The sequence below is a fragment of the Flavobacterium ovatum genome, assembly GCF_040703125.1.
GTDB classification, from domain to species: Bacteria; Bacteroidota; Bacteroidia; order Flavobacteriales; family Flavobacteriaceae; genus Flavobacterium; species Flavobacterium ovatum.
On sequence record NZ_CP160035.1, the window covers coordinates 2,769,386 to 2,827,056 of the forward strand.

Annotated in this window: 48 protein-coding genes, 3 tRNA genes and 1 pseudogene (2 of these 52 running past the window's edge); 34 read left to right on the plus strand and 18 right to left on the minus strand. The window is 34.5% G+C overall.

What is annotated here, in order from left to right; all coding sequences use genetic code 11:
• Positions 1–205, minus strand: partial view of a hypothetical protein gene (locus tag ABZP37_RS11655; RefSeq protein WP_366183193.1) — the 5' portion only. The gene continues 632 nt to the left of window position 1, outside the view; 205 of the gene's 837 nt are visible here — the first part of the coding sequence; its start codon is at positions 203–205; its stop codon lies beyond the left edge, outside the window.
• 201 nt (positions 206–406) lie between these two features.
• Here ABZP37_RS11655 and ABZP37_RS11660 point away from each other — a divergent pair, with 201 nt between their 5' ends.
• From ABZP37_RS11660 to ABZP37_RS11700, 9 genes are all read left to right on the plus strand, one after another.
• Complete coding sequence (locus ABZP37_RS11660) at positions 407–1,237, plus strand: 1,4-dihydroxy-2-naphthoyl-CoA synthase (protein ID WP_366183195.1); 831 nt, start codon at positions 407–409, stop codon at positions 1,235–1,237.
• Positions 1,238–1,320: 83 nt separating this feature from the next.
• Positions 1,321–2,283, plus strand: a complete 963-nt coding sequence (menA, locus tag ABZP37_RS11665) for a 1,4-dihydroxy-2-naphthoate octaprenyltransferase (protein WP_366183197.1) — start codon at positions 1,321–1,323, stop codon at positions 2,281–2,283.
• A 138-nt stretch (positions 2,284–2,421) separates the two neighbouring features.
• Entirely contained in the window at positions 2,422–3,099 is a 678-nt protein-coding gene (locus tag ABZP37_RS11670) for a metal-dependent hydrolase (RefSeq protein WP_366183199.1), read from the plus strand.
• Positions 3,100–3,211: 112 nt separating this feature from the next.
• On the plus strand, positions 3,212–4,411 hold the full coding sequence (locus ABZP37_RS11675) for a hypothetical protein (RefSeq protein ID WP_366183201.1): 1,200 nt from the start codon (positions 3,212–3,214) through the stop codon (positions 4,409–4,411).
• A 164-nt stretch (positions 4,412–4,575) separates the two neighbouring features.
• On the plus strand, positions 4,576–5,622 hold the full coding sequence (locus ABZP37_RS11680) for an o-succinylbenzoate synthase (protein WP_366183203.1): 1,047 nt from the start codon (positions 4,576–4,578) through the stop codon (positions 5,620–5,622).
• A gap of 12 nt (positions 5,623–5,634) precedes the next feature.
• Positions 5,635–6,552, plus strand: coding sequence for a hypothetical protein (locus ABZP37_RS11685; protein WP_366183205.1), 918 nt, complete (start codon positions 5,635–5,637; stop codon positions 6,550–6,552).
• Between the two features lie 191 nt (positions 6,553–6,743).
• The gene (locus ABZP37_RS11690) at positions 6,744–9,077 is read left to right on the plus strand and encodes a UvrD-helicase domain-containing protein (RefSeq protein WP_366183207.1); all 2,334 of its coding nucleotides are present in this window, start codon (positions 6,744–6,746) and stop codon (positions 9,075–9,077) included.
• Between the two features lie 68 nt (positions 9,078–9,145).
• Positions 9,146–9,496 (plus strand): TfoX/Sxy family protein, encoded by a 351-nt coding sequence (locus tag ABZP37_RS11695; RefSeq protein ID WP_366183209.1) that lies wholly within the window; start codon positions 9,146–9,148, stop codon positions 9,494–9,496.
• Between the two features lie 47 nt (positions 9,497–9,543).
• Positions 9,544–10,164: an L-threonylcarbamoyladenylate synthase gene (locus tag ABZP37_RS11700; protein ID WP_366183211.1), complete on the plus strand. Its 621-nt coding sequence runs from the start codon at positions 9,544–9,546 to the stop codon at positions 10,162–10,164.
• A gap of 167 nt (positions 10,165–10,331) precedes the next feature.
• Here ABZP37_RS11700 and ABZP37_RS11705 read toward each other — a convergent pair whose 3' ends face one another.
• The 3 genes from ABZP37_RS11705 to ABZP37_RS11715 all read right to left on the minus strand — a co-directional run bounded on the left by ABZP37_RS11705 (position 10,332) and on the right by ABZP37_RS11715 (position 12,678).
• Positions 10,332–11,168 (minus strand): OmpA family protein, encoded by an 837-nt coding sequence (locus ABZP37_RS11705; RefSeq protein WP_366183212.1) that lies wholly within the window; start codon positions 11,166–11,168, stop codon positions 10,332–10,334.
• 74 nt (positions 11,169–11,242) lie between these two features.
• Positions 11,243–12,229 carry a glycosyltransferase family 2 protein gene (locus tag ABZP37_RS11710; RefSeq protein WP_366183213.1) on the minus strand — a complete coding sequence of 329 codons (987 nt, stop codon included), beginning with the start codon at positions 12,227–12,229 and terminating at the stop codon, positions 11,243–11,245.
• A complete protein-coding gene (locus ABZP37_RS11715) occupies positions 12,226–12,678 on the minus strand; it encodes a type I restriction enzyme HsdR N-terminal domain-containing protein (RefSeq protein ID WP_366183215.1) in 453 nt (150 codons plus the stop codon). Before ABZP37_RS11715 ends, ABZP37_RS11710 begins: the two co-directional genes overlap by 4 nt.
• 101 nt (positions 12,679–12,779) lie before the next feature.
• On the opposite strand from ABZP37_RS11715, the gene holA reads away from it, so the two are divergent.
• The 3 genes from holA to ettA all read left to right on the plus strand — a co-directional run bounded on the left by holA (position 12,780) and on the right by ettA (position 15,837).
• Complete coding sequence (gene holA / locus ABZP37_RS11720) at positions 12,780–13,784, plus strand: DNA polymerase III subunit delta (protein ID WP_366183217.1); 1,005 nt, start codon at positions 12,780–12,782, stop codon at positions 13,782–13,784.
• Between the two features lie 45 nt (positions 13,785–13,829).
• The gene (locus ABZP37_RS11725; protein ID WP_366183218.1) at positions 13,830–14,012 is read left to right on the plus strand and encodes a CAL67264 family membrane protein; all 183 of its coding nucleotides are present in this window, start codon (positions 13,830–13,832) and stop codon (positions 14,010–14,012) included.
• Between the two features lie 130 nt (positions 14,013–14,142).
• Positions 14,143–15,837 (plus strand): energy-dependent translational throttle protein EttA, encoded by a 1,695-nt coding sequence (gene ettA / locus ABZP37_RS11730; protein WP_366183220.1) that lies wholly within the window; start codon positions 14,143–14,145, stop codon positions 15,835–15,837.
• A 296-nt stretch (positions 15,838–16,133) separates the two neighbouring features.
• Here ettA and ABZP37_RS11735 read toward each other — a convergent pair whose 3' ends face one another.
• The 5 genes from ABZP37_RS11735 to ABZP37_RS11755 form a co-directional block, all read right to left on the minus strand.
• A complete protein-coding gene (locus ABZP37_RS11735; protein WP_366183222.1) occupies positions 16,134–16,262 on the minus strand; it encodes a hypothetical protein in 129 nt (42 codons plus the stop codon).
• A gap of 150 nt (positions 16,263–16,412) precedes the next feature.
• Complete coding sequence (locus tag ABZP37_RS11740) at positions 16,413–17,270, minus strand: hypothetical protein (RefSeq protein ID WP_366183223.1); 858 nt, start codon at positions 17,268–17,270, stop codon at positions 16,413–16,415.
• 2 nt (positions 17,271–17,272) lie between these two features.
• Complete coding sequence (locus ABZP37_RS11745) at positions 17,273–17,977, minus strand: hypothetical protein (RefSeq protein WP_366183225.1); 705 nt, start codon at positions 17,975–17,977, stop codon at positions 17,273–17,275.
• A 177-nt stretch (positions 17,978–18,154) separates the two neighbouring features.
• Entirely contained in the window at positions 18,155–18,571 is a 417-nt protein-coding gene (locus tag ABZP37_RS11750; RefSeq protein ID WP_366183227.1) for a DUF393 domain-containing protein, read from the minus strand.
• A 104-nt stretch (positions 18,572–18,675) separates the two neighbouring features.
• Positions 18,676–20,844, minus strand: coding sequence for a DNA mismatch repair protein MutS (locus ABZP37_RS11755; RefSeq protein WP_366183229.1), 2,169 nt, complete (start codon positions 20,842–20,844; stop codon positions 18,676–18,678).
• 155 nt (positions 20,845–20,999) lie between these two features.
• Here ABZP37_RS11755 and ung point away from each other — a divergent pair, with 155 nt between their 5' ends.
• Complete coding sequence (gene ung, locus ABZP37_RS11760; RefSeq protein WP_366183231.1) at positions 21,000–21,671, plus strand: uracil-DNA glycosylase; 672 nt, start codon at positions 21,000–21,002, stop codon at positions 21,669–21,671.
• A gap of 25 nt (positions 21,672–21,696) precedes the next feature.
• Here ung and ABZP37_RS11765 read toward each other — a convergent pair whose 3' ends face one another.
• The 3 genes from ABZP37_RS11765 to ABZP37_RS11775 all read right to left on the minus strand — a co-directional run bounded on the left by ABZP37_RS11765 (position 21,697) and on the right by ABZP37_RS11775 (position 24,361).
• Positions 21,697–22,686 carry a D-glycerate dehydrogenase gene (locus ABZP37_RS11765; RefSeq protein WP_366183232.1) on the minus strand — a complete coding sequence of 330 codons (990 nt, stop codon included), beginning with the start codon at positions 22,684–22,686 and terminating at the stop codon, positions 21,697–21,699.
• Between the two features lie 131 nt (positions 22,687–22,817).
• Positions 22,818–23,249, minus strand: a complete 432-nt coding sequence (locus ABZP37_RS11770; RefSeq protein ID WP_366183234.1) for an META domain-containing protein — start codon at positions 23,247–23,249, stop codon at positions 22,818–22,820.
• A 212-nt stretch (positions 23,250–23,461) separates the two neighbouring features.
• Entirely contained in the window at positions 23,462–24,361 is a 900-nt protein-coding gene (locus ABZP37_RS11775) for a mechanosensitive ion channel (protein ID WP_366183236.1), read from the minus strand.
• A gap of 1,094 nt (positions 24,362–25,455) precedes the next feature.
• On the opposite strand from ABZP37_RS11775, the gene dnaK reads away from it, so the two are divergent.
• The 4 genes from dnaK (at position 25,456) to ABZP37_RS11795 (ending at position 32,237) form a co-directional block, all read left to right on the plus strand.
• Entirely contained in the window at positions 25,456–27,339 is a 1,884-nt protein-coding gene (gene dnaK / locus ABZP37_RS11780) for a molecular chaperone DnaK (protein WP_366183237.1), read from the plus strand.
• A 407-nt stretch (positions 27,340–27,746) separates the two neighbouring features.
• Positions 27,747–28,814, plus strand: a complete 1,068-nt coding sequence (gene corA, locus ABZP37_RS11785; RefSeq protein ID WP_366183239.1) for a magnesium/cobalt transporter CorA — start codon at positions 27,747–27,749, stop codon at positions 28,812–28,814.
• 25 nt (positions 28,815–28,839) lie between these two features.
• A complete protein-coding gene (gene pta / locus ABZP37_RS11790) occupies positions 28,840–30,933 on the plus strand; it encodes a phosphate acetyltransferase (protein ID WP_366183241.1) in 2,094 nt (697 codons plus the stop codon).
• 125 nt (positions 30,934–31,058) lie between these two features.
• Positions 31,059–32,237, plus strand: a complete 1,179-nt coding sequence (locus ABZP37_RS11795; protein WP_366183243.1) for an acetate kinase — start codon at positions 31,059–31,061, stop codon at positions 32,235–32,237.
• 724 nt (positions 32,238–32,961) lie between these two features.
• Here ABZP37_RS11795 and ABZP37_RS11800 read toward each other — a convergent pair.
• Positions 32,962–33,723, minus strand: a complete 762-nt coding sequence (locus ABZP37_RS11800) for a C40 family peptidase (protein WP_366183245.1) — start codon at positions 33,721–33,723, stop codon at positions 32,962–32,964.
• 72 nt (positions 33,724–33,795) lie between these two features.
• Entirely contained in the window at positions 33,796–34,974 is a 1,179-nt protein-coding gene (locus tag ABZP37_RS11805; protein WP_366183246.1) for an acetyl-CoA C-acyltransferase, read from the minus strand.
• 243 nt (positions 34,975–35,217) lie between these two features.
• Here ABZP37_RS11805 and ABZP37_RS11810 point away from each other — a divergent pair.
• From ABZP37_RS11810 to istB, 6 genes and pseudogenes are all read left to right on the plus strand, one after another.
• Positions 35,218–35,301 (plus strand) — tRNA-Ser (locus ABZP37_RS11810).
• A gap of 49 nt (positions 35,302–35,350) precedes the next feature.
• Positions 35,351–35,428: transfer RNA gene (locus tag ABZP37_RS11815), tRNA-Pro, on the plus strand.
• Positions 35,429–35,463: 35 nt separating this feature from the next.
• Positions 35,464–35,537 (plus strand) — tRNA-Arg (locus ABZP37_RS11820).
• A gap of 411 nt (positions 35,538–35,948) precedes the next feature.
• Positions 35,949–36,074, plus strand: coding sequence for a hypothetical protein (locus ABZP37_RS11825; RefSeq protein WP_366183247.1), 126 nt, complete (start codon positions 35,949–35,951; stop codon positions 36,072–36,074).
• A 242-nt stretch (positions 36,075–36,316) separates the two neighbouring features.
• Positions 36,317–36,556 (plus strand): hypothetical protein, encoded by a 240-nt coding sequence (locus ABZP37_RS11830; RefSeq protein WP_366183249.1) that lies wholly within the window; start codon positions 36,317–36,319, stop codon positions 36,554–36,556.
• 456 nt (positions 36,557–37,012) lie between these two features.
• A pseudogene (gene istB, locus ABZP37_RS11835) lies at positions 37,013–37,629 on the plus strand (IS21-like element helper ATPase IstB).
• Positions 37,630–37,923: 294 nt separating this feature from the next.
• Here the strand turns inward: istB and dnaE are convergent.
• Both dnaE and dinB read right to left on the minus strand, forming a co-directional pair.
• A complete protein-coding gene (gene dnaE / locus ABZP37_RS11840; RefSeq protein ID WP_366183250.1) occupies positions 37,924–40,989 on the minus strand; it encodes a DNA polymerase III subunit alpha in 3,066 nt (1,021 codons plus the stop codon).
• 3 nt (positions 40,990–40,992) lie between these two features.
• Positions 40,993–42,174, minus strand: coding sequence for a DNA polymerase IV (gene dinB, locus ABZP37_RS11845; protein WP_366183252.1), 1,182 nt, complete (start codon positions 42,172–42,174; stop codon positions 40,993–40,995).
• Positions 42,175–42,259: 85 nt separating this feature from the next.
• Here dinB and ABZP37_RS11850 point away from each other — a divergent pair, with 85 nt between their 5' ends.
• The 11 genes from ABZP37_RS11850 to ABZP37_RS11900 all read left to right on the plus strand — a co-directional run bounded on the left by ABZP37_RS11850 (position 42,260) and on the right by ABZP37_RS11900 (position 55,402).
• Entirely contained in the window at positions 42,260–43,030 is a 771-nt protein-coding gene (locus ABZP37_RS11850; protein WP_366183254.1) for a helix-turn-helix domain-containing protein, read from the plus strand.
• A gap of 629 nt (positions 43,031–43,659) precedes the next feature.
• Positions 43,660–46,101: an EcoAI/FtnUII family type I restriction enzme subunit R gene (gene hsdR / locus ABZP37_RS11855; RefSeq protein ID WP_366183256.1), complete on the plus strand. Its 2,442-nt coding sequence runs from the start codon at positions 43,660–43,662 to the stop codon at positions 46,099–46,101.
• 2 nt (positions 46,102–46,103) lie between these two features.
• Positions 46,104–46,358 (plus strand): hypothetical protein, encoded by a 255-nt coding sequence (locus tag ABZP37_RS11860; protein ID WP_366183258.1) that lies wholly within the window; start codon positions 46,104–46,106, stop codon positions 46,356–46,358.
• Positions 46,359–46,586: 228 nt separating this feature from the next.
• Positions 46,587–48,023, plus strand: a complete 1,437-nt coding sequence (locus ABZP37_RS11865; protein ID WP_366183259.1) for an N-6 DNA methylase — start codon at positions 46,587–46,589, stop codon at positions 48,021–48,023.
• Positions 48,023–49,048 carry a PDDEXK nuclease domain-containing protein gene (locus tag ABZP37_RS11870; protein ID WP_366187533.1) on the plus strand — a complete coding sequence of 342 codons (1,026 nt, stop codon included), beginning with the start codon at positions 48,023–48,025 and terminating at the stop codon, positions 49,046–49,048. Before ABZP37_RS11865 ends, ABZP37_RS11870 begins: the two co-directional genes overlap by 1 nt.
• A gap of 42 nt (positions 49,049–49,090) precedes the next feature.
• Positions 49,091–50,416, plus strand: a complete 1,326-nt coding sequence (locus ABZP37_RS11875) for a restriction endonuclease subunit S (RefSeq protein WP_366183261.1) — start codon at positions 49,091–49,093, stop codon at positions 50,414–50,416.
• Between the two features lie 9 nt (positions 50,417–50,425).
• Positions 50,426–51,130 carry a hypothetical protein gene (locus ABZP37_RS11880; RefSeq protein ID WP_366183262.1) on the plus strand — a complete coding sequence of 235 codons (705 nt, stop codon included), beginning with the start codon at positions 50,426–50,428 and terminating at the stop codon, positions 51,128–51,130.
• Between the two features lie 17 nt (positions 51,131–51,147).
• Positions 51,148–51,543, plus strand: coding sequence for a hypothetical protein (locus ABZP37_RS11885; protein WP_366183264.1), 396 nt, complete (start codon positions 51,148–51,150; stop codon positions 51,541–51,543).
• Between the two features lie 109 nt (positions 51,544–51,652).
• On the plus strand, positions 51,653–54,160 hold the full coding sequence (locus ABZP37_RS11890; RefSeq protein ID WP_366183266.1) for a DUF4268 domain-containing protein: 2,508 nt from the start codon (positions 51,653–51,655) through the stop codon (positions 54,158–54,160).
• A 118-nt stretch (positions 54,161–54,278) separates the two neighbouring features.
• Positions 54,279–54,485: a hypothetical protein gene (locus ABZP37_RS11895; RefSeq protein ID WP_366183268.1), complete on the plus strand. Its 207-nt coding sequence runs from the start codon at positions 54,279–54,281 to the stop codon at positions 54,483–54,485.
• A 95-nt stretch (positions 54,486–54,580) separates the two neighbouring features.
• A complete protein-coding gene (locus ABZP37_RS11900) occupies positions 54,581–55,402 on the plus strand; it encodes a hypothetical protein (protein ID WP_366183269.1) in 822 nt (273 codons plus the stop codon).
• Here the strand turns inward: ABZP37_RS11900 and ABZP37_RS11905 are convergent.
• Both ABZP37_RS11905 and ABZP37_RS11910 read right to left on the minus strand, forming a co-directional pair.
• Complete coding sequence (locus tag ABZP37_RS11905) at positions 55,399–56,346, minus strand: DUF6371 domain-containing protein (RefSeq protein WP_366183271.1); 948 nt, start codon at positions 56,344–56,346, stop codon at positions 55,399–55,401. The genes ABZP37_RS11900 and ABZP37_RS11905 overlap by 4 nt on opposite strands.
• A gap of 98 nt (positions 56,347–56,444) precedes the next feature.
• On the minus strand, positions 56,445–57,671 hold the 3' portion of the coding sequence (locus ABZP37_RS11910) for a DUF3987 domain-containing protein (RefSeq protein ID WP_366183273.1). It continues 87 nt past the right edge of the window; 1,227 of the gene's 1,314 nt are visible here — the last part of the coding sequence; its start codon lies beyond the right edge, outside the window; it ends in the stop codon at positions 56,445–56,447.

A 57,671-nucleotide genomic window follows, 5' to 3' on the forward strand; every position in this document is an offset into this window, starting at 1 on the left:
AGGTGTCTATTGTACACATGACGTATAGCTTTACTTCAAAAGACCAGATTAAGGACGGAAGTAAAGCAATTATGCTGAGAGGAATGATGTAAATAATGGTATTTGTAAACATATCATCCCGCCAGTATTTTAAATCTTTATTTTTGGATGAAGAAGTTAAAATATTGTTTCTAATGAAGGAAGCGTATTTATGCCATGTTTTCATAAGCGATTGATAGTAGTATTGTGGATTATTCTAAATATAACGATTTAAAGTAATAAAATACTTTATTAAATGAATATTTTTTGATGTTTTAATTTTGAATTGGGTAAACTATTTGTCTTTAGAGGGAAATACAAGTATTAGATTTGTGTAATGCAAAGAAAATAATTTATTTTTACACTATAAATTAAAAACCCAACTAGAATGGATTGGATTACTGCCAAAGAATACGAAGATATCACCTATAAAAAATGCAATGGTGTGGCTAGAATAGCTTTTAACCGCCCAAATGTACGCAACGCTTTTCGTCCTAAAACTACTTCCGAATTATACGATGCTTTTTACAATGCACAAGAGGACACTTCTATCGGAGTAGTGTTACTTTCTGCTGAAGGACCTTCTACTAAGGATGGTGTGTATTCTTTTTGCAGTGGTGGAGATCAAAACGCTCGTGGTCACCAAGGTTATGTAGGCGAAGATGGACAGCACCGCTTGAATATTTTAGAAGTACAACGTTTAATTCGCTTCATGCCAAAAGTCGTAATTGCAGTTGTGCCAGGTTGGGCAGTTGGTGGTGGACATAGTTTACATGTGGTTTGTGATATGAGTTTGGCAAGCAAGGAGCACGCAATTTTCAAACAAACAGATGCCGATGTTACCAGTTTTGATGGAGGTTATGGTTCTGCTTATTTGGCCAAAATGGTCGGGCAAAAGAAAGCGAGAGAGATTTTCTTTCTAGGTCGAAATTATTCAGCTCAAGAAGCTTTTGAAATGGGTATGGTGAATGCAGTAATTCCGCATGACGAACTCGAAGATACGGCTTACGAATGGGCACAAGAAATTTTAGGAAAATCACCGATGGCTATTAAAATGCTGAAATTTGCTATGAATTTGACAGATGACGGCATGGTAGGACAACAAGTTTTTGCCGGTGAAGCTACAAGATTGGCCTATATGACCGAAGAAGCTAAAGAAGGTAGAAACGCTTTCCTTGAAAAAAGAAAACCTAACTTTGAAAAGAAATGGTTGCCATAGAAAGGTTTCATGTTTAAAGTTTCATGTTATTAGAACGGAACTTTAAATTTTTAAACCTTAAACTTTAAACTAATTATAATATAATGAAACATTGGATTGAAGCCGCAAGATTGCGCACTTTACCATTATCAGTATCTGGAATAATCGTAGGAAGTATGTATGCCTTGGCACATCCTACTTTTGATATCTTAACACCAACCGAAGTATTCAACTGGAGGTTATTTGGTTTTGCAATACTCACTACTTTGGGATTGCAAATCCTATCTAATTTTGCTAATGACTATGGTGATGGAGTCAAAGGAACAGATAATGAAGATCGAGTAGGTCCCAAACGTGCCATTCAAAGCGGGGTAATTACTGCCCCAGCCATGAAACGTGCAATTATTATCACTTCGGCACTAACGTTGCTATCAGCGGTTTTACTAATTTATTATGCGTTTGGAAAAACTAATATTTTTTATTCACTATTCTTTTTGGTGTTAGGAATTCTTTCCATAATATCGGCTATTCGATATACAGTTGGGAATACGGCTTATGGATATCGTGGATATGGTGATTTATTTGTATTTATATTTTTTGGTTTGGTAAGTACTTTGGGTGTTAATTTCTTGTATTCAAAAGAACTAGACGATTTCTTGTTTTTACCTGCAATCGCTATTGGTTTGCTAAGTGTTGGGGTTTTGAATCTTAACAATATGCGTGATGAAGAGTCTGATAAAAAGTCTAATAAAAATACCATTGTAGTTAAAATAGGTGGAGCCAAAGCGAAACAATATCACTATTTTTTGATTGTTTCAGCAATGTTTTTAGTGCTGCTTTTTGCAGTTTTAGAAGACTTTAATTTTGATCAATATATCTTTTTGCTAGCATATATTCCTTTAATTAAACATTTAAGTACCGTTGCTAAAAACAAGAACCCCAAAGAATTAGATCCTGAATTGAAAAAAGTAGCTTTGAGTACTTTTGCTCTTTCAGTTTTATTGTCTTTGTGTATGATTTTCTTTTTCTCAGATATATTAGTGAATTTGTTTTTGGGAGGAAGATAGTTTTCAAAAATCAAAAATCAAATTTCAAAAATCAATAAGAATTGTTAAGCTAAAAACCAGCAGTCAATTTCAAAGGTCAATTTCAAAAGTCACTGTTTAATAACAATTGTAAAGCTAATAGCCAAAAGCCACAAAACTATGAAAATCACATTTTACGGACACGCTTCTTTAGGTATTCAAGTAGGCGGAAAAAACATCATCGTTGATCCTTATATTTCTGCAAATCCTGCAGCGGCTCATATCGATATCAATACCCTTGAGGCCGATTTTATTTTGCTCACACACGCACATGGTGATCATATTGTAGACGTAGAGGCAATTGCAAAGCGAACCAATGCAGTTATTGTTTCCAATGCTGAAATCGCAGGTTATTACGCTGCCAAAGGTTTTACATCGCACCCCATGAATCACGGCGGAAGCTGGGAGTTTGAATTTGGGAAAGTAAAATACGTGAATGCCATTCATTCTAGTTCTTTTCCTAACGGCAATAACGGTGGGAATCCAGGTGGATTTGTTATCGAGGGCGAACACAAAAATATCTACATCGCCGGCGATACCGCTTTGACGATGGATATGAAGTTGATCCCCATGCGCACCAAATTAGATTTGGCTATTCTGCCTATCGGAGACAACTTCACGATGGACGTTGAGGATGCTATTTTGGCTTCTGATTTTGTACAATGCGACAAGATTTTAGGCTACCATTACGACACTTTTGGTTATATCGAAATCAATCATAAAGAAGCGATTCAGAAATTTTTTGACAATGATAAAGATTTAATGTTACTAGCTATAGGCGAAAGCATCGAATTATAATATTTAGGAGCTATTTCCAGCTTTCCGCTATATCTCTTGTGTCCGCTATCGCTACCACAAGAGGATACCGCTGCAATCTGGGCTAGGGCAGTCCGTAATCAATTCCATTTCAGTGAAAAAAGTATATTTATTGCTATTCATTAGCATTTGTTTTCAGTCGGTTCAGGCACAAAAAGAAGGATATTGGGACAGAGAGCGTGCCATGACCAAAGAAATTTCGGTTTCTGCCCGTGACCGAATTGCCCTTAAATCTGACGATTTCCCCGTAGGAACCACCGAATTGATTTTTAGAATTACATTATTAGATAATAATCAGCAAATGGCCGGAAGCTTGGTTTCTGTACTCAAAGCCATTCCAGACCCAACAGGAATAAGTCAGGGTTCTGCAGGAGCAGTTTTCTTAATGTCCAAAATATCGGGTGATGATAAATGCAAGTATGCAGTTTTTACATCAAATGAAAGCGCTTTAGAATATCAAAAAACAGGAAAAACGGCTGACGCTTGCTACTTTCAAGATACACCCTTGAGTAAAGATGCCAAAAGACTTTCTGTTGATAAGTCACTTTGTTTAAAAAACAATAAAGGCAATCTATGGTTTGGTTTTGAAAGCACCAACTGGATTATGAAACAAAAAATAATTCTCGAAATTGTGCCATGGGTAGATACGAAACTCAGTCGTGGTTGGACAGTTGAGAATCGAAAATTCATTATTAATCAGTGCAAAACGTCGTCTTTGGCTCAAAAAATGACCAATTCTGATGATTTTTGCATTTGCATCGAAGAGAAAATCCAAAAGCAATACCGTTTTGACGAGTTTCAAAAACTCTTAACCATGGAACAAGCTAAAATCTACAAGGATTTTGGTAACAGCTGTTACAGCGAAACTAGCGTTTCTAAGGCCATCTATGCCGATTTACGCACCAAAGCTTCATTAGAATCAAAAAACAATAATTACGGTACTGCAATTATGCAATTGAGTATAATTGTCAAAGATGGTCAAGCCACCGCTTTGGATTATGCAAACTTGGGATATTGTTACGTTATTACCAAACAATACGCCAAAGCCTTAAAAACACTAGAAGCCGGCGAAAAACTCGATGCTACAGAGTTGCTTGTTAAACTACATTTGGCGCACGCATTGCTTCTAAACGGAGACTATTCCAAAGCCAAAAAGCTATACAAAGAATACCAAACGCAAAACGTAACGGATAGCCTGAGCTGGATGCAAAAAACAAAAGCCGATTTTTCTCTATTCCTAAAAAACGGAATTCAATCCAATGATTTTGAGAAAATTTTGAAGGTTTTGGAATAACTGATTCAAAAATCAAAAGTCAAGAATCAATTTCAAAGGTTAATTTCAAAAATCAACTTTAAAACGTGATTTTGAAAATCTTTGCGAACTTTGCGACTTTGCGGTAAAAAAATAAAAAATCAGCAATCGTTAATCTACAATCGTTAATTTTAAATCAATATACAATGACGGCAACTTATCATAAATATATTCTCGACTTCAAACGCCCTTCTGGAACCTCTAGAGGTGTTATTACACATAAAGAAACTTGGTTTATCATCATAGAACAAGATGGAGTAAAAGGAATCGGGGAGTGCGGACTTTTACGCGGACTAAGTGCAGATGATCGTCCGGATTATGAAGCCAAATTACAATGGACTTGTGAGAACATTCATCTGGGTAAAAACAAACTTTGGGAAGACTTGATTGAATTTCCTTCAATTCAGTTTGGAGTCGAAATGGCGTTTCAATCTATGTCTAGTGAAAATCCGTTTTTGTTGTTTCCTTCGGCCTTTACTAATCAAGAAAAATCGATTCCAATAAATGGTCTTGTTTGGATGGGAGATACCGATTTTATGATGGAACAAATTCAGGAAAAAATAAAACAAGGTTTCCATTGTATAAAACTCAAAATAGGAGCTATAGATTTCGATAAAGAACTGGCGTTATTGCGCTTTATACGAACACATTTTAGTCCAGATCAAATGGAAATAAGGGTTGATGCAAACGGCGCTTTCGATTCAAATGAAGCTTTAGATAAATTAAATCAATTATCTGAATTTAAGCTACATAGTATTGAGCAGCCTATTCAAAAAAATAACACTGACAGGATGGCAGATCTATGTAAAATGACACCATTTCCAATTGCGCTAGACGAGGAGCTTATAGGAGTGTTTAGACGCGAAGAAAAAGAAGTATTATTACAAAAAATAAAGCCTCAATTCATCATTTTGAAGCCTAGTTTTGTAGGCGGGTTCAAAGGAACGATGGAGTGGATTTTATTAGCCGAAAAACACAACATTGGATGGTGGATTACGTCAGCTTTAGAAAGTAATATTGGACTAAATGCTATTGCTCAATGGACCTATTTATTAAACAATTCCATGCCACAAGGTTTGGGTACAGGAGCACTTTATACCAATAATTTTGATTCTCCACTATCTGTTGAAAACGGAAAATTATGGTATAAACAAGAATTAGGTTGGGAATTTGAATTTGAACAGTTAAAATAAAACTAAATAGTAGTGAATCAATTTGTAGATTGTAATTACATGAAAGAGAAAATTTTACTTATAGCTTTGATTCTTTGCAGTGGGACCTTTTATGGACAAAATAAAGTAATATCCAAAACGGAAAATTCTAGAATTTTCAAGGGAACAATTCAAAGTTCTCCGGTTACAATATTTCTAGAAAACAAAGAAATAATTGACTGTGATCGATACGATACTTTTGTAGAGGGCTGGTATTATTACGATAAATACAAAATCAAAATTCCACTAAGTGGTTTTGTGAAAGACTGGAATATGAAGTTGTTTAATTTTGGAACTAATCATCTTAACTACTCAAAAACTTTGAGTAAACAAGCTAAAAACTCAACCATTGATAGTTTGTATTTAAAATCAAATTATCAAGAAGCGTTACTTTTTAATCGAGGTTTATATTCAGAAGTAAAGGGGGAGAATTTGAAGGGTGTTTTTAAAACGCTTAAAAAGTCTTCCGAAATTGTAATAAACTCAGACAATATAAATATTTTACAAGAATCTGAAATTTATAAATTACCTAATTCGAAAGAGATTAATTTGTTGAAACTGTTTTCAGGTTATGGAGGCAATTCGTTTTACTCTTCAACGATTAGAAAAGATCAAAACAGAGTTGTTTTTTATTTTGAAAGTATTTCGAATCACAATGCTTGCGGTAGGTGTGGTGCAAGTGAAGGTGAGAAAGGGTATCGAGTTGTTTATTTCGACAAAAAATGGAATGTTACAGAAAAAGATGAATTCTTAATCGAAAGTTGTATTTCTTCCATTTATGATAGCAAAATTGTAAAAAAATCAACTTCAGAAATAAAGTATAAAATTATTAATGATGGTACTTATGGCAGTAAAGTCCCTTACTATTTAGTTATTAACAAGGTGAATTCAACTATTAGAAAAGTTTTTTAGTGATTTTTATACAAAATCCACCTTCCTATTAAAGCTTTTGTTGTTTGTTAATTCGAATTTATTGTACAAAATATTTGCTACTATTCGTATCATTCTTATTTAGATGTATCGTTTCATTTGGCTTTTAAAACTTTTAAAACATCCCTTTTCTTAACTCTTAAATTCTTATTTTTGCATAAATCGAATTTTTCATGCAACAATATATTTCACAACTAAACGACGCCCAACAATTACCTGTTTTGCAAAAAGAAGGCCCAATGATTATCATTGCTGGAGCCGGTTCTGGTAAAACGCGGGTGTTGACAATTCGTATTGCTTATTTGATGAGTCAAGGAATTGATGCATTTAATATTTTGTCGTTGACTTTTACGAACAAAGCTGCACGTGAAATGAAAGAACGTATTTCATCTATTGTGGGAGCAAGCGAGGCCAAAAACCTTTGGATGGGAACTTTCCACTCTATTTTTGCCCGTATGTTACGTTCCGAAGCGGATAAACTAGGGTATCCTTCTAATTTTACTATTTATGATTCACAGGACTCCTTGCGAGCACTTTCGGGTATTATTAAGGAAATGCAGCTGGATAAAGATATCTATAAGCCAAAACAGATTTTGAGCCGAATTTCGAGCTTTAAAAACAGTTTAATAACGGTAAAAGCATATTTTAACGATCCAGATTTACAAGAAGCCGATGCGATGGCAAAAAAACCTCGTATGGGGGAAATATATAGAAATTATGTAGACCGTTGCTTCAAATCGGGTGCGATGGATTTTGATGATTTGTTGTTGAAAACCAACGAATTGCTAACCCGTTTTCCAGAAGTTTTGGCTAAATATCAAAATCGTTTTCGATACATAATGGTAGATGAGTACCAAGATACAAATCACTCGCAGTATTTAATTGTAAGAGCTTTGTCTGATAAGTTTCAAAATATTTGTGTGGTTGGTGATGATGCTCAAAGTATATATGCTTTTCGTGGTGCGAACATCAATAATATTTTGAATTTTCAAAAAGATTATGAAGGTGTACAAATGTATCGTCTGGAGCAAAATTACCGTTCAACTAAAAACATTGTAGAAGCGGCTAATACGATTATTGATAAAAATAAAGTAAAACTCGATAAAATTGTTTGGACAGCCAATGATTTTGGTCCCAAGATAAAAGTACACCGCAGCATGACCGATGCGGAGGAAGGTCGATTTGTAGCAAGTACTATTTTTGAACAAAAAATGCAAAACCAACTGCATAATGGTGCTTTCGCTATTTTGTATCGCACCAATGCACAATCCCGTGCGATGGAGGATGCGCTTCGAAAAAGAGATATACCGTACCGTATTTATGGTGGTTTATCTTTTTATCAAAGAAAAGAAATCAAAGATGTGCTTTGTTATTTGCGATTGGTTATTAATCCAAAAGACGAAGAAGCTTTGGTACGTGTGATTAATTATCCTGCTAGGGGAATTGGAGATACAACCGTTGAAAAATTGACTGTTGCTGCCAATCACTACAAGCGTTCGATTTTTGAAATCATGAAGAATATTGATAAAATCGATTTGAAACTGAACAATGGAACCAAGCAAAAATTGAAAGATTTTGTTTTGATGATTCGTAGTTTTCAAGTGATTAATGAGAACCAAGATGCTTTTTACCTGACGGATCATGTCGCCAAAAAATCAGGTTTGGTACAGGAATTAAAAAAAGACGCCACTCCGGAAGGAATGTTGCGTATTCAGAATATAGAAGAACTACTTAATGGTATCAAGGATTTTACCGAAGGGCAAAAAGAAATTGATGGAGCTAGAGGTTCATTAGAAGAATTCATGGAAGATGTTGCTTTGGCTACTGACTTAGATAAGGATACTTCTGATCAAGACCGAGTAGGTTTGATGACGATTCACTTGGCTAAAGGCTTAGAATTCCCTCACGTATTTGTGGTAGGGATGGAAGAAGATTTATTTCCATCCGCTATGAGTATGAGTACTCGTAGCGAATTAGAAGAAGAGCGTCGTTTGTTTTACGTTGCTTTGACACGTGCAGAGCATCAAGCGTATTTGACCTACGCTCAATCGCGCTACCGCTGGGGAAAATTGACAGATTGCGAACCGTCTCGTTTTATAGAGGAAATTGATAGCCAATATCTAGAATACCTCACGCCAGCTGAAAGTAATTACCGTTACCAATCCACCATTGATAAAGATATTTTTGATGATGTGGATAAATCTAAATTTAGAATGTCTAAACCTTTAAATGGTGTTCCGCCAAAACCGGCTTCACCAAATGATCCGAAGTCAGAAATGAATGTTCGGAAACTAAAACCTGTTTCTAGTAATGGATCATCTACAAAGGCTAATTTGTTCGACAACCAGTTAACTATTGGTAATGTAGTGATGCATGAACGTTTTGGTAAAGGGCAAGTGTTGAATATAGAAGGCGTAGGGGGAGATAAAAAAGCCGAAATCAAATTTGAAGTAGGGGGGATTAAAAAATTGTTGTTGCGTTTTGCGAAGTTGGATATTATTGGGTAATTAAGTATTTGTTTTTGAGTGTCTTAATTCTTAGTAAATACTAGATGTAGTTAAAATCAATTAAAATAATGGCTTACGACGAAATTTTATCATTACGGATTCAGAAACAATTACTCGAAAAACAAATTGACTTTATTGAAAAGAAAATGTTTGGAGGCAATGCATTTATGATTGCTGATAAAATGTGCATTGGAGTAATGAAAGACGAAATGATGTTGCGTGTGATGGATGAGTTTTATGAATCTTTACTAGAAGAAAACCATGTAAAACCTATGACTTTTACCGGTAGAAGCATGAAAAACTTCCTGTTTATAGAGCCTGAAGCATACATAAACGAAACGCAATTGGCTAGATGGATTAAATTAGCGATTGATTTTGGGAATAGAGGAGTGGTAAAAACGAAAATGAAGAAAAAATAATAGTTTCCTGTTGTACAACTTGAAACCTAAAACCTGAAACAAAAAAGATGGCAGAATTCATTAAAATATACGAAGACAAACCTAACGAAGCAGCAATTGCCAAAGTGGTTAAGGTGTTACAAGCAGGTGGGTTGGTGATTTATCCCACAGATACAGTATATGGTTTGGGTTGTGATATTACCAACAGTAAAGCCCTTGAAAAAATTGCACGTATCAAAGGGGTAAAATTGGATAAAGCAAAATTTTCATTTATCTGTCATGACTTGAGTAATCTATCTGATTATGTTCGGCAAATTGATACGGCTACTTTCAAGATTTTGAAACGAGCTTTGCCTGGGCCTTATACTTTTATTTTACCTGGAAATAATAATTTACCAAAAGAATTTAAGAAGAAAACGACAGTTGGTATTCGTGTTCCGGAAAATAATATTGTACTTGAAATTGTACGAGTATTGGGGAATCCAATTGTCACAACCTCTATTCGTGATGAAGATGATGTTGTGGAATATACGACTGATCCAGAATTAATTTTTGAAAAATGGCAAAATCTTGTCGACTTGGTTATTGATGGTGGTTATGGAGATAATGTAGGTTCTACTATTATCGACTTGTCTGAACATGAGCCTGTTGTGATAAGAGAAGGTAAAGGGAGTTTAGATGTCTTGTAGAATAAATTATGAATTATAAGTTAAGAGTTATAAGTTGTGCGTATCAATTATAACTTTTAAAATTGTGTAGTTAGTGAAATACTATCAAATTTCACATAAAAAAAACGTCCCGAATTACTCGGGACGTTTTCTATTAAGTACTAAGTTTAGTTACTTCTAACTAAATCTTATTTTCCTTGTTGTTTTTTCATTTCTTTTTCGATCATATCGTAGAATTGATCAATTTTAGGCAATACGATGATACGAGTTCTACGGTTACGAGCTCTGTTTTCAGCTGAATCGTTTGAAACTAAAGGAACATAAGAACTTCTACCTGCAGCGATTAATTGCTCTGGTTTAACTCCTAATTGATTCGTTAATACACGGATGATAGAAGTAGAACGTTTTACACTTAAATCCCAATTGTCTAGTAACACACCGTTTCCAACATAAGGAACGCTATCTGTGTGACCTTCAACCATACATTCAAAATCTGGTTTGTCGTTAACTACTTTAGCCACTTTAGCTAAAACTCCTTTTGCTTTATCGCTTACTTCATAGCTGCCGCTTTTGAATAACAATTTATCAGCAATAGAGATGTAAACGACACCTTTTTCAACATTGATTTCAATATCTGGATCAGAGATTCCAACTGAGCTTTTCAAGCTAGATACAAGTGCAAGAGTTACACTGTCTTTTCTTGTCATAGCATCCTGTAATCTTGTGATTCTTAAATCTTTTTCTTTTAAGCTTTCTAAAGATTTCTCTAAGTTTTCAGCCCCTTTTGATGTTAACATCGTTAAGTTCTTAGAAGTAGTGATTAAAGTTTCATTATGATCCCTCAAGCCATCTACTCTTGCTGCAAGACCAGCTTTTTCTTCAAGACAACTGTTTAATTTTACAGTACAAGTATTTAATAAGTCTTGTGTTTCTTTGTTTCTACTTTCTAGTTCTTGGTATTTCTTTTTGGATACACAAGAAGTCAAAAGAGTTAATACTGATAATGCGACTACGATTTTTTTCATAAATTCATTAATTAGGTTTGGATTACAAATTTAGTTCTTAAAGTTCAAAACAGACTTATAAAGTACTGTTAATTTTAGTTAACAAATACCTTGCCACTGTTAACATAATACGTGTAGACTATTGACCTTTCTTTAAAGTAGTTTGAACGTTGTGACGAAGCTCTTTTTTTGTAATTAATTATAAATGAGCTATAAAAGCTAAAATGAGCTTGTAAAATAGCCCTAAAATGTTTCCATTTCCCTTCTGAAATAAATTTTAATCCTGCAACTCCGTCCAGAATCATTCTGGAAAAAAGAATTGGAAAAACTGATTTTGAGGGTAAGTTTTTTACCAACATGAACAAGGAATTTCTGAAATTGAGATAGGTTTTCTTGGGATTCCCTTGGTCTAATGTTGCACCGCCTACGTGATATACTGTAGATTTTGAATTATATTTAATCATAAAACCTTTGTTGATGATGCGCCAACACAAATCGATTTCCTCTTGATGCGCAAAAAAATCATCGTCGAATCCTTTTAATTCGTTATAAACATTGGCACGAATGAAAAAGCATGCTCCTGATGCCCAGAATATTTCTTTTTCGTCATTGTATTGACCATTGTCTTTTTCGATTGTTTCAAAAATACGTCCTCGGCAATACGGATAACCATATTTATCTATGAAACCTCCAGCTGCACCAGCATATTCAAAATATTCTTTGTTTTTGAAATCTAAAATTTTGGGCTGAATTACAGCAGTTTTCGGTTCTTTTTCAAAAGTTTTAATGATGGGCTGTAGCCAATTTTCGGTTACTTCAATATCGGAGTTTACCAAAGCGTAAACATCGGCTTCGATATGTTTTAAGGCTTCGTTATAACCTTGAGCAAAACCGTAGTTTTTTTTGTTTAATACAATTTTCACGTTTGGAAAATGCTCCTTTATATAAGGTATAGAGTTATCTGTAGAAGCATTATCTGCTACATATATAGTGGCTTCGGGCGAATATTGTATCACTGAAGGTAAAAACTGCTGGAGTAATGCGACTCCATTCCAGTTGAGGATAACGACTGCTATTTTCATTTTTTAATTGAGTATTGTGGTAAATCGGGTAGAAAATCGAATTTCTCATTTTCATAATCCATTTGGCAAAAGTAGTGATTCAAACCATTGGTTACCATTAAATATTCGGCATTCATGGTCATGTTATAACGGGCTATTTGGTCAAAAACTCCTTGGGTAATTTTTACTTCAGGTGCTTTACATTCGACTAAAATGTAAATAGTACCATCAGAATTATAGACGACTGCATCGTATCTTTTTCTTAAACCGTTTACTTTTAATACTTTTTCAACATTGATTAAGGATTTCGGAATCTGTTTTTCTTCTAATAAAAAACGTACTACGTGCTGACGAACCCATTCTTCGGGAGTAAGGATGATGAATTTTTTCCTGATTTCATCAAAGATAGACACTTTATTTTCGCTATTTTTGAATCGAAATGTATAAGTAGGGAATTGTAGCTTTTGCATGGCGCAAAAATATATAATATTGTTTAAAGTTTGAAGTTTAAAGTTGTTTTGATTGTTCAGCGACTTTAAACCTTAAACCTTTAAATTTTGAACATTAAAAAATGGACGAAGTAATAAAAATTGTAAATGATATCAAGGCTGGAAATATAAAACCGATTTATTTTTTGATGGGCGAAGAGGCTTATTATATTGATAAATTATCGGATTATATCGAAGATACTGTTTTGACCGAGGAGGAAAAAGGGTTTAATCAAACGGTTTTGTATGGTCGTGACGTGACGATTGAAGATATTGTTTCGACTGCGAAACGTTACCCAATGATGGCAGACAGACAAGTCGTAATCGTGAAAGAAGCACAGGAATTGGCGCGTACAATTGATAAAATTGAGGCCTATGCAGAGAATCCGATGCCATCGACTGTTTTGGTTTTTGCCTACAAATACAAAACGCTCGATAAACGTAAAAAAGTGACTAAAACCTTGGCCAAAAATGGTTTGGTGTATGAAAGTAAAAAACTGTACGAGAACCAAGTTGGGGATTGGATAAAGCGAGTTTTGGCAGGTAAAAAGTATGCAATTGAACCAAAAGCAACGGCGATGTTGGTAGAGTTTTTAGGGACGGATTTGAGTAAAATTAATAACGAACTGGAAAAACTGAAGGTGATTTTACCAAAAGGAAGCACGATTACGGCGCATGATATTGAAGAAAATATTGGTTTTAGTAAAGACTTTAATGTGTTCGAATTGCGAAAAGCAATTGGAGAACGCAACCAATTGAAAGCCTACAAAATTGCAGAAAATTTTGCTCAAAACCCAAAAGACAATCCGATGGTGATGACAACGGGATTGGTATTTGGATTTTTTGTGCAATTATTGAAATATCATGGTGCTAAGGATAAAAATCCAGCAAAAGTTGCGGGATTGATTGGAGTGAATCCGTATTTTATGAAGGAGTATGATGTGGCAATAAAAAATTATCCGATGCGAAAGGTGAGTCAGATTATCGCCTCTTTGCGAGAAATTGACGTAAAAAGTAAGGGAGTTGGGGCAAATGCGCTCTCAAATGGAGATTTATTAAAAGAAATGCTCTATAAGATTTTTAATTAGGGCTAAAAATTGACGATATTTGTCGTTTAATAAATACCGCTATTTATGTCAATGAATAAAAATACGATTTTGGGGTGGGCCACTTTCATCATGATGATGATGGGATTCTTGTTGATTGGTCTTGGTGCTTTTCGATACGATGATGTCGCAGGATGGGGATTTGCAGCCGTTGGCGTTGGATTTTTGGCCATTTCATGGGTTTTTAATTCATTGAATGGGAGGCTGTGATTTGTTGTTTAACAAAGGAACAGATAAAAAATACAGCCACGAATTACACGGATTTATTTTAATTAATTTGTGGGAATTTGTGTAATTCGTGGCAAAGAAAAATAATAATAATAAAACAATAAACAATACTATGTCAGACGATAAGAAAGTAATTTTCTCGATGTCAAAATTGAGTAAAACCTATACTGGAGCAGATAAACCTGTTCTTAAAAATATTTATTTAAGTTTCTTCTATGGTGCCAAAATTGGTATCCTTGGTTTGAACGGTTCTGGAAAATCTTCTCTTTTGAAGATTATTGCTGGAGTAGATAAAAACTACCAAGGAGATATTGTTTTTGCACCAGGATATACCGTTGGGTATTTGGAACAAGAACCAGAATTGGACGATACCAAAACGGTAATCGAAATTGTTCGTGAAGGGGTAGCCGAAACGATGGAAGTTTTGGAAGAGTACAATAAAATCAATGATTTATTTGGTCTTGAAGAGAACTATTCAGATCCAGATAAAATGGATAAGTTGATGGATCGCCAAGCAGCATTGCAAGACAAAATTGATGCTCTAGGCGCTTGGGAAATCGATACCAAACTAGAAATCGCTATGGATGCTTTGCGTACGCCAGATGGTGATACGCCAATCAAAAATCTTTCGGGTGGTGAGCGTCGTCGTGTAGCTTTGTGCCGTTTGTTGTTGAAACAACCAGATGTATTATTATTGGATGAGCCTACCAATCACTTGGATGCCGAGTCGGTATTATGGTTGGAGCAGCACCTTGCGCAATACGCGGGAACGGTAATCGCTGTAACGCACGATAGGTACTTCTTGGATAATGTAGCAGGTTGGATTTTGGAATTGGATAGAGGAGAAGGTATTCCGTGGAAAGGGAATTATTCTTCTTGGTTAGACCAAAAATCAAGCAGAATGGCTTTGGAAGAAAAAGTAGCTTCTAAACGCCGTAAAAACTTAGAACGTGAGTTGGACTGGGTACGTCAAGGTGCGAAAGGACGTCAAACGAAACAAAAAGCGCGTTTGCAGAACTATGATAAATTATTGAATGAAGACCAAAAAGAGCTTGACGAAAAATTAGAGATTTACATTCCGAATGGTCCTCGTTTGGGAACAAATGTAATTGAAGCTAAAAACGTTGCGAAAGCTTTTGGAGACAAATTATTGTATGATAACTTGAACTTCACCTTGCCACAAGCTGGAATTGTTGGAATTATCGGGCCAAACGGTGCGGGTAAATCGACCATTTTCAGAATGATTATGGGTGAACAAGAAACCGATAGCGGAGAATTTACAGTAGGTGACACCGTGAAGATTGCTTATGTCGATCAAGCGCACTCTAATATTGATCCTAATAAATCGATTTGGGAAAACTTCTGTGATGGTCAAGAATTAATCATGATGGGCGGACGCCAAGTAAACTCAAGAGCTTATTTGAGCCGTTTCAACTTTGGTGGAAGTGATCAAAACAAAAAAGTAGCAACACTTTCTGGTGGTGAGCGTAACCGTTTGCACCTTGCAATGACGTTGAAAGAAGAAGGAAACGTTTTGTTATTGGATGAACCAACGAATGATTTGGATATTAATACACTTAGAGCGCTTGAAGAAGGATTGGAGCAATTTGCTGGTTGTGCGGTAGTAATCTCCCACGACAGATGGTTCTTGGACAGAATTTGTACACACATCCTTGCTTTTGAAGGGGAGTCTGAAGTGTATTATTTTGAAGGTGGTTTCTCTGAATATGAAGAAAACAAGAAAAAACGTTTAGGTGGTGATTTGACTCCAAAACGATTGAAATACAAAAAATTAATCAGAGGATAATATTGCTGATTGTTTTGAAAGTGGAAAGGGTAGTTCGAAAGAGCTACCCTTTTTTTTGTTATTCTTTTGCCGCAAAAGCACAAAGTCTCTAAGCTACAAAAAGTGTGCTTATTATTTAAGTATAATGTTTGCTCAATTCATTGTTTTCAGAGTTATAATACCGGCGCTTCTGGACACAAATTTCTTCATACAATTAGAATACATAGAATCATCATTAAAAATAATAACAATTTCTGTTTATAAAAACTTAGAAACACAGTCTCTTAGATACTTAATAAACGTTTTGAATGTTTAGATTACTTCTTCTTTTTGTCATTATTCATTAGCAGGAATATCATTGCTACCAATCCGATGATAACAAATCCAAAAACAAAGACGATTATTATAGAACCGTTGTCCCAATTTACAAGTATTGCGTTTTTCATATTAGAGTTGATTTAGTTAAGCAAAAATAGAAATACTAAATTAGTTAATATATGATAAATATCATTCTCAATACCTAACTAAAAAAGGCTTAATCATTGCAAAACAATAATTAAGCCTTTAAACAATAAAAACAATTAACTAAATTACTATTATTGAATATCTAAAAAGACACCACCTGTATAAGTAGGAGCAGCGTAAGTAATTTTTCCTGATAAGATTGCGGTATAGTTGAATGCTATTCCAAATTTAGGAGAAATATAATATCCTATTTCGCCACCAAGATTTGTAAATTCCACATTGTTGGCAAAGATTCCTTGACCTGTTTGATTATTGAAATTTCCATTATTGAAGGAGCGTACATTACTAAACTTGGTTGCTATAAATAATTTATTAGCGATTTTGGTTCCTATTTCTGCACCAAAATGAAACTCATCTGAAAATCCTTTTGTTCGATTATTGACGCCTGAATAAATTTTTCCATAAAAATAAAGTGTACTAATTTTAAATGGAATACCTAAGTCCAATTGAAGTAATTGATTAAATTCTCCATCGCCAGTTTGCAAACTACCATCTCGACCACCTTCTTTTTTTCCTGTTGGTAATCCAAATTTTAAAGTTGTAGATAAAGCTATCAAGTCATTTTTTAAGATTCCGTATCTCAAGCCTAAATCAATGTCTCCAACGGAATTCACTGCTTCACCGCCAGAAAGAACATTTCCGGTTGTACCTGAAACTTGGTTGTTTTGATACACTCTCGTTAATAAAGGTAAATATCCTATCAAATCTATTTTTTGAGTCAAACCATATTCACCATAAGCACTTACAATAAAGTTCCCTCTAGTGATGTTAGGGTCTTTTTCTTTGGCGCTGGTATAATGCTCATCTGCAATTAAGGAACTTGCAGATAATTTATAGTATCCGTTTCCTTTGCCTTTGTTCCATTGTGCAAAAGTCAGCTGCGTGATAAAAACTAAGGCTAAAGCGAGTTGTATTGTTTTAGTAATCATAATTATTTGGTTTTAATTTCAGCTTCTCCCACTTTGATTTTAAACGGCTCACACCAATGTGTCAAATATCCATAATCGTTGATTCCAACACCCATAATGTCCATTGTAAAGGCTCCTTTGTAAACTACGCCATCAGCATCACCTTGAGCGTCAATTTTCTTGGCTCCAACCATCGTGTTGGGGTTATTGCTTAGAAACATAGCAAAACCTGGCAAAGTAGAATCGGCTACATAATTACTGGCAAATGAAATTCGGATTCCACCACTAATTTCGGTGATTTCAAAATCACCTGCAGACGCATAGGAACTTGTTTTTACTAGTGTACCTTTTTTGACAATTGCTGTTGGTGTACTACCAACATCATTAACTGTTATAGCAACAGATTTCTCAACCAACTTATTTTGATAGGTCGTTGATACTGTTATTGTAGCTGTTCCTTTCGACTTTGCAGTGATTTTTTTGTTTGCATTATCTACTTCAATAATAGGGGAGTTATTGGAAGCTAAATTAAAAACTACGGTTTGTTTTATTCCCAAATTATCAAAGAAAAAAGCATCTAGAACCACTTCATTTCCAATTATAAAATTAGAAAAAGAGTTGTTTATCCTAATATTTTCCTCGATTTCGTCATTTACAATATCTTCTTTGATACAAGAACTAAATCCAAATAGTAGTATAAAAACTAATACTATGTTACCTATTCTCATCGTTATAAAGTTTAAGTTGTTAATTAATTCGTCGTTTATCGCCAGTAAGCCTGACATAATAATATACGAATTATTTTCTATAACGGTTTTAGACACAAAATAATTTCTGATTGTAGAACCAATTTTAGTAAGGTAAAATATTATTTTTTAATGTTTTATATCGAAAGACTAGCGGGGTTATTCCAGAAATTTAGATTTTAAATCCAGAGTCGGAATCATGCAACTTTCTTTTTTTCCGTACCAACGGTAGCGGTTTTTGGCTATATAATCATAAACCCAATTACTTAAAAAAGGTGGGACTATTCTAAAAACAGATAATAAAGGAAGAAATCCACTTAAATCAGCAGCGATTTCTAGTGCAGCTTGTGATTTGTAATAATACGCTTTTTGAGGAAGGTAAAGGATGATACTATCGGTTTGGGCTGTGTCTATTCCTATATAATTGATGATTTCCTCACCTAAATCAGATTGTAATGCTACAAAACGGAAAACATCTTTTTTATCATGCGCAATGACATAATTGACGGCTGTATTACAAAGATTGCATACGCCGTCAAAAAGGACTATTTTTTTGTTTTGAGGTAGGTTTAACATGGTGTTTGAAGTTTATGATTGTAAAGGTTATTTGGTTAGTTGTTTAATTGGTTAATTTATTGTGGACGATTAAGCAGTTTACCGAATAATCAATTAACCAATTTCTACCTCTTCTTAACCGCTTCGACCAATTCCAATTCGACCAAGTTTACTTTTGAAGTAAAGATACCGTAATTTACAGTTGCTTTCTTTTTTTCAATACTGTCAATACTTCCCACTGCTTTTCCATCAATCATTCGGACTCTGTCACCAACTTTTAAAATATGCGTTGGTTTTACAACTACTGGTTTGAGTTTCTTTTCTTTCTTTTCCTGACGGATTTCTTCTACCTGAACTTCAACTTCTTTGATGACTTCTTTTTTCTTTTCGACAATTGCTTTGGCTTCTTTTGGAGTTGCTTTTTTACGCTTAGAATTTTCGATTTCGATGATTTTCAAAAACTCACCAATTAAGTCTTTTTTATTTTTATTGTTAAAGTATTTCTCTGAGATATCTTCAATTTTTTGACCAATATAAATCGTCTTTTGATTGCTGTCATATAATTCTTGATAGCTTTCTAGTTTTTGTTTGATTTTGACATTGATAGTCTCCATTTTTTTACCTTCTTCACGGGCTTTACCTTCTTCTTCTTTAAGGTTTTGCGAAGTTTTCTCCATCTTGGAACGTTCTTTTTGCAAAGTAGCAATGGTTTTGTCAAAACGTACTTTTCCGACTTCGATCTTCTTTTTTGCTCTATTAATTAAGCTAAACGGAATTCCGTTTTTCAAAGCGACTTCAAAAGTAAACGAACTTCCTGCTTGTCCCAAAACCAATTTATACAAAGGCTCCAATGATTTTTCGTCAAAAAGCATGTTCGCATTGGTGGCGAAAGGCAATTCATTTGCCAAAATTTTCAAGTTGGAGTAGTGGGTTGTAATAATTCCAAACGCTTCTCGATGGTAGAATTCTTCCAAGAAAATTTCTGCCAATGCACCACCCAACTCAGGGTCAGAACCAGTTCCAAATTCATCAATTAAGAACATGGTTTTGTTGTTGCACTTTTTTAAGAAGTAGTTCATGTTCTTTAATCGGTAACTGTAGGTACTTAGGTGATTTTCAATAGATTGATTGTCTCCAATATCTGTCAGTATTCGGTCGAAAAGAAAGGTTTCAGAGCGTTCGTGCACCGGAATCAACATACCCGATTGCAACATCAATTGCAGCAAACCAACTGTTTTTAACGAAATAGTTTTTCCTCCTGCATTGGGTCCCGAAATCACGATAATTCGGTTTTCTTGTAAAAGTTCAATAGTCTGCGGATGAGTAATTGCCTTCTTTTGTTTGTTATTCAAATACAAAATCGGATGGTAGGCATCTCTAAAATACAATCGTCTGTTCTCGCTAATAGTAGGCATTATTCCGTTGATCCGATCTGCATATTTTGCTTTGGCAGCAATCACATCTACATCACTCAAGAAATCTTGATATTGTCTTAGCAAGGGTAAAAACGGACGAACACCGTTGGATAAATTCTTTAAAATTCTAGTAATCTCTTCTGTTTCTTCGTATTCTAAATTACTCAATTCACGAGAGTAACGCAAGGTAGCTTCTGGTTCTACATAAGCAATACTACCCGTTTTGGAACTTCCTAAAATGGTACCTTTAACTTTCCGACGGTACATCGCTAGTACGGCCAAAACACGTCGGTTTTGAACAATACTTTCTTTTATATCGTCCAAGTAGCCCAATCCATTATACTGCGTTAAAGCGACTCCAAAACTCTGATTCACTTTACCGCGAATCGAGTTCATATTTCTGCGAATCTCCACCAAAGCAGGCGAAGCATTGTCTTTAATTTCGCCATATTTATCCACTACAGCATCAATTTGGCTAATAATCTCTTTGGTCAATTCGACTTCCGAAGCTCGTTTGTTGATTATTGGGTAATAGTCGTCAAATTTTCGAAGAAAGTTCAATAAAAAGTTTACTGTTGCGGAGAGGTTGGCAATTTTTCTAAAACTACCTACTTCCAGGAAACTGTCTTCTATTGCTAGGAATTTGATTTCGTGCGTAATCGCGTCAAAACCATGATTCGGAATGGCATTGTTGTTTTGAAAAGACGAAACATACTCTGAGGTTTGCAACAAGGCATCCATCAGGGATTCTTTGTCTCTAAAAGGAGTGATTTCTAAAGCTTTTTGTTTTCCAATATCAGTATTGCAAATCGCCGAAATGGTTTCGAGCACTGTTGGAAATTGTAAATCTTGTAATGTTTTTTCGGTAATGGATATCATTATTGGTATGAGATTCTTTTAGGCAAAAATAGTTAATCGTAAAGACTATTACGCAGTGATTCGTTAAGTTTTCACAAAGATTAAAAGAGATAATTAATGTACTTAGCGAATCTTCGTATTTTCTCTGTGTATCTTTGCGAAATAACTTTTAGAAAATGCAAGTACCATTACCTCCAGATTGGCAAACTATTTTATCAGACGAAATCCAAAAATCTTATTTCAAGGAGTTGCAATTGGCTGTAGCCAAAGAATACCAAGAAAACACCTGTTTTCCGCCACAAGAGTTGATTTTATCAGCTTTAAATCATTGTTCTTTTTTAAATATTAAAGTTGTGATTATTGGTCAAGACCCGTATCATGGAGTAGGAGAGGCCAATGGTTTGAGCTTTTCGGTTAATGATGGCGTAAGAATTCCGCCTTCTTTGCGGAATATTAATCGAGAATTGTGTGATGATTTGGATTCAATTTTCATGCCTACTTCTGGAAATTTAGAACATTGGGCGAATCAAGGAGTTTTGCTGTTGAACGCTACTTTAACGGTTCGAAAAGACAGCCCGAATAGTCATAAACACTTAAAATGGAATTTATTTACAGATGCTGTCATCCAGAAAATTTCTGAAGAGAAAGAAAATGTCGTTTTTCTACTTTGGGGTGGTTTTGCTCATAAAAAAGGAGCTAAAATCGATCGAACCAAACATTTGGTTCTAGAATCTGGACATCCTTCGCCAATGAGTGCTAACCAAGGGAAATGGTTCGGAAACAAACATTTTAGTAAAACTAATCAGTATTTAAAAGAAAAAGGATTGGTTGAGATAGCTTGGTTGTGATTTCTATTTACTACTAAGTTTCTGATCAATCTTTTTTCAATACCTCAGGATTCACGATGTGTGGAACGTTGTTATTTTTATAGAACTCAATAATATTTAAAGCTGCCAAAGTTGCCATTTGATTTCTCGTTTCAACCGTTCCCGAACCAATGTGTGGCAAAATAGAAACGTTTTCCATTTGTAGCAAAACATTGTCAGCTTGCATAGGCTCCGGATTGGTAACATCGAGTCCTGCTCCCCATATTTTTCCAGTATTCAAGGCGTCTATTAAATCAGGTTCATTATGAATTAATCCACGGGAAGTATTTATAAAAATAGAACTCGGTTTCATTTGGTCAAATGCTGTCTTATTGAAAATACCTATAGTTTCTGTATTTAAAGAACAATGAACAGAAAGCACATCGCTTTGTTCTAATAAAGTATTAAAATCGACATATTTTGCGCCTAACTCTTTTTCGGCAATTATATTAGGTTTACGATTATGATAAATGATATTCATATTGTAAGCTCCCTTGCAGCGTTTGGCCATTTCAATGCCTATTCTACCAAGTCCATATATTCCAATGGTTTTGTTTTCTAATTCGATACCTAGATTTCCCGTAGGTTTAAAATATTTCCACTCATTATTAATAATACTTTTATGTAAATAGAACATTTTGCGAGAAGTTGCAATCATTAATCCAAAGGCTATATCAGCAGTAGCTTTGCTTAAAACATCTGGCGTATTGCCTATAGGAATCCCTAATTTTGTAGCCTCTACAACATCAATATTATCGTAACCGACAGCAAATTGAGAAATAATATCAAGATGAACACATTCATTCAAAAACTTCTGGTCGATTTTATCGCCTACTGTACAAAATAAAGCATTATTTTCTTTTGCTTTTTCAATCAATTCCTCCTGTGTCATTGGTCTATCTTGATTCCAAGAAGTCACAGTGAATCCAGCTTTTTTTAATAATGCAGTTCCTATTTTAGGGAAAATTCTTGAAAGAAATATTTTTTTATTTTCCATTATTTCTCAGATTGCTAGGTGTCTTTTCTTTAATTTAACGTGCTGTCTATACTACGTTTTCTATTATACATTTAAATAAGATGACGTTGCTAAACTCTAAAAATTGAGACAAACGAACGCCAATAGTACACTTACGGATTTACTTTTTTAAAACGCATCATCGGTACTTCTTCCATCATCATATTTAATTTACCGTCTTGGTCAAAACTGAATTTGTTAATTTTTTGAACCATATTCAAAAAGACATTTTCTCCTTCGCCACAATACATTCTAGTGGTTGGTCCAGCTTCGCCAAAAGAAATGGAATCACCATTCAAAGTAAAACTAGCCGAATAGCTATTGCAACTGTTATTACCCAATACTTTTTGGGATTCTTTATCAAATGTAATTGTGGGTTTTCTATCTGGATATAATCCTTCAAAGGCAATGCGCGGCCCTGAAATATACTCCATTTCCCAAGTGGTACCGTAGAGTTCGTCGTTACTACTTTCTTTTTTAGTAGCACAAGAAACAATTATAAAAGTGAAAATTATTAGCAAAATTATGCTTGTTATTTTCATCATGAAAATAAGGTTTTATTAATTTTTCAGGTTTCGTATTAGGTCTCAAAGATAACACAAAGATTTTACAGACAGATTACTAAACAATTTATCCTATTAGGTAGAGAAAATAGCTGGAATTAAAGAAAGCAACTCATTACAAGTTGCTTTTTGTATTTAATAGTGTTACAAATACTACCTTTTTTGCTTTAAATTAAGCCAGTATCGACATACTTTTACTCCTGTTCTTTGGCAATTTGTAAGGCCATCTCACTTAAGGCTGTTCCTCCTTTGATTCCAAAATCTAGTGTTCTGATAGGGAAAGGAATCATAATATCGTTTGCGTCATACGCTTTCTTAATTTTTATGATAGCTTCACTTCCTACTTTGTTGTATACAGACTGTTCAGGAGTATTAATCCACATTCTTATTGATAGATTGACTGAACTATCGCCAAATTCAACAAAAATCACAGTGATTTCATCTTCTTTAGAAAGTCCTTCAATATCGCTTACGGCATTTAATGTAATGTCTCTTACTTTTTCTAAATCATCACCATAAGAAACTCCTACACTTAGATCAAAACGTCTTTTTTGCAAGATTGTGTAATTTTCAATAGGATTTTGAAAGACTTCTTTATTGGGGATTATAACCGTTTTTCCTTGAAATGTTTCTAAAACGGTGTCACGAAGGTTAATTACCTTTACCTTTCCCATGTACTCCTTAATTTGGACAATGTCCCCAACTTTAAGTGGTTTTCTAAAAGATATAAATATTCCAGACATGAAATTAGCTGCAATATCTTGAAAAGCAAATGCTAAAGCCAGACCCAATATACCAGCACCTGCTAGAATAGAAGTAACTGCTTTATCTAAATTTAGGATAGTTAACACGGTAAAAATCACTATACCTATAAATATAAAGTAAACTATTGAGCTAAATAAATTATTAAGAGTAAGGTTGTTAGATATTTTTGTAATTAGTTTTGTAGTTAATTTGCGAACAAATTTAGCTATATAGATACCGATTGCCAAGACTATGGCTGCCATTACGATATTGGGTAATAACAGAATTAAAGCTTCAAACCAGTCGGTTATTTTGTCTGTAATTAAAGAAGAAATTTTATTGATGTCCATTTTTATTAGTGATTTCAGTGTCAAAGTTTATTAACGTTTATGAATTAATGTTTATAAATATCTAATATAATAAATGATTCCTTTGTTCACAACTTTATAAGTACTGATTTTTAAAGTAGCTACATTAATTATCTGAACATTAGTGATATGGTGAAGATTTGTTTTATGTTTAAGTTGTTGATTTACAACACAGTGTAAGGGGTTTAGTTGGTTTGATGTGTAAGTTCACTCGTGTTTTTATCTAGTTTCTCATATTGTACATTTATCCGAATTAAAATCACTACGTTTTCTGTTTTAAATTTAATTGGGTACTCGATCAGGTCAAGCATTCGAATAAGGAGAAAACGAACGCTAATTAGGGATAAGTTATCTCGACAAATAAGGTCATTGAGAGGCATCAGATACAAAATGTACAAACGCAAATGATGACGTAAGTGATTAGAGTAAAATGATGTCATATTAAATTATTTACAAGTAGTTAAAATTATGTGTTTATTAGATTATGAAATATAGGAAGCTTAAAAACAGAAGATATTGAGGTATTAGAATACTTTTATCAAAACAGCTCAATAGTACCATTAGAAAACGTTGTCAATACCACCTTAAGGTATAGAGCAAGATTTTTATGCTTCAACTTTTGTGTCCGATGTACAAAGAATAATAGAAAAGTAATGTGAACCTTGATTTGGAAATTAAAAAGAGGATTAGAAAACACAACTATTAAATTAATTACAATCGAGTGTATGAAGGACCTATAGTACCCATTACACCTAAATATGGAAGTTATGTCCTGAGAAAATCAAAACAAGGAGGTAAAAACAAAGGTCAAACTTCAAAAATCGTTAATCAAAAAATAATTAAGTCTTGCATCATTGCACTCATTAGAAATCGATGTACTCCTTAATATATTATGACATCTAATATGTCAATCCGTTAAGATTGTCAGTCAAAGTAAAATGTCAAAATGTCAGATGTATTTCCGCCATTTTAACAAAAACTGACAATTTATTAGAGGGTTTTCTGTTGGCACAATGATTGCTTTAGTGTCAGCAAGTTATTAAAACGAGTATATAATAAAATTAAATATATTAAAAATGGGTAAAATAATCGGAATTGATTTAGGTACTACAAACTCTTGTGTTTCTGTAATGGAAGGTAATGAAGCTGTTGTAATTCCTAATGCAGAAGGAAAAAGAACAACACCATCTATCATCGCTTTTGTTGAAGGTGGAGAAATTAAAGTAGGGGATCCTGCAAAAAGACAAGCAGTAACTAATCCAACTAAGACTATTGCTTCTATCAAACGTTTTATGGGACAATCTTTTGCTGAAACTACAGAAGAAGCAAAAAGAGTTCCTTATTCAGTAGTAAAAGGAGACAACAATACGCCACGTGTTGATATTGATGGTCGTTTATACTCTGCTCAAGAATTGTCAGCAATGACTCTTCAAAAAATGAAAAAAACTGCTGAAGACTATTTAGGTCAAACAGTTACAGAAGCGGTTATTACTGTTCCTGCTTACTTTAACGATGCACAACGTCAAGCTACAAAAGAAGCTGGTGAAATTGCAGGTCTTAAAGTTATGCGTATCATCAATGAGCCAACTGCTGCGGCATTAGCTTACGGATTGGACAAAAAAGGAATCGATCAAAAAATCGCTGTTTACGATTTAGGTGGAGGTACTTTTGATATCTCTGTTCTTGAATTAGGAGACGGAGTTTTTGAAGTATTATCTACAAACGGAGATACTCACTTAGGTGGTGATGATTTTGACCAAGTTATTATTGACTGGTTAGCTGACGAATTTAATGCTGAAGAAGGTATTGATTTACGTCTTGACCCAATGTCATTACAACGTATCAAAGAAGCTGCTGAAAAAGCTAAAATTGAATTATCTGCTTCTGCTGAAACAGAAATCAACTTACCATATGTTACGGCTACTGCTTCAGGACCAAAACACTTAGTAAAAAAATTATCTCGTGCTAAATTTGAGCAATTAGCGGATTCATTAGTAAAACGTTCTATGGCTCCTGTAGCAAGAGCGTTGAAAGATGCAGGTTTATCTACATCTGATATTGACGAAGTTATCTTGGTTGGAGGTTCTACTCGTATCCCAAGAATTGTTGAAGAAGTTGAAAAATTCTTCGGTAAAAAAGCATCTAAAGGAGTTAACCCTGATGAAGTTGTTGCAATTGGAGCAGCTATTCAAGGTGGAGTTCTTTCTGGAGATGTAAAAGATGTATTGTTACTTGACGTTACACCTTTATCTTTAGGTATCGAAACTATGGGTGGAATTATGACTATCTTAATCGAAGCTAATACTACTATCCCAACTAAAAAATCTCAAGTTTTCTCTACAGCTGCAGATTCTCAACCAACTGTTGAACTACACGTTCTTCAAGGTGCTAGAGCAATGGCTGCTGATAACAAAACTATCGGACGTTTCAACTTAGACGGTATTCCACCAGCACCAAGAGGAGTTCCTCAAATCGAGGTTTCTTTTGATATTGATGCAAATGGTATCATCAAAGTTTCTGCTACTGACAAAGGAACAGGAAAATCTCATGACATCCGTATCGAAGCTTCTTCTGGATTAACATCTGAAGAAATCGAAAGAATGAAACAAGATGCTGAAGCTAACGCTGAGTCTGACAAAATCGCTAGATCTAGAGCTGAGAAATTAAACGAAGCTGATTCTATGATCTTCCAAACTGAAACTCAGTTGAAAGAACTTGGAGCTAAATTAACAGATGACAATAAAGTTGCTGTTGAGTACGCTTTGACTGAATTGAGAATGGCTCACCAATCTCAAGACGTTCCAGCTATTCAAACTGCACTTGATAACATCAACGCAGCTTGGAAAAAAGCAACTGAAGCAATGTATGCTGAAGGAGAACAAGCGCAAGGTGGTGCACAACCACAAGCGGAAGCTCAAGGAGACAACGTTGAAGACGTTGAATTCGAAGAAGTAAAATAATACAAGTAGAGACGCGATTTATCGCGTCTCACTATTTTTATATCAAAACCGAACTAGCAATAGTTCGGTTTTTTTATGCCCAAAAGTGAAAGAATGTATAAAACATGATTTATCTCATAGTCTGATTTTTATTTTGAAATTACCTTTGAATCGAAATTTTTAATTCGAAGGCGATGGCGTGATGCAATTGCGTGAAGGATAGAAGTGGAGCTCTTTTTTATCCGCCGCGGCGGATAAAAAAAGCGGGAACGGATAGCCTGACCCGCTCCCGACCCTTCGGGATTTTGCGGGGCGCGCCCAAATTTTTGAAACAATAGATTGCTTATGTGTTATTCTTTTATCGGGTACTGATTTACGCTCAATTTTTAATAAACTTTTTTGTAATATTACTGTAAATATAATTTTTGATGCGAAAGTTAAAACACAAAAACAGACATAAAACACATGCCAATCCGCTAGAATATACGGGGCTGCACAAGCGTTTTGAGTCCGCTTTGCAATTATTTGTGTATGATGATAAAGGTTTTAAGGAGGATTCAGATTGTACAGTAGAAGATTTTAAGAAAATTGATTTAACCAAAAATAATTGGCTCAATCTCCATGGTTTGAATGATGCGGACTTGATGGAACGTATTGGAGATTTTTTTAAAATTGATCCTTTTATCCTTTCGGATATTGTAAATACCAACAGGAGAACCAAACATGAGGAGTTTGAAAACACCTTGTTCTTCAATATCAAATCGCTTTTGCCAACCGAAGGAACAGACAATATACATGTAGAACAAATCAGTTTTTTGTTAAAAAAAGGCGTTTTGATTTCGTTTCAAGAAAAAAAGAGTGATTTTTTCACACACATTCGAGAGCGAATTCGTGCCCATACAGGGATTGTTAGGGAAAAGAAGACTGATTACTTGCTTTATTTGCTGCTAGATGCGATTATGGAGAATTTTTACATCACAATCGAAAATGAAGAGGATAAGATTGAAGAGTTGATTGTGTTATCCAAATCGAGTTCCAATCCAGATATTTTAATTCGAATTGAAAAACACCGAGACAATTTTAATTTATTGAAACGTTCGATTGTGCCTTTAAGGGATTCGTTGTTGGCGATTAAAAACTTGAAAGACAACGAATATTTTGTAATGATAGAAAATGATTCTTTTCATTATTTTTCGCGTTTGAGTCAAAAAAGTATCGAGCTTTTGGAACAAATCGAGTCGGATATGGGAATTCTAGAAAGTGCTTCTAATTTCTTTTTTTCGTCCCAATCACATAAGATGAATGAGATCATGAAGACCTTAACGGTGATTTCGGCTATCTTTATTCCGCTTACTTTTATTGTTGGGGTTTATGGGATGAATTTTGACAATATGCCTGAATTGAAATATAATAACGGTTATTATACAATTATTGGGGTGATGGTCTTGATTGGTTTGATGATGGTTTTCTATTTCAAGAAAAGAAAGTGGTTTTGATTTAATTTAGATAAAAAATATAAAAATGAGTAAAGCAATTTATGTAGCGACCAGTGAATTTAATAGTGGAAAATCTATTATCACTTTGGGATTGATGAGTATGCTGATGGGGAAAACGGCAAAAGTTGGCTATTTTAGACCTATTATCGAAGATTTTGAAGACGGAAAGCTGGACAATCACATAGAAACGGTTCTTTCTCATTTTAATTTAGACATCGCTTTTGAAGACGCTTATGCCTTTACCAAAAGCAAATTAATCAAGAAGAAAAATCAAGGAAAAATAGGAGAGGTTTTGGATATAATTATCGAAAAATTCAAATGTCTTGAAGAAAAGTATGATTTTGTTTTGGTAGAAGGGACGAGCTTTAGTGGCGAAGGAACTGCAATCGAAATGGATTTGAATGTCTTGATTGCCAAAAACCTTGGTATTCCAGCTATTATTGTAAGCAGTGGAGTAGGGAAAACCTTGGACGAATTTGTAGATAGTCTGTATCTAGCCTACGATTCCTTCAAAGTGAAAGACGTTGAGGTATTAGCGGTGGTTGCCAATAAAGTACAACCCGAGAACTTAGAATTGGCCGTTAATGGATTGAAAGCAATTTTACCCAAAGACGTTTTGGTAAATTCTTTTCCGTTGATATCTAGTTTGAAAAATCCTTCTATGCGAGAGATTATCGAAGAATTGAATGCAACCGTTTTGTTTGGTCACGACTATTTGAATAATGAAGTGGGAACATTTAGCGTAGGCGCTATGCAACTGCATAACTATTTGCGTCACCTAAAAGATAAAGGATTGGTGATTACTCCTGGAGATAGAGCCGATATTATTATGGGAGCCTTACAAGCCAACGAATCGGCGAATTATCCTTCTATATCGGGAATTATTTTGACAGGAAATATTGTTCCAGAAGATAGTATTATGAAGTTGATCGAAGGGTTAACAAGTATTGTTCCGATTATTGCGGTTGAGGAAGGTACTTATATGATTACCAATAAAATCGGAAATATAAATTCTAAGATTTATGCCGATAACGCCAATAAAATTGAAACTTCTATCAATACTTTTGAAAAGTATTTTGATGTAGACGCATTAGCCAGTAAACTGAGTGCATTTGAAGTCGAAGGTATGACTCCAAAAATGTTCCAATACAACTTGGTGAAACGTGCGAAGCAGCATCGTAAACATATTGTTTTGCCCGAAGGAAGTGACGACCGTATTATTTTAGCTGCTTCGAGATTATTGGCTATGGACGTTGTAGACATTTCGATTATTGGGAACAAAAAACAAATAGAGCAAAAAGTAAATGAGTTAGGAATCGATTTTGATTTCGATAAAATAAAAATCATAAACCCGATTGAATCGGAATATTACGAGGATTATGCCAATACGTATTATGAATTGCGAAAAGCCAAAAATGTGACTTTGGCCATGGCAAAGGATTTACTGGTAGATGTGTCTTATTTTGGAACCATGATGGTGTACAAAGGACATGCAGACGGAATGGTTTCTGGTGCGGCACATACTACACAGCACACTATTTTACCTGCTTTGCAATTCATTAAAACCAAACCAGAATCCTCTGTGGTTTCATCTGTGTTTTTTATGTGCTTGGAAGACAGAGTTTCGGTTTTTGGAGATTGTGCTATTAACCCAAATCCAACGGCAGAACAATTGGCCGAAATCGCTATTTCGTCAGCAGATACGAGTTTGGCTTTTGGGATTGAACCTAAAGTGGCAATGTTATCCTATTCTTCTGGTTCCTCTGGAAAAGGAGACGAAGTGGATAAAGTGCGTAAAGCAACCGAAATTGTACGTGCCAAACGTCCCGATTTGAAAATCGAAGGCCCTATCCAATACGATGCAGCGGTGGATAAAACAGTAGGATTAAGCAAAATGCCAAATTCGGAGGTAGCAGGACAAGCCAGCGTGCTTATTTTTCCTGATTTGAATACCGGAAACAATACGTATAAAGCCGTTCAAAGAGAAACTGGAGCTTTAGCAATTGGTCCTATGTTGCAAGGATTAAACAAACCAGTAAACGATTTGAGTCGTGGTTGTACCGTTGATGATATCATCAATACGGTTGTGATTACGGCAATTCAAGCACAGGGACTTTAGGGAAAAGTTTAATCGTTTAAATGTTTAGAGTTTAAAAGGTTTGAAAATTGTCATCGTATTTAGTATAAATAAAAAAACTTAGATTCTTAGCAACTCAGAAGCTCAGCATCTCAAAAATTAAAAAAATGAAAATAGTAATCATCAATTCAGGGAGTTCGTCTATCAAATACCAATTAATGACTATGCCCGAAAGAGCGGTTGTTTGTTCGGGAATGATTGATAGAATCGGGTTAGAAACTTCAAATTTCACTTATAAAACAGATAGTCATACCATTGAAGAAGTGGTGCCAATTGCGAATCATAAAATAGGACTAGAGAAAATAGCTCAATTATTATTGGATGATAAAGTGGGAGTAATCAAGTCTAAAGATGAAATTGACGCTGTAGGGCATCGTGTAGTTCACGGTGGTGCAATTTTTACTAAAACTGTTGAAGTTACTGAGGAAGTAAAGAAAGAGATTGATGAACTGTCGCAACTCGCGCCTTTGCATAATCCTGCCCATTTGGAAGGAATTGTAGTGGCAGAAGAAATTTTTTCAAACGCCAAACAAGTAGTTGTTTTTGATACCGCTTTTCATCAAACGATTCCTGAAGTGGCGTATAAATATGCGATTCCGAATGAATTATTAGAAAAAAATAAAATCAGAACCTATGGTTTTCATGGAACTAGTCATAAATACGTATCGGAGAAAGCTATTGCCTATTTAGAAAATCATTCCAAAATAATCTGTATCCATTTGGGGAACGGTTGCAGTATTACCGCTATCAAAGACGGGAAAAGTTTTGATCACAGTATGGGTTTTTCGCCTTCAAACGGTTTGATTATGGGAACGCGTGCAGGTGATATTGACCAATCGGTTATTTTCTATTTGGTAAAAACTTTGGGTTATACTATGGACGAGGTGAGTTCTTTATTATTGAAAAAAAGTGGTATGCTTGGTCTTACCGGTTATAGTGATTTGAGAGATATTGAAGAACACGCTGGTAACGGAAATAAAGATTGTCAGCTGGCATTGGATATGAATGTGTACCGAATTCAGAAATATATTGGCGCCTACACCGCTGCTATGAACGGTTTGGATGCCATTGTATTTACGGCTGGAATAGGGGAGAACTCGTCTTATATTCGTAAATCGGTTTGTGCTAATATGGATTTCTTTGGGTTGACATTGGATGATGCCAAAAACGATTTGCGTTCCAAGGATATAAGAGAAATCAACACAGTTGATTCTAAAACTAAAATCTTGGTGATTCCGACCAATGAGGAGTTGGAGATTGCTAATCAGGTGTATGAGTTGTTGTAAAAGTTCCGCAAAAGGGTTTTTACCATATAAGTCATTTAAGTTTTTTATTGTGATTTTTTGAACCATATAAGAAATAGAAGTTCATATAAGTTTAGTACGCTTAAAAGCGCCCAACTATGTGCAATTTAATACAATTTTATCATTGAATTTACAGTTTTGCATTTTGTCAAATCGAGGAGTAATTTTTATTCTAAAAAAAGCAATATAAAATGACGTTATTTGAATGTTAGCACTTCTAATTCCCCTCTTGAGAGGGGTTAGGGGTGTGTTTTTTAAGTATTTGTAAATCAGGCATTTAAAGCAAAACGTCATAGGTAGCGAAGTCGAGATTATTTACTGCTATTATTTTTGCGAATAAATTCACAAAGGAAAGCCGATTAGTCTGTCATCCTGAAAGGATCCAAGCAAGCTGATACAAAGTAGTTCTGCAAAATAAAAGGAATCGAAGTTGAGTAAAATCAATTTTGGTTCCTTTTTTGGTTTCAAAGGAATTGGTTTTGGAGATAGGTATTTTAATTTTTATCGAATAGTCCTTGATTACGGATTTGCCCCTGATGGTAGCGGCAGCCCTGACTGAAAAAAGACTATTTTTTACGGGAAATGCAGAGCGACCAGAGGAAGCTCCTGCAATGACCTAGTAAAAAAAGGATTTTGAGGGAAGGCTATAGCGGACAGCAGGATGAGGCACAAAAAAAAGCGAAAACTATTAATTTTCGCCTTGCTGTTATATGATTTTTTTGATGACTCTCAATTTATGGGTGTGTCTGTTGGTTTCGGGATTGTAGATGCCAAGGTGGTCTAGGCGGTCGATACGTATTTTTCCGCTGGCGTGAATGATGTAATTATCGGCCATAATGATACCAACGTGGGTGATGTTTCCTTCTTCATTATCAAAAAATGCCAAATCTCCTGGTTCACTTTCTTCGATAAAACTGAGTGGTTCGCCTTGTGCTGCTTGCTGTGAGGCATCGCGAAGTAGTTTATAACCATTGAGTTTGTACACCATTTGAGTGAAGCCCGAGCAATCGACTCCAAAAGGCGTTTTTCCGCCCCAAAGATAAGGTGCGTTTAAATATAAGTACGCTGTATTGATGAGGTTCGTTTTATTCTTGATACCGTTGACTTTGGTTCCCTCGAATTCAAAATTACTGATGTTGATTTCGCTATTATATATAAAAGAAAGCGAAGCCCCTAACGGAATAGGAATCAACAAATTGGTAGGCGTGGTGATATATTCAATCAAATCGGCATTGAGAATGATGGTGTCATTGGACAGCTGATTGTAATTGGCTTCGGAAATAAGTTGGCATTGTTTGGAGTCAATCCAGCCTTCGTATCCATCATATTGCAATTGGATGCGATACCATTGTTTGAGTTGTTCCAAAACTTTGAAATGTTCTCCAAAGAGTACTTGTGAAACGATTTCAGATCGATCCGACGGTTCAAACCGAAGGGGGATTATAGCCAGATTGCAAATTCCGAACATGTATTGTATTTTATGAGTTGAGGTCTAAATCTTATTGTAATTTGTAAATATGACTTAGCACTGATTTATTATTTATGCTTTTTCGATCACCACTGCCGATGCACCACCACCACCGTTACAAATGGCTGCGGCACCTATCTTGCTTTTGTTTTGTTCTAAAACATTAATCAAAGTCACCAGAATTCGCGCTCCTGAACAACCTAAAGGGTGGCCAAGGGAAACTGCTCCTCCATTTATGTTGATTTTGTTGGTGTCTATATTTAGAATCTTTGCGTTTGCCAAACCTACTACGGCAAAGGCTTCGTTGAGTTCAAAATAATCTACTTGATTCAGATTGATTCCTGCTTTGGCTAGGGCTTTAGGCAAGGCTTTGGAAGGACTAGTAGTAAACCATTTAGACTCTTGTGCAGCGTCAGCATAACTTTTTATATATGCTAAAGGTTTTATACCTAAACTGATGGCTTTTTCTTCACTCATCAAGACTAAAGCGGCAGCTCCGTCATTGATAGTAGAAGCGTTTGCAGCTGTTACAGTTCCATCTGGGGTAAAAACAGCTCTTAACGAGGGAATTTTTTCCAGCATTACATTGGTGAACTCTTCGTCTTTACTAATGATAATCGGATCTCCTTTGCGCTGTTTTACGGCTACAGGAACAATTTCGTTTTCGAATTTTCCGTTTGCCCATGCGTTTGCAGAGCGAGTATATGATTCGATTGCGTAGGCATCTTGTTCTTCACGAGATATTTTATATTCTGTTGCGCATAAATCGGCACAAACACCCATGGCTTGATTGTCATAAGCGTCGGTAAGGCCATCTTTCTGCATTCCGTCAACGAGTGTGGCTGGTCCAAATTTAGTTCCGCTACGCAAATGCATGTAATGTGGAATCATACTCATGTTTTCCATACCACCTGCCACAACAATTTCGGCATCACCACAAGCAATGGCTTGAGAGGCAAACATCACGGCTTTCATCCCGGATGCGCATACTTTATTCACGGTGGTACAAGGTACTGTATCAGGTAGCCCTGCTAGTATTGCGGCTTGTCGTGCGGGTGCTTGACCTGCACCAGCTTGAACCACTTGTCCCATATAAACTTCATCTATCAAAGATGGGTCTAACTGTATTTTGTCTAAAGCACCCTTGATGGCAATAGCACCGAGTTCTGGTGCAGGAATAGAGGAGAGACCTCCCATAAAACTTCCTATTGGAGTTCTGACTGCAGAAACAATGACTATTTTTGGGCTCATACTGGTTGATTATTGGGTTAGCTAAGCAAATTTACTATTTTTTAGACAATTTTTTGATTTTGATTTCACGATTGTACTAATAACAAATTAATTTAGGTATAATAAAATTTCTATATGTTTGATTGTTAATGTGTTTTGAATTATTATGAAAAAACTATAAAAAAAAGTGCTAAAATAGTTGTGAGTAACGGTCTGATGTCCTAAATTTGCAACCGCAAAACGAGACAAGTTTCTCTGAGCTTAGGAGGGGTGCCAGAGTGGTAATGGAGCAGTTTGCTAAACTGTCATCGGGTAACCGGTGCCAGGGTTCGAGTCCCTGTCCCTCCGCATAATTTTAAAATTTAGATTTTAAAATTTGTTTATTGAAAAAATGTTACGGGGTGTAGCGTAGCTCGGTTATCGCGCCTGCTTTGGGAGCAGGAGGCCGCAGGTTCGAATCCTGCCACCCCGACCAAAAAACTTTTTCCATTTAAGTTTTAAAAGATAAATGGAGGCATAGCTCAGCTGGATAGAGCACCTGCCTTCTAAGCAGGCGGTCGAAGGTTCGAATCCTTCTGCCTTCACTTTGAAAATAAAGCCTTTACATAAATGTAAGGGCTTTTTTTATGCCTTGTAACGAACATTTGACGAACATTATAGTCAAATGAAGTAAATAATTCTCCGCTTATTGTTCCCTATTTTTGATAAATAAAAAATTAAAATTATGGGAATAAACCAAATTACTACTGGATGGAAAAAACGGTCAAGTTGATTACCACTTTCCAGTTCAAACTGACCACCAAATTTCGGGGTAAATTGATTATTAAAAACTACGGACTTTTTCATGTTGTTAGAACCATACATTCGTTAAAAAAAAAACACGGATTATGGAAAAAAAAATAACAGACATGAGTAAAATTAGAAAAGTAATTAAATCTATTATGAAGGAAAGAGTAAGTTATTCATAAGTAGCCAGTCAATATACTTATGCTTCTATGAGCCAACAAAAAGAATATTTCGTCACTTCTGTAGAAAATGCTATGCGTTTTTCCGAAGGCGCTCCAGCGGCAATTGTTCCTGATAATTTAAAATCTGCAGTGATAAAAAACAGTCGTTTTTAATCCACAATTAATGAAACCTTAGCTGATTTAGCCGACATTATTAAATTACAATCTTGCCTGGAAGAGCCTATAAATCCAAGGATAAGTCGTTAGTTGAAGGAGTTGTTAAGATATTATACAGAAGGATTTATGTCGGTCTAAAAGAAACTTAATTCTTTTCTCTGGAAGAATTAAATCAGCAGATATGGGATTTATTAGACACCCATAATAGTCTAAAACTCTCGGGACGTCCATATTCTCGCTTGGAAGTATTTTTAGAAGATGAAAAAGAAAAACTGCGCCCACTGCCACAAGAACGCTTTGAAATCAAATACCAATCCTTTGCTACTATCATGCAAAATGGGCATGTTCAATTAAGACAAGACAAAAATTATTACAGTGTTCCGTATCAATATGTAAAGAAAAAAAGCGAAACTATTGTATACCAAATTAACGGTAGAGATCTATTACAAATACAATCGGTTAGCCATTCATCCAAGTAATTACAAACCGTATGTTTATAACAAAATCCCAGGGCATTTAGCCGGTACGCATAAATTTATAGCCCCGTGGAGCGTTGCTCACTTCATTGATTGAGCTAGTAGTATTGATGAGTCCGTTGGAGAATATATTTTGCAAATAATCGAAAGCAGAAACCACCCTGAGTAGGATTATAAAAGTTGTTTAGGAATACTAAACTTCGAAAAAAGGTTGGTAAGCTGCGATTAATAAATGCCTGTAAACGGGCACTTGATTTTAAAATTTAGAATTTTAAGACTATACAAAACATCTTAGAAAATAACTTAGACCATATTGATTTTGAGTAAGAACAAGTAATCATGAATGTATCCACAGTAACAAAAATGAAACAAATGAAGCTTTTTGGCATGCATAATGCTTTTAAAACGGCCATTGAAAGCGGAAAAACAGACCATTACACACTTGATCAATTTGTATAGATGCTAATTGATGCCGAATGGGATGAAAGGCACAATCAACGTATTGCTCGCAGTATCACCAACGCTCGATTCCATTACAAATCAAATATTGAAAGTATCAATTTTAACCAGACTCGTAATCTGGATCGAAAGACCATACTACGTCTTTCAGAATGTGAATTTGTAGAAAAAATGAAAACATTTTAATCACAGGAAGCACTGGTCTCTGCAAAATTTATTTAGGCACCGCATTAGGTTATCAAGCCTGTGTACAAGGCTTTAAAGTAAGTTATTTTAAGACTTCGAAGTTGTTTGCTAAATTAAAAATGGCCAAAGCAGATGATTCTTATCTGCGAGAATTGGCTAAAACAGAAAGAAAAGACGTTATTATACTGGACGATTTTGGACTCCAGGCATTAGATAGTCACAATCGAATTACTCTTTTAGAAATCATTGAAGACAGGCATAACAGTGGTTCTATTATTGTAACATCCCAAATCCCAGCGCTAGGTTGGTGTGACATCATTGGAGAGAAAACCATAGCTGATGCAATTTTGGATAGGTTAATACATCAATCTCACCGAATCGAACTCCATGGAGAATCTATGAGAAAGAAAAAAAGCATAAACAAGGGATAATATTTGAATACTAATTAACAATACAGAAATATAGAACACCAGTATTGATGGGCTATAGCGTTTGAAGGTACAGTCGAGGTACAGCTTTTTTTAGGCCTGCTATATTGAGCTACAGAAATTAGCATGGTCAAAAATAAGGATTTTTTTGGTGTTTTTTTTATATTTATTTAACAATCTCACGAAGAAAGAATAGTATTACTTTTTTTCAATATTTGAATTTTATTTAATTGTATTATTGAAACATAAAATTAATTTTCACCATTTAAATATAATTTTAGTGTAATCAATTATCTATCAAATTAATTTTGTTGTATTTGTAATTATAATCTTTCTAGGTAAATTAATTTCATGGGCCCTTGGATAAGGTTCCCGATCAGTGCCACTAATATCTTCTTTAATATTTTGTTGTGTTCTTAACTGATGGTCTATGGCATCCGAATACCTAGGATCATTTACAAATGGCATTTTTGCCATTTTTAGAATTGTCAAAGTTGGAAAATGATAATCCACCTCAACAGTACCCAATAATAAATAACATCCACCACCTTGAAAAGGAAATTGAAGCAAATTATCAGGAAAATGAGTAGTATCAAAATAATTGCCTTCATAATCAATCCAAGTACCAAAATACATTGTTCCTCTTACTGTGGGAACTTGCTTTCTGGAAATCAAATAGCCCAACATCCGAACTTGCTTCTTATGATGTAAGCTTAATTGATTAGACATAACATCCCCACGGTAAGGGGTTTGTAACAAATCAAAAACTGAATGGGAGGTGGGAAAATCTAGAAGATCAATTTCATCAAAAGCATCTTCAAAACGAGAACGTTCCAAAGTGGGTAATTTGTATTCTTTAACAGATTCTTGCAACAGCAACATTTGATTTTCTATTGCGGAGGAATTGAATAACAAACTCGCAAGAATGAGCAACTGATTTTTAGTTTTGCCAGTTTCTCGAAAAGCACCAATAAAAATTAAGAGTTTCAAACTTTCTATACCAATGGTTACTCGATTGCAAAAATCATCTAAAGAATTATATTGTCCATTAAGCTCACGTTCTTTAACAATTGCTTCAGCTAGCTTTGAAGGCAAACCTTGTAAAAGCATAAAACCTAAATAAATAGTTGTACCATACAAGTTGGTTTTAAATTCACTTTTATTCACGCATGGATTATTAACGATTGCACCCGCCATCCGTGCTTCGTGTACATACACTTCAGTTCGATAAAAGCCACCTTGATTATTGATAACAGCAACCATAAACTCAATAGGATAATAGACTTTCAAATACAAACTCTGATAACTTTCCACGGCATAGGAAGCAGAGTGTGCTTTGCAAAAAGAATAACCTGCAAAAGACTCTATTTGTCGATATATTTCTTGACTTAGTGCATCAGGATGACCTTGTTTCAAGCAACTTGCAAAAAAGTGATCCTTCACTTTTTGTAAAGCAGCCAACGAACGACCTTTGCCACTCATTGCTCTGCGTAAAATATCTCCATCGGCAGCAGGTAAACCACCATAATGCAACGCAATTTTAATCACATCCTCTTGATAAACCATTATACCATAGGTTTCTCCTAATTGTTCTTCAAATACTTTGTGAAAATACTCAAATTGAGTAGGATGATTGTGCCTAAAAATATACTCTTTCATCATTCCAGACTTAGCAACACCAGGACGAATAATCGAGGAAGCTGCAACCAATGTTTTGTAATTATCACATTTTAATCGACGTAACAAACCACGCATAGCAGGACTCTCAATATAAAAGCAACCAATAGTTTTTCCTTGCGATAAAAACGAATTCGCTTTCAGCTCATTCTTTGAAATTCTTGTATCTCTAATATTGATTTGAATCCCTCTGTTTTTAGCAACCAATTTCACAGTTTCATCAATATGCCCAATCCCACGTTGACTCAGTATATCGAACTTTTCAAAACCTATTGATTCCGCTACGTGCATATCAAAAAGCACAATCGGAAAACCTTTGGGAGGCATTTCCAAAGGAGTATAATTGGTAATGGGTTCTTCAGAAATGATAATACCACAGGAATGCATACTGCGTTGGTTGGGATATTTTTCCAATAACATTCCATACTCTTGCACCATTTTTACAACGCTATTGGTTTGCTGCAACCGCATTGGATTTTTAGCCAAATGATCCAATTCATCTTTAGGTAATCCAAATACTTTGCCAACTTCTCGAAAAATAGAACGGTACTTAAATTCTACATTTGTACCACAAAAAGCTACATTTTCATATCCATAACGATTGAATATGTATTCTAAAATAATATCCCGTTCTTGCCAACTCCAGTCAATATCAAAATCAGGTGGACTCTTTCTGTTTTCATTCAAAAAACGTTCAAAATACAAATCCAATTCTATGGGGCAAATGTCAGTAATTCCCAAGCAATAAGCTATAATCGAATTAGCTCCACTCCCTCTTCCGATATGCAAAAAACCACGACTGTTACTATATCTAATAATATCCCATGTAATTAAAAAATATCCACTGAATTGTAATTCATCAATGACTTTAAGTTCTTTATAAACTCGTGCCAAAGCAGCTTCATTGTTATTTCCATACCGCCATTGCATTCCTTGATGGGCTAGGGTAGTCAGCAAAGCTATATCACTCTCTTTTGAATTGGTATAATACTTTTTATTTTTGGGAGTGTCAAAATTAAACTGAAAATCACAACTATCAATAATTGCTTTTGTATTGGCAATCAATTTCGGATATTCTTTATATACAGCCAACAAACGTTCCTCTGAAACCATTACTTCAGTTGAAGTGGCTATATCAGAAATTTGCAGTTTTGATAACAAAATATTATTATCAATGGCTCTTAGAATTTTATGCAATTGGTATTCTTGTTTGGTTCGAAAAGTAACGGGTTGCAGGATCATTAGTTTTTTAAAATCACCTTTATAACCGAAAAGTTTTGTTACTTCTTCAGGACGAATTCCAATATATTCATTTGATTTTAATATGGCGGGAGCGTTTTTAAAATCATAAATGATTGTAACAAATTCAAATTCAGGTGCTATTTTCGGTAGAGCGATTTCTTTAAAATTATGATGCGTCAAAAACCGATTCATTTCAGCTAAACCTTTTGTATTTTGTGCCAGCCCAATATACCGAAAATCGTTACCACATCGAAAATCAATCCCTACCAAAGGTTTAATGTTTACATTTTTACATTCAGATATAAAATCATAAATTCCTGTTACGGTATTAATATCAGTCAAAGCCATTGCAGTTATTCCGCAATGAACTGCTTTATCAATTAGATCGTCCAAGGGAATTGTACCGTAACGCAAGGAGTGAAAAGAATGGCAGTTGAGATACATATCTTAGGATTTACGTTTTAAAATTGAATCCTTATTATTGGGTTTCATTGAAGCTCCACCACAGCGCATTACCGCATCAAAGCCGTAGCGACTTTTCATTTTATCCATAGCAGCATAAAGTGAAAACATTTCTTGTGTATCCTCAAATAAGTCAATTTGATACGTGCCACGAACCAATCCAGTAAACCGAATACCCACTAAGCGCAAGCGCATTCTGCGTTGATAGAGCAAATCAAATAAACCCAATACTTTTTGAGTGAGTAAATGGTCAGCGGAGGTATAGGCTATTTTACATTGTTTGGTTTCCGTATCAAAATTAGCATAGCGTATTTTTACTACCACAGTTGATGTTAACCATTCTTCAGAGCGTAATTGGAAGGCTAGTTTTTCTACCATCCCTGAAAGAACTGATTTGAGTTGTATAATATCAATAGTATCTTGTATAAAAGTATGTTCGCTTGAAATTGCTTTGCGTTCTGTGTAAGGTTCCACAGGATTATTATCAATTCCATTGGCTTTTTTCCAAATATCCACCCCATTTTTTCCAATCATTCGTTGCAAAACTTCGGCTGGCATTTCTGAAAGTGTTTTTATAGTTCTTATACCTATTCGAGACAACAACTGAAAAGTAACATCGCCAACCATTGGTATTTTCTGTATAGATAAGGGATTCAAAAAAGAGCGAACTTTATCTTCTGGAATATCCAAATGTCCTTTGGGTTTTCCTTCTCCAGTTCCAATTTTAGAAACCGTTTTATTGATGGACAAAGCAAAGCTAATGGGTAATCCAGTTTCTTGAAGTACACGTTGAGCCAATTCATTTGTCCATTGATAGCAACCATAAAATCGATCCATTCCAGTAATATCTAAATAGAATTCATCAATACTGGCTTTCTCCACAATAGGTGCTTTTTCTTGTATCACTTCAGTAACCAAATGTGACAATTGCGAATAGCGTTCCATATCGCCTTTAATAACTTTTGCCTGAGGACAAAGTTTTAGTGCCATAGAAGTTGGCATTGCCGAACGAACACCAAAGCGTCGAGCTTCATAGGAACAAGAGGAAACTACTCCACGGTCACCACCACCGATAATTAAAGGAATGCCTTCCAATTGTGAATTATTCAACCGTTCACAAGAAACAAAAAATGTATCCAAATCCATATGTACAATTGAGCGTATCATTTTACTTAATTTTGAATCAACAAAATTAGCACAGATAATAACAATTTGTATTATATTTGTTGTTACAAATTATAACAATATAGCTATGTCATTATTTTCTGACAATATTAAAGCCTTGAGAGCGAAGCATAAAACCTCACAAGAAAAGGTAGCCGAAAGACTTATGATTACAAGAGGTCGTTATGTAAAATATGAAGATGGAACTTCAGAAGCGCCTTATGATATATTGAAGAAAATAGCCCAATACTACCAAATCAGTATTGATTTATTATTGTCTGTTGACATTCGAAAAATTGAAATCGAAGATCTATTAAAATTAGAAAACAATCGGTTGGTTTTACCCATTCAAGTTGATCAAATAGGAGAAAACCAAATCGAATTGGTTACTCAAAAAGTGAAAGCAGGCTACCTCAATGGCTATGCCGATCCAGAATACATTGAGCAACTACAACAAATTTCACTTCCCTTTCTCGGAAACGGTAAATACCGTGGTTTTCCCGTTGAAGGGGATTCTATGCCTCCACACCAAGATGGAGACATAATCGTAGGAAGATATTTGGAACAGCTTGGACAAGTTTTAGGTGACAAAACCTATATTATTATTACACGATCAGAGGGAATGGTGTACAAAAGACTGAACAAAAACAAAGAAGATTCCTTAATGGTTTCATCAGATAATTATTTCTATCCACCCTATGAAATCCGTGCATCTGATATTCTTGAAATATGGGAATACCAGTGTAGTATTGGTCGTAGCGATAAAAAAAATGAGGTATTGGAAAACGTCAATATCAAAAATATGTTTGTAGAAATAAAAAATGAAATAAAGGATTTAAAAAACAGTATCAAATTGTAAAAATATAAACGTAACACTTTCAACTGCCAATAAAGAAATCAAAAAGCAAGAATACGTAATAGTAGATATCGAAACAACAGGTGGCAATGTGACAAACAGCCGTATTACTGAAATTGCCATTGTAATTCACGATCTTGAAAAATAATTGACCGTTGGGAATCATTGGTAAACCCACAAAAGAGCATACCCCAAGCTATTTTTACTCTAACAGGTATTGTCAGTGAAATGGTACAAAACGCTCCCGTTTTCCAACTCATTTCCAACAAAGTATTTGGAGTTGTTGGAATCTAGAACAGCGCTATTTATTTAAATTATGAGCCGATTATAAGTTTTAATCGGCTCATGATTTATTTGAACTGTAGCATAATTATCAAGAGTTCATAAACCTTGTATTCATAAAGTTTTTTCCAAAAAAAGCATATTGTTTTCGATTACAAGTCAAATGCTTTAAAATGTAAATAGGTAGTATAAAAACGTGATAGTAGGGTAGTTATCTTTCATCTCCAACTAGTTCCTTTCAATCAACAAATGCTCCTGCATCAAAAAACCAACTTCTTTGCGGTTTCCCGTATTAAAAACCTTAAATTTTTCAATATCTTAGCAAAGTGTATTTCTTACATACAAATAAGATGGATAAAAAAAGTTTATCAGAAAGAGACATTTGCACTAAGTTTATTACTCCTGCATTAGTAAGTGCGGGCTGGGATTTACAAAAGCAAATACTTGAAGAAGTGTTTTTTACAGATGGAAAAATCTACGTGAGAGGTAAATTAACCTCTCGTGGAGAACGCAAACGTGCAGATTACATATTGTACTATCAAGACAATCCTATTGCGGTAATTGAAGCCAAAGATAACAAACATTCTATACGGTCTGGAATACAACAGGCTTTGAGCTACGCAACTATTCTCGATATTCCATGTGTTTTCAGTAGCAATGGTGATGGTTTTTTATTCCATGATCGTACGGTTTCCGATGCTAGTATTGAAACAGAATTATCATTAGATGAATTTCCTTCGCCTGAAGTGCTATGGCAGAAATACAAACAATACAAAGGCATTGTAACGCCAATAGGCGAAACAATAGCTTTACAAAAATACTTCTCAGACGGTTCTGGTAGAAAACCAAGATATTACCAACAAATAGCAATCAATAGGACGGTTGAAGCTATTGCCAATGGTCAAAATAGAATCATTTTGGTTATGGCTACGGGTACGGGGAAAACCTATACCGCATTTCAGATTATTTATCGATTATGGAAGTCAAGAGCCAAAAAAAGAATCTTATTCCTTGCTGATAGAACTGCTTTAATTGACCAAACTCGAAAAGGTGACTTTAAGCATTTTAAGGATAAAATGACGGTGATCAAGAAGAAAGTTATCAGTCACAATAATGGAAAAGAAGAGTTAGTTAGCAATCAAAAACGAGGAATCGATACTTCGGACAAAGCGTATGAAGTATTCTTAGGATTATATCAAGGGTTAACTAATAATGAACCAGGCATTGAAGATGCTTACAAGGATTTTTCTCCTGACTTTTTTGATTTGATTGTAATTGATGAGTGCCACAGAGGAAGTTCAAAAGACGATAGTGCTTGGAGAGAAATTTTAACGTATTTTAATCAAGCCACTCACATTGGTTTGACCGCCACTCCAAAAGAAACTAAGGAAAGCAGCAACACCGAATATTTTGGCGAAGCTGTTTATACCTATACATTAAAGCAAGGAATTGATGATGGGTTTTTAGCCCCATACAAAGTGATTCGTGTGGCTTTGAATGTAGATACCGAAGGTTATCGACCTGAACAAGGAAAGACTGATAAAGAAGGAAATGAAATAGAAGACCGCATTTACAATCGGAAAGATTTTGATAGAACTCTAGTAATTGACGAGCGAACTGATGTAATTGCTCAAAAAGTAACCGAATATTTAAGAGGACTAGACCGTTTTGCCAAAACCATCATTTTCTGTTCGGATATTGACCATGCTGAAAGAATGCGCAATGCCATAGCGAGACACAATGCCGATTTGGTTGCCGAAAATTACAAATATGTAATGCAAATTACAGGTGATAATGAAGAAGGAAAACGAGAATTAGACAATTTCATTAATCCCGAAGAAAAATATCCTGTTATTGCTACCACTTCGGAGTTAATGACTACGGGAGTTGATGCGCAAACGTGTAAAGTAATTGTGTTGGATGCCAATATCAATTCCATGACCAAGTTCAAGCAAATAGTGGGGCGTGGAACTCGTATCAATGAAGAGTTCAACAAACTCTATTTTACAATTTTAGATTTTCGAAATGCAACCGATAATTTTGCTGACCCTGCTTTTGATGGTGATCCAATTGTGGTTAAACCAACTACTGAAGGCACCGATTTGGAAAATATAATTGATGACGAAGAAATCAATCCTGATCCTATTATTGATGAACTTACAGGCGAAGAAATTATAATCGAAAAACCTGAAGTAAGAGAACCCAGTTCAGATGGAGAATATAAAAAACGTGTAAAGCAATACGTTAATGGTGTAGATGTTTCAGTACTAGTAAGCAGAGAGTTATATTTTGATTCGAATGGAAAACCCATTACAGTAAGCTTGAAGGATTACACCAAAGAAATAATCAAAGGTAAGTACGCTTCACTCGATGACTTTCTTTTGATTTGGAACGAAGCTGATAAGAAACAAGCTATCATTCAGGAATTGCAAGAACAAGGAGTAATGGTGGAAGCTTTGTATGATGCCGTTGATAGGGAATTAGACTTATTTGATTTGATTTGCCATGTAGCATTTGACCAACAACCATTGACTCGAAAAGACAGAGCCAATAACGTTAAAAAGCGAAATTACTTTACCAAATACGAGGAACAGGCTAGAAAAGTATTAGAGACCTTATTGGATAAATATGCTGATGAAGGGGTAGAAAATATCGAAAATATTGATGTTTTGCGAGTGAAACCTTTTGATGCTTTCGGCTCTCCAATAGAGATTATTAGCCATTTTGGAAACAAGGAGCACTATCTTGAAGCTATCCGAGATTTAGAAATAGAATTGTATAAAGAAGCTTAGTTATGTGTCTTGTATCTGATAAAATTAAATTTTGTACTTGTACTATTGGTGATGTTGAACCACCACGTTTAAAAGCTTTGATTGAAGAAGTATTAAAAATTAGCCCCAATCTTTCTGCCTCCATTATTCATTCAAAAATAGGAGATGTTGCGATTGCTGATGTTAGAAAGTGTATTTTCAAAATGGTAAAAGATGAAGTGTTAGATTTTAGTGGAGCAAATAAAAACCGTGTTTATTATTTGGCAAAAAAAAGATAAATGAAAGATAAATGATTTTCTAAAAAACAACAATCACTTATAAATAAAGACTTTAGCACACTCTTGTACTATAGATAAAAAAACAAAAAAAAGATATTTTGTTGATAATTATAGCAAATCGGATATTGGTAAAAAAAAATTAAATTAAACCAAAACAACAAAAATGTATTGATATATAAGGCTTTATATCAAATTATTGAATTATAATAAACACCACAATAAAATAAAATGAGCAACATTTCAGGAATATTAAAATCCATCCAAAATATCATGTGGCAAGACACTGGACTAAACGGTGATGCGCAGCGCATAGAACAACTAGGCTGGATGCTCTTTCTTAAAATATTTAGTGACAAAGACAAAGAATTAGAACTAATGGATGATGATTATAACTCACCCATTCCAGATCTTTTTCATTGGGAGAATAAAAAAGGCAATTGGGCAGGTGATGACGAAGGCATGACGGGTGACGAATTGCTAGAATTTGTAGACCGCCAACTCTTTCCGGCTTTGCGTAATATTGATGTGAGTACGGGCAACCGTCGTGCACTCATTGTACGTGAGGTTTTTGAGGGGAATAACAATTACATGAAAAGCGGCATCAACATTCGTAAGGTGTTGAATAAACTAAACGAAATCGATTTTAATATTGCCAAAGACCGCCACGCTTTTGGTGAATTGTACGAAGCTATTCTAAAAGGATTGCAAAGTGCGGGTAAAAGTGGGGAATTCTACACACCAAGAGCCATTACGAGTTTTATTACCGAAATGATCGATCCACAATTGGGCGAAAAAATTCTGGATCCCGCTTGTGGAACGGGTGGGTATTTGACCTGTGCTATCGAACATTTAAAAAAGCAAGCCAACAGTGTAGAAGAGCGCAAAAGCATTGCCGAGAATGTAATGGGGTGGGAATACAAACCTTTGCCGTATTTATTGGCTACCACCAATTTGATTTTGCACGATATGGAAGTGCCTAACATTCGTTTTGGGGATGCACTAGACCAACCGCTGTCTAACTTTACCGAAAAACACCGTGTCAACGCTATCTTGGCCAACCCACCTTTTGGAGGGATTGTAGCCAATAATAACGAAACCAACTTTCCGCAGAATTTTAGAACCAAAGAAAGCGCCGATTTGTTCCTGATTATGATGATTCATTTATTGAAACAAGACGGTCGTGCAGGTATCGTTTTACCTGATGGTTCACTTACGGGCGATGGGGTAAAGCAGCGTGTACGACAAAAACTATTAGAAGATTGTAATTTACACACCATTATTCGTTTGCCTAACTCGGTTTTTCAACCCTATGCAACAGTAGCGACCAATTTATTGTTTTTTACCAAAGGAACACCTACCAAAGAAGTTTGGTATTACGAACACCGCTTGCCTGAAGGACAAAAAGCGTACAACAAAACAAAACCGATTCAAGCTAAAGAATTCAACCCGATTAAAAAATGGTGGAACAACCGTGAGGAAAGTGATATTGCTTGGAAAGTTGACATACAAACCATCATAGACCGCAATTATGATTTGGATATAAAAAATCCAACCAAAGCTGAGGAAGCACACGAATACAACAGTGCCGAATTGATGGAAATGCTACATGTTTCTTTCGAAAAAAGTAATGGATTATTGAACCAATTAAAACAAGCGGTGAAATGATAGAACCACAGTTTTCGGAAATTATAACCTTAATAAAAACGGCTCGATACAATGCATTTAAAGCGGTAAATACCGAGCTTATTAATTTGTACTGGGAAATTGGAAAATACATCACCACCCGAACACAAAATGAAGGTTGGGGAAAAGCCACTGTACAACAACTAGCGCAATTTATCCAAACACAAGAACCTGAATTAAAAGGATTTTCGGATAAAAACTTGTGGCGAATGAAGCAGTTTTACGAAACTTATAATGATTCTCCAAAACTCGCCACACTGTGGCGAGTTTTAAGCTGGAGTCATAATAGATTGATTTTTCCTCTAAAAACAGCAGAAGAAAGAGAATTTTACCTGCAATTATCATACAACGAAAAATATACAGTAAGGGAACTCGAAAGACAAATTAATAGCTCCTATTTTGAGCGCACTATATTAAGTAATGAAAAACTCTCAACAGTGTTGAGAGTTTTACCAAATCAAGAACTCTCAGCACTGCCGAGAGTTTTGCCCAATGAAATAGAAAACATCTTCAAAGAGAACTATGTTTTAGAGTTTTTGAACCTACCCGAATTGCATTCTGAGAAAGATTTACAAAAGCAACTCATCTTGCAAATGAAACAGTTTTTGCTCGAATTGGGCAAAGATTTTTTGTTTGTGGACGAAGAATTTCGTTTGCAAGTAGGAAACAAAGATTATCGAACTGATTTGTTGTTTTACCACCGAAACCTACAATGTTTAGTCGCTTTTGAGTTAAAAACCACCGATTTTGAACCCGAACACTTGGGTAAACTCAACTTTTACCTCGAAGCATTAGACCGTGATGTCAAGAAAGAACACGAAAATCCAAGCATTGGTATTTTGCTATGCAAAGGCAAAGACAACGAAGTGGTAGAATATGCCCTTAGCCGAAACCTTTCGCCAACAATGATTAGCGAATACACCATAAAACTACCCAACAAAAAACTATTACAAGACAAACTACACGAATTTTATGAACGCATTGAACAAAGTAAGGATGAAGAATAGTAGTGTAATTTTGTTGAATTTGATAATACAAGAAGTGAAATAATGAGTTGGAAGAAATATGTGCTGGGTGATATTCTTAAAAGAAAAAGAACACCTGAAAAGATAGATTCTGAAAAAGAATACAAACTGGTTACAATAAAACTTTACCATAAAGGTGTTATTCCTAGAAGTATTGTGAAAGGCGCTACAATTAAATCTCCAATGTCATCAGTTAAAAGTGGCGATTTTGTATTGTCTGGAATTGATGCTAGAAATGGTGCTTTTGGAATTGTACCAAAAGAATTAGATGGTGCAGTAATTACAAATGACTTTTGGTGTATTGAACCTGATGAAACTAAGATTAGCAAAGATTTTTTTCTGTATATAACTTCTACAGCTTTTTTTGACTATATCTGTAAGCAAAGTAGTGATGGTACAACGCAAAGGATACGATTACAAAAAGATAGATTCTTTAATTATGAAATTGCATTACCAAGTATTGAAGAACAAAAAGAAATTTTAAAGCAATTAAACAATTTAAGTTATATAAAAGGTTCATTAACAAGTGAGTTAACCCACCAACTCGACCTAGTAAAACAACTGCGTCAATCCTTTTTGCGTGAAGCCATGCAAGGAAAGTTGGTAAAAAGTACCAACACCAAAGAAACAGGACAACAACTCCTTAAAAAAATCAAAGCCGAAAAAGCCCAACTCATTGCCGAAAAAAAAATCAAAAAAGAAAAACCATTGCCGCTAATTATTGAGGAAGAAATTCCTTTTGAAACCCCTGAGCATTGGGCTTGGTGTAGGTTAAATGAAATTTGTGATTATATAATAGATTGTCCCCATTCTACTCCACAATACACTGATATGGAAACAGAATACTTTGGAATAGATACAAATTGCATAAATGATAAAGGTGAGATAACTCGATTAAGAGGGCTTTCGAGAGAAAGCTATTTAGATAGAATTAAAAGACTAATACCTAAAGAAAATGACATTGTATATGCAAGAGAAGGCTCTATAGGATTAGCAACATTTATACCATCAGATAAAAATATATGTTTAGGTCAGAGAGTTATGTTGTTCAGGGCTTCTAATATTATTAAACCAAAATATCTAAAATTTGTTGTTACGGATGACGAATATAAGAAAAGACTTTTGGAGAAACATAGAGGCATAGGTGCTAAACATGTTAATGTATCTGATATAAAATCCTCTTTAATTCCTCTTCCACCACTTCACGAGCAAGAGCAAATTGTAGCCAAGTTGGAGGAGTTAATGGGGTTTTGTGATGGCTTGGAGCAAAGTATAAAAGAAAGTCAAGGCTATAATAAAATATTGTTGCAACAGGTTTTAAGAGAGGCTTTGCAGGGGGAGGAAGTTTAATACACAAATATGGAAAAAGACACAATTCAAAATTATGATAATTTGCTAAAAAGTAAATTAAATCATTTACAAATTCATCCTAATTATTTACCTCATATTGGTAAAAATTTTGATGACGTAAAACAGCGAATAATGATTGTAGCCGAAAGTCATTATGTTGATGGTTGTATTACAGCTGATGGTTGGTATAACAATCCCGAAGAAATATATTCAAGGCTAATTGAATCAATTGATTGGTTTAAAACGCGTAGCGTGTTACTAACTTATTTCAAACAAAGAAAATTAAGAAAAGTTGAACCTGCACTGACTATTTTTAAAAATTTAGAAACTGCCTACAAGACAGTTTTTAAAAATTCTCAATTATTTGATGAATGTGTCTATATCAACTACTTTCAACGCCCAGCAGAAAAGAAAGGAGATTCAATACAAATTGATAAACGAGATAGTGCAATAGCCTTAGATAATTTACTAGTATTAATTGATGTATTGAAGTTAGATAAAATCATTTTTGTGAGCAGTAAAGCGTATAAAGATTTTATTGTAAATACAACAGAAACACAACGAAAAGCATTACCATATATTGGTTCTGTTCCGCATCCATCCGCAAGTGCATGGTGGAATACGACATCTACAAAGTATGGAACAAAAGAAATTCCAACAGCGACAGGGAGAGAGAAGTTTGAAAGGATAATTAAACCCAAAAAGGAAGAATAATAAATAACCAACAGAATATGGTACGATTTACAACTATTCAAAAAAAGGTGCATATACCTCATAGATTGAAATATTATTTTGCTTCTAGCAGTGATGAGTTTGGCAGAATTGATTTCGAAAAAAAAATAGAAACTTTTCGCTCTGTAGTTTCTAATGGTTATAGTATTTATGACCTAACAGAACAGTTTAGAAAAGATCACGCTAAATATTACGATCAAAATGATATGAAAGCAGTTTTGTGTGGTCATATTGCCGAACTGATCTATAGAGATAGAATAAACATAATAGTTGAAAGATATTACAGAGATGACTCCTATGAAAGCGTTGCCAAAGAATTGGATAAGTTTGTAATGAATCCGATCGATAGTGATGCGTTTATGAAGATGGTAAAAGAACGTTTTAGTATTCCTTGATAATTAGGTTAATTAAGTTACAAACGTAAAAGTATGTTACCCATTTTCAAAATATATAATTTCTAATAAAAGTATTTATGATAGAATAAATACTTACAAATGCCAAATCATGATTGCCAATCAATTACAAATAAATAACTTTTTACAAGCACCCAGTGTACAATTTGTTATACCTGTATATCAGCGTAATTACGACTGGAAAAATGCAGAGTGTAATGAATTACTGCACGATATTATTGGTGTAGAAACAGAGAAAAGAGGAACACATTTTATAGGGAGTATAGTATATATTCATGAAGGTATTCACCTTATCGACGAAGTAAAAGAATTGGTCATTATTGATGGACAGCAGCGATTGACAACCATTAATATTCTATATGTTGCCTTGTATCGTTTTGCGAAAGAAAATGATAAATTACAAGATGCAGAACGATTGTACAACATGTTCTTGACCAATCAATATGTTAAAAACGAATCTAGCAAACTAAAGCTAAAACAAACGGATACTAATTCATTAGCTTTTAAAGCTATTATGGTAGGCACAGAGAAAGAGTTTGATGGTTTTTCGAATGTAATAGAGAATTACAACTTTTTCAGGAGTAACATAAACGAGGGTAACTTCGATTTGATTTTAAAAGGTTTGAATAGTTTAGTATTTGTCCAAATATCCCTAGACAGAGACAAGGATGATCCGCAACGTATATTTGAAAGTTTGAATTCAACAGGTTTGGATTTATCACAATCGGATCTGATTCGTAACTTCATTCTAATGGATTTAGAACCCAAAGAACAAAACAGAATTTTTGAAACTGTATGGAGCCCTATAGAGGAAAATGCCAAAGATTTAGTGAAACAAAGTTCACTAGTTTCTGAGTTCATTAGAGATTACTTAACGCTACGCAACAAGAAAATACCCAACAAAAACAAGGTGTATTTTGAGTTCAAAAGCCTTTATAACAATAAGAAAGCAGAAGCCTATTATCAGGAATTAGAGAATATAAAATCATTATCAGCTCATTACAAAAAATTAGCCAATCCATCGACAGTAAAAGATGCTAGTATTCGCAATGAACTAGAATACATCAATCGTTTGGAGATCAATGTGGCTTATCCATTCTTGCTGCAAGTATTTGAAGACACCGAGAACGGCTTACTTGATACAGCAGAATTAATTAAGATTTTAAAATTGATTCAATCCTATACTTGGAGAAGGTTTATTGTAGGTTTACCTACGAGTGCCTTGAATAAAATCTTTATGAGTTTGTATTCGGAAGTGGATACAGAGGAATATTATGATTCTATAGCGAAAGCTTTACTAAAAAAGAAAGGAAGCGCCAAGTTCCCAACTAATGAAGATGTAAAAACAGCCTTAAAGGATAAAGATTTATACAATACCCAACCTAAAAACAGAAATTACTTGTTTGAATTGTTGGAGAATTATAATAATAAAGAATATGTCAATACCAATAATGAAGCTATTACCATTGAACATATTTTTCCAAGAAATCCAAATGAACAATGGAGCACAGACTTATCTTCAGAAGAGTTTTTTCTGTTTAAAGAAAAACATCTTAATACAATAGGAAACTTAACCTTATCAGGAAACAATGGAGCTTTGAGCAATAAGTCGTTCTTGGATAAAAAAGAAATGAATAAAGAGGGTAACGAACAAGGTTACAGTTTTAGTCGTTTATGGTTGAATTCCTATCTAAAAAAAATTGACCATTGGAATATCGAAAAATACGAAGAGCGTCAAGCGATCATTTATGAACGTTTTTTAAAGATTTGGGAATTCCCAACGGTTATTATCTCTGAAACTAACGATTCTGAAGAGCAAAATATCTTTGATGCCGAAAGTCCTAGAAATAAAAAACTAGAATACTATATTTTTGAAAACAATAAGATAGAAGAAGATGCAGTGGCTCAAATGTATTTTGGTGTTGTTCGTACCTTATACGCAAAGAATTCACAATTATTGGTTAGCAGTCCAGACGTTTTTAAAATCACTAGAAATTCGTCAGATTTTAGAGCTTCACAAGAAGTGGCTAATGGGTGGTTTATGGAGTCTAACATTGATAGTAGTAGCAAGTTTGGTACTTTAAAAAGACTTTTGACTTTATTTGAAATGGAGGAGGAGTTAAGTATCAAATATTCGCTTACGACTGATTCTGAGATCGAGCCAAGCCGCTTTGAAGTAAGAAAAAAGTACTGGACTCAGTTACTACCGTTATTAGAGAATACTACATTATTTAATAATGTGAGTGCTTCAAAAGATCATTGGATTTCATCGGGAGCAGGGACAGCTGGCTTGTCCTATACACTTGTTATAACCAAGATGTATGTTAGAATCGAATTGACTATTTTAACATCTAGTAAAGATAAAAACAAATTGTATTTCAAAAAGCTCTTAAGGAATAAAGAAACAATTGAAGAGACATTTGGACAACAGCTAGAATGGGAAAAACAACCTGAAAATAAAATGAGTAGAATAAAAATAGAAAAACAAGGCGTAAATTTATTTAGGAAGACTGATTGGCTAGAAATGAATGAATTTATTATTACCACGCTACCAAAATTTGAAAATGCATTAAGTCCGTTCTTAAAAAATATTAAGTAGGGATTGTGCTTGTTTTGTTCCTGGGATTTGATAGTATAAAGTGTTATCGGGCAGAATTTGGATTTGTATTTTTTGTTTGATTTATTTTTGAAATATTAACCTTTAAAAGTAAAATAAAATGGCAAAAAACAAACAAGTAAATACAGGAAAAAGCTCTAATTCTCAAAAATCAGTGGACAATAGATCAAATCAATTAAACCCTAATAATAGAGCATATTTTAAATCTCGTGAAGGCAATAAACCACAAATGAGTATGAACAAAGATACTGATAGTGATTGGGATGATGATAATTATGCAGATGATTGGGAATTTAATCATGATTAATGAAAACAGGTTTTATAATCTTTTTGAAAATTAATTTTAAGAAAATTATGAGACTTAGATTTAAATATTTTTTTAATTTATAGATAAGTAATTTTATGTTTAAGCAATTTGGAGCAAACTACCTAAAAAGGTTTGAAACTTTACCTTTGGAGAAAAAAGAAGAAATGTTTAATAATATTTTGAATACGTTATACGGTGGTGAAAATGAATTAAAAGTTCATTTGACTGCATTAAAAGAGCAATCAAAAAGCGATGAAGAGATTTCGGATATTTTAATGAAGGAAATAAATTTAGATTTTTATTTGAGACTGTCAGAAATAGTGCAATTAGGAGGCATTATGGACATAATTCAATTAGAATCTAAACTCCACGAACATCGAAATGAATTATTTAGTTTAGTTACTAACCCGAAAGGTTTAGAAAGAATGTTTCAAATCCAGAAACAATTGGCAGAGTATCAAATTAAAACTTTATTTAATATTGATCTAGAAGGGAAAACACGAGAAGAATCAAAGGAACTGCTAAAAGTCATATTGTACACAACTAAAGAAAATATTGCTAAAGAATTTGGTATTAGTAAAAAGACTTTAATAAAGTGGTTGAAAAATTCTTTTGGGGAGAGATTTGAAAGACCCGATAGAAAGATTGCCATGAATGAATATAAAGAAATTTTTGAAGCTTTCTTTTTAAGTGATGATGAAGTACTAGACTTGAATAATGATCTAGGTAAGTATATCAGGAGAATGAATAAAGGTGTTAATTTTAATAAAAGTGACATCGCTTTCTTATGCGATTCTGATGTGAAAACTCAAAAAGCAAATCTAATGAAAATTGCTTTATATTCATCTGCAAATATATTTTCTTATTCAGTAGCAAAAGAATTCGCAAGTAGAATGGGATGTGAACTGGATTTTTAAAGTTCTATATTTAAGTTCCTAAACACATCCTCCAAATCACAATTATACAAACTTTCATCTTTTAATTCTTGATCAGTTCTCCCTTTTGTCATATCCCAGATAGAAGCATTAATACCCATTGAGCGAAGATGAATCAGTTTGTCGTACATGATAGCAACAGCATTTTCGCTCATATCAGGAATTATAACTACAGAATGACCGATTAAGCATTTGGTTTTTTCATCTGTCAAACCATTAATTCCACCATAAGCTACCCAAACGTACTGTGGCAGTAAAATAGCACCAACAATTGCAGTTTTCTCACTTTCAACCAGAATAATGGTATGTTTTCCTTTAATTCCTTTATAGACTAAGTGCGCTCCAAATAAGCAAGCATAGTAACCATCTTCATTTTTATAGGGTACTTTGAATTTGTTAGTTCTTTTACCATTTTCGTTGTAATAGCAAATTTTAGCTTTCTGAACTTTTAAATCGGAGTTGATATTCCAGAATACTGTGCCGCCATCAATCGTACTGCCTAAAGTATAGGATAGTTTTATATCATCTACTTTTTCGTTACCATAGGTTTTACGTAAATAGGAGAGAAGATTGTTCTCAGGATTGTGATTAAAATGTTCCCAAATTATCGCTTCATTAATATACTTGATTGTTGGCTTTGCTATAGGAGCAGGATTGCTGTGAACGGAATTATTTTTAAAAACCCCATCATGTTTTTCAAATCTATTCTGAATTGAATTCCATGTAAATTCATTTCCATTTTCATCTTTATAAATAGGTGGAGGAATGGTTTGTTTTCCACAGGAATGGCAATAGCCGTATTGATCGGGTAGGTTTAGATAATTAATGAACTTACCGTCCTTATTCGTTCTATTACAGCATGGTGTTACTAGTTTGTAATTTCTTTTTGGATTGAATTTGTAGTGAGTAAATACTTTAGTAAACATAATGTATGTATTTTAATTTATGCAACTTGCAACTAATATTCAGTATTGTTTTAGTTGTTAATATGTTGATTTTGATAATGTTGAGGTGGTTTTTTGAGTTAGTTGCGAGTTGCAGGTTGATGCTGTGCTATTTTATTCCAATGTCTTGAAACCGTTGATTTATTATAGTTTGAAATTGCAACCACTTCTTTTTGAGTTTTATTATTTTTAATGGCATATTTGATTATATCATCTAGTTCAATTTTCATAGTTTGCTTAGATAAATTCTCCTCTATTATGATTTTAAAATTGGTCAAATAAAATTCATTTATTAGGATGGCAAGTTCTACAGTTTCAACTGTGATGAGAGTATTATAATCATCATTTTCTGTGTGATTAATTAAATGGGCTAGAATTATAATTTTATGTATCGAAATCTGCATCTTTGCATTGTATTGAAATAATATATTGCCTAAGTTTTGTTGCTTATTTATTAGATTTTGCACGTATTCCATTAACTTCAAATGGGCACTATCAGTCAATTTTAGTTCAGTAGATATAATCCCTATCTGCTCTTCATTTACTAGACGATATTTATATAAATTGATTAATCCTTCAGAATAATTTTCCAGTACAACTGGTGAAATATTTTGAGCAGACATTATATTATTTTGTGTCAATTTGGTAGTAAATAAAATTCTATCAATAAAACCGCTCTCTAAATTACCGTTAGCAAATAGTTGTGGGATGAATTCTTTTTGCATCGAACCCATAAGAGTTGGGTATGATTTATCTATTCTATAGCAATCAGTCGTCTTTCGTGTAACTTCAATATATTTATTGTTATACCCTTGGAGAAAGAATGATCTCCAAACTGCACCCTCGTTTGAATTTTTATTAGACATTCTTTGAATAATGCCAAATAATTCGTCAACTAATAATCCTAAAGAAAGCTTGTTCTTACTATGTGTAAACATGGCAGCTTCAACAGTTGAATCTTGAATAAACAACTGTTTTCTATTAATTCCATCTAGATTTTCTGCCTCGCTTTTAAGTTTTTCATATTCAGTGTAGCTTTTAGAATCGTAATCATTTAACGGATCCGTCGCTAAATCAATTGCTAATGACTTAACATCTCCTCGGCTCCCAATGATAGTAAAGAATAGATTTGCATAGTTTGTAAATCCTAAGGCATTCATTTTAAAAGCAAGTCCTGCGGCATTGCTGTAAGCAAACAGTATGGAACTCAATAAGTATTCCTTAGGAATGCGTTGGTAATCGAAAGCTTCTTCTACTATATTTGACATATTAATTGGTAAAAGCTTTAAGATTTGAGTTAATTGTGT

Excerpts from the sequence above, each read along its gene's own strand:
- ABZP37_RS11660 (WP_366183195.1), top strand. The coding sequence starts at position 407 with ATGGATTGGATTACTGCCAAAGAATACGAAGATATCACCTATAAAAAA.
- menA (WP_366183197.1), top strand. The coding sequence starts at position 1,321 with ATGAAACATTGGATTGAAGCCGCAAGATTGCGCACTTTACCATTATCA.
- ABZP37_RS11670 (WP_366183199.1), top strand. The coding sequence starts at position 2,422 with ATGAAAATCACATTTTACGGACACGCTTCTTTAGGTATTCAAGTAGGC.
- ABZP37_RS11680 (WP_366183203.1), top strand. The coding sequence starts at position 4,576 with ATGACGGCAACTTATCATAAATATATTCTCGACTTCAAACGCCCTTCT.
- ABZP37_RS11690 (WP_366183207.1), top strand. The coding sequence starts at position 6,744 with ATGCAACAATATATTTCACAACTAAACGACGCCCAACAATTACCTGTT.
- ABZP37_RS11695 (WP_366183209.1), top strand. The coding sequence starts at position 9,146 with ATGGCTTACGACGAAATTTTATCATTACGGATTCAGAAACAATTACTC.
- ABZP37_RS11700 (WP_366183211.1), top strand. The coding sequence starts at position 9,544 with ATGGCAGAATTCATTAAAATATACGAAGACAAACCTAACGAAGCAGCA.
- ABZP37_RS11705 (WP_366183212.1), bottom strand. The coding sequence starts at position 11,168 with ATGAAAAAAATCGTAGTCGCATTATCAGTATTAACTCTTTTGACTTCT.
- ABZP37_RS11710 (WP_366183213.1), bottom strand. The coding sequence starts at position 12,229 with ATGAAAATAGCAGTCGTTATCCTCAACTGGAATGGAGTCGCATTACTC.
- ABZP37_RS11715 (WP_366183215.1), bottom strand. The coding sequence starts at position 12,678 with ATGCAAAAGCTACAATTCCCTACTTATACATTTCGATTCAAAAATAGC.
- holA (WP_366183217.1), top strand. The coding sequence starts at position 12,780 with ATGGACGAAGTAATAAAAATTGTAAATGATATCAAGGCTGGAAATATA.
- ABZP37_RS11725 (WP_366183218.1), top strand. The coding sequence starts at position 13,830 with ATGTCAATGAATAAAAATACGATTTTGGGGTGGGCCACTTTCATCATG.
- ettA (WP_366183220.1), top strand. The coding sequence starts at position 14,143 with ATGTCAGACGATAAGAAAGTAATTTTCTCGATGTCAAAATTGAGTAAA.
- ABZP37_RS11735 (WP_366183222.1), bottom strand. The coding sequence starts at position 16,262 with ATGAAAAACGCAATACTTGTAAATTGGGACAACGGTTCTATAATAATC.
- ABZP37_RS11740 (WP_366183223.1), bottom strand. The coding sequence starts at position 17,270 with ATGATTACTAAAACAATACAACTCGCTTTAGCCTTAGTTTTTATCACG.
- ABZP37_RS11745 (WP_366183225.1), bottom strand. The coding sequence starts at position 17,977 with ATGAGAATAGGTAACATAGTATTAGTTTTTATACTACTATTTGGATTT.
- ABZP37_RS11750 (WP_366183227.1), bottom strand. The coding sequence starts at position 18,571 with ATGTTAAACCTACCTCAAAACAAAAAAATAGTCCTTTTTGACGGCGTA.
- ABZP37_RS11755 (WP_366183229.1), bottom strand. The coding sequence starts at position 20,844 with ATGATATCCATTACCGAAAAAACATTACAAGATTTACAATTTCCAACA.
- ung (WP_366183231.1), top strand. The coding sequence starts at position 21,000 with ATGCAAGTACCATTACCTCCAGATTGGCAAACTATTTTATCAGACGAA.
- ABZP37_RS11765 (WP_366183232.1), bottom strand. The coding sequence starts at position 22,686 with ATGGAAAATAAAAAAATATTTCTTTCAAGAATTTTCCCTAAAATAGGA.
- ABZP37_RS11770 (WP_366183234.1), bottom strand. The coding sequence starts at position 23,249 with ATGATGAAAATAACAAGCATAATTTTGCTAATAATTTTCACTTTTATA.
- ABZP37_RS11775 (WP_366183236.1), bottom strand. The coding sequence starts at position 24,361 with ATGGACATCAATAAAATTTCTTCTTTAATTACAGACAAAATAACCGAC.
- dnaK (WP_366183237.1), top strand. The coding sequence starts at position 25,456 with ATGGGTAAAATAATCGGAATTGATTTAGGTACTACAAACTCTTGTGTT.
- corA (WP_366183239.1), top strand. The coding sequence starts at position 27,747 with ATGCGAAAGTTAAAACACAAAAACAGACATAAAACACATGCCAATCCG.
- pta (WP_366183241.1), top strand. The coding sequence starts at position 28,840 with ATGAGTAAAGCAATTTATGTAGCGACCAGTGAATTTAATAGTGGAAAA.
- ABZP37_RS11795 (WP_366183243.1), top strand. The coding sequence starts at position 31,059 with ATGAAAATAGTAATCATCAATTCAGGGAGTTCGTCTATCAAATACCAA.
- ABZP37_RS11800 (WP_366183245.1), bottom strand. The coding sequence starts at position 33,723 with ATGTTCGGAATTTGCAATCTGGCTATAATCCCCCTTCGGTTTGAACCG.
- ABZP37_RS11805 (WP_366183246.1), bottom strand. The coding sequence starts at position 34,974 with ATGAGCCCAAAAATAGTCATTGTTTCTGCAGTCAGAACTCCAATAGGA.
- ABZP37_RS11825 (WP_366183247.1), top strand. The coding sequence starts at position 35,949 with ATGAGCCAACAAAAAGAATATTTCGTCACTTCTGTAGAAAATGCTATG.
- dnaE (WP_366183250.1), bottom strand. The coding sequence starts at position 40,989 with ATGTATCTCAACTGCCATTCTTTTCACTCCTTGCGTTACGGTACAATT.
- dinB (WP_366183252.1), bottom strand. The coding sequence starts at position 42,174 with ATGATACGCTCAATTGTACATATGGATTTGGATACATTTTTTGTTTCT.
- ABZP37_RS11850 (WP_366183254.1), top strand. The coding sequence starts at position 42,260 with ATGTCATTATTTTCTGACAATATTAAAGCCTTGAGAGCGAAGCATAAA.
- hsdR (WP_366183256.1), top strand. The coding sequence starts at position 43,660 with ATGGATAAAAAAAGTTTATCAGAAAGAGACATTTGCACTAAGTTTATT.
- ABZP37_RS11860 (WP_366183258.1), top strand. The coding sequence starts at position 46,104 with ATGTGTCTTGTATCTGATAAAATTAAATTTTGTACTTGTACTATTGGT.
- ABZP37_RS11865 (WP_366183259.1), top strand. The coding sequence starts at position 46,587 with ATGAGCAACATTTCAGGAATATTAAAATCCATCCAAAATATCATGTGG.
- ABZP37_RS11875 (WP_366183261.1), top strand. The coding sequence starts at position 49,091 with ATGAGTTGGAAGAAATATGTGCTGGGTGATATTCTTAAAAGAAAAAGA.
- ABZP37_RS11880 (WP_366183262.1), top strand. The coding sequence starts at position 50,426 with ATGGAAAAAGACACAATTCAAAATTATGATAATTTGCTAAAAAGTAAA.
- ABZP37_RS11885 (WP_366183264.1), top strand. The coding sequence starts at position 51,148 with ATGGTACGATTTACAACTATTCAAAAAAAGGTGCATATACCTCATAGA.
- ABZP37_RS11890 (WP_366183266.1), top strand. The coding sequence starts at position 51,653 with ATGATTGCCAATCAATTACAAATAAATAACTTTTTACAAGCACCCAGT.
- ABZP37_RS11895 (WP_366183268.1), top strand. The coding sequence starts at position 54,279 with ATGGCAAAAAACAAACAAGTAAATACAGGAAAAAGCTCTAATTCTCAA.
- ABZP37_RS11900 (WP_366183269.1), top strand. The coding sequence starts at position 54,581 with ATGTTTAAGCAATTTGGAGCAAACTACCTAAAAAGGTTTGAAACTTTA.
- ABZP37_RS11905 (WP_366183271.1), bottom strand. The coding sequence starts at position 56,346 with ATGTTTACTAAAGTATTTACTCACTACAAATTCAATCCAAAAAGAAAT.